The following is a 57,671-nucleotide window of genomic DNA, read 5'->3' as shown; positions in this document are numbered from 1 at the left end:
AAAGAGAGTGTGTGTTTTTACTGCCATCTTACACTTTTTGTACATAACAAGTTGATAATCAGATATTTCAAGAGTGTAAGATGATTTCAAAGCATCTTACACTCCCCTGCATACATCTTACACACCCCACCCCGCTGCCTCGCAGTCGTTTTGGACGTATGCGGTGGGTTTTACGCCACAGGGACGTAGAAAAATCAGTCGGAGCAACAGACTTTTCTGCTCCCCTATGCCGTGGCATTGTCCTCCCGTGCTTGTGCCGTGTGGCAGTATGTAGGTTGTGTAGGATGCGTGTAGGTGGATTTGGCAGTATCTTACACTGCGTAAAGTGTTGATATCCAATGAGTTGAAGCGTGTTTGTGTAAGATGTAAGATACTCTGCATGTAAAGTTTTGGTAGCATAGTAAAGGCCCCGCAAGCACTAAACGCAAGCACAAAACACTACCAACAAACGCAAGCTCTAATGGGGGCGACGCGTCCCGCGTCATCGGGCATGAAAGCAAAAGCTCACAGACAACACTAATTATGCCCCTGTTTGCGAACCTTTGCCTTCATGCCCGACGCGGGACGCGTCGCCCCCATTAGTGGTAGCGTTTCTTCAAGCACCAAGCGCCACCACTCACATAATTACCGCCAGTGGCCTCACATAGCCACTGGCGCTATATTTGTTTTACACTATCAAACAAAAGCGAGCCAGCCTATGCTTTCCTTATAACCCCACAACGAGGCAACCTCTGGCAGATGCGGTTATCGCATCAGTCAGAGGTTGCCTCGTTGTGGGGTAAAGATAAAAAAACAACAGCAGAGCGCTTCATGCCACCCTGCTGTCTGTTGTTAGTCTTATGCTTTAACGCGGTTAAGGTATGAACCGTCGCGTGTATCAACTTCGATAATTTCGCCTTCGTTGATGAAGAGAGGCACACGCACCTCAACACCTGTTTCAAGCGTTGCAGGCTTAGTAGCGTTGGTTGCAGTATCACCCTTCAAGCCCGGCTCAGTGTATGTAATCTTGAGATGAGTCTTAACAGGCATTTCGGCGAAAAGGATAGTTTCAGTTGAAGCATCGCTTACAACTTCGCATACATCACCTTCCTTCATAAAGTCCACACCTGTGATAAGGTCCTTCTCGATGATTACATCGTCCCAAGTCTCCTGATTGAGGAAGTGGTACTGATCGCCCTCAGCGTATGAGTATTGGTAGGGGCGACGCTCTACGCGCACGTCCTCAAGAGCTTCACCAATGTTGAAACGACGCTCAAGCACACGGCCTGACACTACGTCCTTCAAAGTGGTGCGCATAATGGTGTTACCCTTACCGGGCTTTACATGAAGAAAATCGATGCAGAAGTAGAGCTTGCCGTCAAGGCGAATGCAAGTACCCTTCTTGATGTCTTGTGATTTAATCATTGGAGTAAATGTTGTATTTCGTTTTATCTTATGATTTTGACGGCAAAATTACGACTTTTTTTTGATAAAGCACTTCTTTACGTCACTTAAAATGGCCCGCAATATCTATCTCCATCACTATCACCATCACCCAACATGGCTGGAGCAATTTACAACAAGGCGGTCGAGGAGCAGACGCACAACCGGGCACTGTAGGAGGAGGCATGGTGACATTTGCAGCACAAAAGTACATATTAAGTAGGTGTTCAAAATTATTTTATATAATCAGTAGGTGTCATTTTCACATTGAAAGCACATTCTCGAGGTACATCTGTTCCCTTCGGCCTCGGTCACATAGCCCGCTATGCTCCCTCATCCGAAGGAAACATCTGCACCCCGATAACGCACTTTCAATGTAAAAATAATTTTGAACACCTACTTATCATTTAATTTTATTACCTTTGCCTACATGAAGTACTCATTTATCATACCCGTATTCAACCGCCCCAACGAGGTGGACGAACTTTTGCAAAGCCTTACCACACAAACACTGAAAGATTTTGATGTGTTGGTGGTAGAGGACGGGTCTACCCTACCCTGTCAAGACGTGGTGGCACGCTATGCCAGCCAACTGGCCATACATTATTATAACAAGCCCAACTCTGGCCCAGGACAGACACGCAACTATGGCGTGCAACGCGCCACGGGTGAATATGTACTGATACTCGACTCCGACGTGGTGCTGCCCCCCGGCTATCTGGCCGCAGTCGATGCCGAGCTCACTGCCAACCCATGCGATGCCTTTGGCGGGCCCGACCGTGCCCACAAGGATTTCAGCCCCACACAAAAGGCCATCAACTACGCCATGACATCGTTCTTTACCACAGGCGGCATACGTGGGGGCAAAAAGAAGATGGACAAATTCTACCCGCGCTCATTCAACATGGGCGTGCGCCGCGAGGTATACAATGCGCTCAACGGCTTTAGCGAGATGCGTTTTGGCGAAGACATTGACTTCTCCACCCGCATATTCGAGGGCGGCCACAGTTGCCGTCTGTTCCCCGAGGCATGGGTGTGGCACAAGCGCCGCACAGACCTGAAAAAGTTTTTCAAGCAAGTACACAACTCGGGCATTGCACGCATCAATCTGTCAAAACGCCACCCCGGCACACTCAAGCTGGTACACACTCTGCCGGCCATATTCACAGCCGGTTGTGCCCTGCTTATTGTGCTGGCCGTCATCGCAGCCATTTGTGGCTGTCCACATTGGTGGGTCATGCTGCTGCCCTTTGCACTGTTTGCCATCATCATCTGCGCCGATGCCACACGCGCAGAACGCAGTTTTGGCGTAGGGATTCGTGCCGTGGCAGCTTCCTTTATCCAACTTTGGGGCTATGGCTCAGGCTTTTGGCGCGCATGGTGGCGCCGCTGCGTGTTGGGCAAAGGCGAGTTTGACGCATTCCGAAACAACTTCTACAAATAGATTTTTATCAAGCAGGAGGCTCAAACCTGCATAGCCAGCAGCAACAGGCAACGCAGGAAAAGGGCGCATTTTTAATAATAGGCTCCATCATGCTTCGAGCCTTCTTCGCCGCATAAATCTCCCTTTCACACACTTCTACCCCACTTCATGGCAAAGCTCAACATCACCGATTTGGCCCTTGACGACCGGCCACGCGAAAAGTTCGAGGCACAAGGCGCTTCAGCGCTCTCCACCTCCGAACTATTGGCCATACTCATAGGGTCGGGCAATACAAACGAGAATGCCGTAACACTGATGCAACGCATTTTGGGCGACTGCAACGGAAGTCTCACACTGCTCGGCCGCAAGTCCATTGCCGAATTGTGCCAATACAAAGGCGTAGGGCCAGCCAAAGCCATTACCATACTGGCAGCGTGCGAGGTGGGCAAACGGCGGGCTGCCGAACCCGACCAACGGAAGATTGTTAACAGCGCCAACGACATCTACGCCTATATGCGCCCTATCATGTGCGACCTGCCACACGAGGAGAGTCACATACTGTTGCTCAACCAACGGTTGCAAATATTAGGCTCACGCTTAATGAGCCGCGGCGGCATAACAGGCACTGTAGTTGACATACGCATGGTGTTGAAAGAGGCGCTTCTGGCCAATGCCACTAACATTGCCCTTGCCCACAATCACCCCTCGGGCAATTTACGCCCCAGCCGCGAAGATGACCGACTGACCGACAAGGTAAAACAGGCTGCCAAACTGCTGGACATTACGCTCATCGACCACGTTATTGTGACCAACGATGGCTATTATAGTTACCAGGACGAGGGACGCCTTTAGACTGAACTGAACAAACATAACGACACCCGCTGGTGGATTTCTTGGTTAACAGGGTAACAAGTTTACAAGTCAACAGGTAAGTATGCCATACACTACTTATTATAAGTAAGACTGCTGAGAAGCTGGCAAACTTACCTGTTAACCCGTTAACTTGTCAACTTGTTTACTTGTTTACTAATTCCGCCAACGCATTAACAACACAACTACAAAATATGACACCCGAAGAAAAGCTTAAAATAGAGGAGCGCATTGTCGAAGTGCTCAAAACGGTTTACGACCCCGAAATTCCCGTCGACATCTACAATCTGGGCCTGATATACCGCATCGACCTGCACGACGACGGCATACTCGAGCTTGACATGACACTCACCGCCCCCAACTGCCCCGCAGCCGACTTTATTGTGGAGGACGTGCGCACCAAGCTCGATGGCATAACAGGCATCAAAGACGCCAAGGTAAATTTGGTGTTCGAGCCCGAATGGGACAAGGACATGATGACCGAAGAGGCCAAACTCGAGTTAGGGTTTATGTAACCCCCCAGGGCACGCTTTTGTTTTTCCAACCTGATTTTTACTTATGAGCAACGACACGAAACCACATAACATCTACTTCCTGTCAGACGCACATCTGGGCAGTCTGGCCATTGCACACCCACGCATGCAGGAGCGCCGATTGGTCAATTTCCTCGACAGCATCAAGCACAAGGCCGAGGCCGTCTACCTGTTGGGCGACATCTTCGACTTTTGGTACGAATACAAAACCGCCGTACCCAAGGGCTACACACGCTTGTTAGGAAAAATCAGCGAACTGACCGACCTTGGTGTGGAGGTGCACTTCTTTTATGGCAACCACGACTTGTGGCAGCACGACTATTTTGAAAAAGAATGCGGCATGATACTTCACCCCCACAGCGAGGTGGTTGAACTGCACGGACAAACATTTTATCTGTCACACGGCGACGGACTGGGCACAGACGACAAGAAGTTCAAGTTTCTGCGTGCCATCTTTCACAATGCCACATGCCAGCGCTTGTTCTCGGCTCTGCACCCACGCTGGGGCATGGCCTTTGGCTTGGAATGGGCACGACGCTCACGCCTGAAACGCGAGGACGGAAAAGAGCCACCCTACCAAGGCGAAAACAACGAGTCATTGGTATTATTTGCCAAAGACTATCTCAAAACCCACCCCGACATCAACTACTTCGTGTTTGGCCACCGCCACATCGAGCTCGACCTCATGCTCTCACGAACAAGCCGTCTGCTCATTCTTGGCGATTGGATTACACTATTCTCATACGCCGTGTTTGATGGCGAACACATGTTCATGGAGAATTTTATGGAAGGCGAAACCATCAACTGACCTTCCACACAGCAAAATCAATAAACGGCAAAGAATTTCAGGTTAACGAGTTAACAAGTTGACAGGTTAACAAGTAAGTATGCTATACTCTATTTATTATATTAAAGTCATAATGGTAAGAAGCTTAAAAAGTTTGACAAACTTACCTGTTAACCCGTTAACTTGTCAACTTGTTTACTAATTCCGCCAACGCGTATAAAGAACAAACATAGACATGAAACGCACACTCATCGCACTGATGGCCTGCCTGGCAGCTTTTGTCAACGTTCAGGCACAACTACTATGGAAGGTTACCGGCAACGACCTTGCCAAACCATCATACATAATGGGCACGTACCACCTGGCCAACACCAGTTTCGCCAACTCCGTCAAAGGGTTGCACGACGCCCTCAATGCCTGCGAGCAGGTGTATGGCGAACTCAACATGAGCCAACTCGACACACAAGCCATGCAGGGCATGCAAAGCACCATGATGCTGCCAAAAGGCCAAACACTCGACAGCCTGCTTACTGCCGACCAACTGGCAAGGCTCAATGCTTTTATGACGAAGTTACTGGGCGCAGACCTCAGCAATCCGTTTCTTGAACCCATGAAACAGATGACGCCGGCCGCTCTCAACACACAAATTCAAGTGCTGATGTGCATGAAGCTGGAAGAGGGCTTTAATCCCAACGAACAGTTCGACACATATTTCCAAAACGAAGCAAAAAAGCAAAACAAGGCGGTAGGCGGACTCGAGACGCTCGACTATCAGATGAAAGTGCTGTTCAGCACACCCATGCCACGACAGATTGAGCAGCTCATGTGTCTGGTAGACAACTACGACTACCAAACCGAATTGCTCAAACGCACCATCAAGGCGTTTTATGCCGAGGACATGAATGCGATACAACAAATCTACGAGGAGAAATTGCACAACACTTGCGACATGACGCCTGCCGAGGAGAACGCACTGATTTACACACGCAATGCCAACTGGGCCAAAGCGCTACCCAATATCATGTCACAGCGCAGCACACTGGTTGCCGTAGGCGCAGCCCACCTGCCAGGTCCACGCGGCTTGCTACAACTACTCAAGGACGCCGGTTATACCGTCACCCCTATCAGTAAATAACAGGACTCGGGGTTACAAGTTGACAGGTTAACGGGTTAACGGGTTAACGGGTAAGTTTGTTCTGGCCTATCATATTGTGCTGAAGGTCGGAAAGAATATATTTAACTTACCCGTCAACCTCTCACCCCGTCAGCCCGTCAACTTGTTAACGCGTCAACCGATCACCCCCATACACTCACACAAACATGAACGACTTCTTTCTGCAAGCCAACCACATTGTCAAACGCTATGCTGCCCACACCGCCCTCAACGATGTGAGCATCAGTGTGCCACACGGCAAAGTGTTCGGACTGTTAGGCCCCAATGGTGCGGGCAAGACCACTCTTATACGCATTATCAACCGCATCACAGCACCCGACAGCGGCGAGGTGTTGTTTGACGGCCACACCTTCAGTGCCGATGATGTCATGCGCATTGGCTACCTGCCCGAGGAACGCGGCCTTTACAAAAAGATGAAAGTCGGCGAGCAAGCCATCTATCTGGCCCAGCTCAAAGGCTTACCTAAGAGCGAAGCCATAGTACGCCTCAAAACATGGTTCGAGAAATTCGGCATCATGCCGTGGTGGAACAAAAAGCTCGAAGAACTGTCAAAGGGCATGCAGCAAAAAGTGCAATTTATCATTACCGTGCTGCACGAGCCGCCATTGCTCATATTCGACGAACCATTTTCGGGCTTCGACCCCGTAAATGCCGAAATGCTCAAAAATGAGATATTGGCTCTGCGCGACAAAGGACATACCGTCATATTCAGCACACACAACATGGCCTCGGTTGAAGAGGTGTGCGACGAAATAGCCTTGATCAATCACTCACAAGTAGTGTTGTCGGGCGATGTACACAGCATCAAGGAGCGTTTCCGCACAGGGGTGTACGAAGTCACCTCACGCGACGCCACACTTCACAACACGCCCAACATCTTCACCATCAACGCGCACACACAGCACGCTGGTCTGCACCACTACACACTGAGCAAGACCGCCGATGCCGACAACAGCCAACTGTTTGCTGCCGTGGCCGCACAAATCAGCCCGCGCTCCATCAGCGAGCAAATGCCCACGATGCAAGAGATATTTTTACAGACCGTTCAACCCGCCACACCTCCCGTCCATCATGAATAAATTTCTACTCGTTGTACAGCGTGAGTTTATGACGCGCGTCAAGAAAAAGTCTTTCGTCATTCTCACCATACTCATGCCCTTCATATTCGCAGCATTGGTATTTGTGCCAATTTGGCTGGCAAGCATCAAGGACAACAATCAAAAGACCGTGGCCGTGGCCGACAAAACGGGCAAATATGTGGGACTGTTCAAGAACGACCAAACCTACCGTTTCGTACCCATAGCCAATGCCGACGACCGCACGCTATATGCCGACACCACCAGCTACGAGGCAGTGGTTGACATTCGTGCCGATTTGGCTACCAACCCCAAAGCTGCCACCATCTACTCTCGCAACGAGGTGCCTGCTGGCTTGTTGTCGTATGTTGAGAATGTCATCAACGAGCAAGTGCGCCACGACAAGCTCGAAGCCACAGGCATCACCGGCCTCGACAAAATCATCGACGATGTGCAGAGTCAAATCACCATCAACACCATGAAGCGCAATGCTGATGGCGACACCTCATCGTCAAACACAGCCTTTGCCATTGCTGCCGGTTTTGTGTTCACCTTCCTCATCTACATGTTTGTCATGTCGTATGGCGGCATGGTCATGCAGAGTGTGATGGAGGAGAAAACCAACCGCATAGTCGAACTGATGGTGTCGAGTGTCAAGCCCTTCCAGCTCATGATGGGCAAGATTGTAGGCATCTCGCTCGTCGGCTTTGTACAACTCGCCATTTGGGGCGTCATGTTGGCGGTCATTCTCACCGGTGCCAGCATGGCCTTTGGTGTGTCAAATGCCGACATGATGCAAACATCGAGCATGGCCATGGCCACACCGTCAGCACAAGCCATGAGTGCCGCGCCAAGCGAGACACAAGAGATGCTCACAGCACTGCTCAATCTGCCATACGCCGAATTGGGAGTTTGCTTTGTTCTCTACTTCATTGGCGGCTATCTGCTCTATGCCTCGTTCTTTGCCGCCATTGGCGCATCGGTCAATGAGCAAGAGGACTCATCACAATTCATGATGCCCATTGTCCTCATCATGGTATTTGGCTTGTACGCCGCCATGGGTTCAGCCGAAAACACCAATGGTCCCCTGGCCTTCTGGGCGTCAGTATTCCCCCTTACCTCGCCCATCGTCATGATGGTGCGCATACCCTTCAACGTACCACTTTGGGAGGAGGTACTTTCGCTCGTCATTCTCTACGCCACGGCGTTGTTCTTCATCTGGTGCAGCGCACGCATTTACCGCGTCGGCATCTTGATGTACGGCAAAAAGCCAAGCATCAAGGAGATGATTAAGTGGATGCGGTACAAATAGCGCGCCACATTAGCACATTAGCACAACACATTAACAAACGTATGTTTTCAATTATAATGATAGCCCTTTGCGGCGTCGTAGCCGGATTTGGGTTACGACGTTGGAAAGGATTGCAACACGTCAACAGCACCATTACCATCACCATTTGCTTCATGCTCTTTGTACTCGGACTCTCCGTGGGCGAAAACCGCCTCATCGTCAGCAACCTGTGGAGCTACGGCAGCCAGGCACTACTCATCAGCCTTGCCAGCATATTGGGAAGCGCCATTAGCGGCTGGGCGCTATACAAATATGTCTTAAAGTCAAAACAGGAGGAACGCGCCGCATGAAACAAAGCATTATCGTAATCATGATGTTTGTGCTGGGGTGCATCATTGGCGACATATACGCCCTAAACTGGGACCTTCACAACGTGTCGATGATGATACTCTATGCCCTCATGTTCCAAGTGGGACTGAGCATAGGTTGTAGTCCCAATCTCAAAGCCATATTGCGCAACTTCAAACCCAAAATGCTGCTGTTGCCACTGGCCACCATCAGCGGCACCCTGTTGTTCTCGGCCATCATTAGTGTGGCACTCGTGCAATGGCGCGTGACAGACTGCATGGCTGTGGGCAGCGGCATGGGCTACTATTCACTCTCGTCCATACTCATCACACAGCTCAAAGTGCCTACCCTTGGCCAGCAAGTAGCAGCGGAGCTGGGCACCATTGCACTGTTGGCCAACATCTGTCGCGAAATGACAGCTCTCATCTGCGCCCCGCTCATTCACAAAATATTCGGGCCGCTTGCCACAGTGACTGCTGCGGGGGTTACCTCGGTCGACGTATGCCTGCCGGCCATAACCCGCACGTGTGGCAAGGATATGGTGCCAATAGCCCTTTTCCACGGCATGCTGATAGACATGAGCGTGCCACTGCTCGTACCATTTTTGTGCGAATTGTAAACTGGTTGACGGGGTGACAGGTTAACAGGTTGACGAGTAAGTTTGTCAAGCTCATACAATCTTTAGCACAATAGATATATAGGGCAAACTTACCCGTTAACTCGTCAACCAGTCAACCCGCCAACCAGTCAACCCGCCAATATACAACAGACTTATGAAAAACCCACTTCTTTCCTTACTACTACTTTTTATTTCACTACCGCTGTTCAGCCTCACGCCCATCAAGGTGGCCTGTGTGGGCAACAGTGTGACATTTGGCTACAAACTGCCCGACCGTAAGACGCAAGCCTACCCCGTGCGCCTGCAACAGATGTTGGGCAACGGCTACGATGTGCGCAACTTTGGGCACAGTGGTGCCACGCTGCTCAACAAAGGGCATAACCCCTACATGCAGTTGTCCGAGTTCAAAGACGCCTTGGCCTTCAAACCCGACATGGTGGTAATCCACCTTGGCCTCAACGATACCGACCCACGCGATTGGCCCCAGCATGGCGACGACTTCGTGTCCGACTACCGTGCCCTGATTGACTCATTCCGTGTGGCCAACCCCAAAGCCAAAATCTGGATATGCCTGATGACGCCCATCTTTCACGACCACCCTCGCTTTGACAGCGGCACCAGGTTGTGGCACAGCTACATTCAGCAACGCATACGCCAAATTGCCAGCACCTATAATGTTGGGCTCATCGACCTCTACACGCCCCTGCACAAATTTCCCAACCTATTTCCCGACGCCTTACACCCCGACCCCGAAGGTGCCCACATTCTGGCCCGCACCGTTTACAGCGGCATCACCGGCAACTATGGCGGACTGCAGCTGCCCCCCACCTACGGCAACGGCATGGTCATTCAGCGCCAGCAGCCCATCAATCTGCAAGGCACCGCCAATGCTGGCGAACACATCAGCATCAACTTTCATGGCACAAAAGCCGAGGCCATAGCCAACCAGTTTGGCAAATGGGCCGTCTCACTGCCTGCCGAACAGGCTGGCGGCCCCTACACCCTCAGCATCAAAGCCCCAAGCGGCAAGCACACATTCAATGATGTTTGGGTGGGTGAGGTATGGCTTTGCTCCGGACAGTCAAACATGGAGCTTGTCGTACCCCGCACAAGCACGGCCAAAGCCGACCTGGCCGCCGCCGACACTTGCTCGCTTCTGCACCTGTACAACATGGCAAGCATCGTACCTACCTACAACATGGCTTGGGACTCTGCACGACTTGACTCTGTCAACAAACTGCTTTACATACAACCTGGACATTGGGAACGCTCCAACGCACAACTTGTGCGCAATTTCTCGTCAATAGCCTACAACTACGGGCGCATATTGGCCTACAACCTGGGGTGCCATGTGGGCATTATCTCGAATGCGGTGGGCGGTTCGGGCTGCGAGGACTGGATTGACCGCAGCACACTCGAGGAGGATTTCCCTGCCATATTGCGCAACTGGAAACAGAACGACAACATCATGCGCTGGGTGCGCGAACGCGCCACTACCAACACGAGCAAGGCAACATCTGCACTGCAGCGTCACCCCTACGAGCCGGCCTATTTGTTTGAGAGTGGCATATTGCCACTGCAAGGCTACGGGCTGCGCGGTGTATTGTGGTACCAGGGCGAGTCGAACGCCGACAATGTAGAGGTGCACGAACGCCTTTTCCCATTGTTAGAAAAGAGCTGGCGCAAATTTTTCGGCCGCACCGACCTCCCCTTCTACTTCGTGCAACTCTCGTCAATCGGCACACGCCCCTCGTGGCCATACTTCCGCGACAGCCAGCGCCGCATGTCCGAAACCCTGCCCCACACCTACATGGCAGTAAGTTCCGACTTGGGCGATTCGCTCGATGTGCACCCCACACGTAAATTTGAAGTGGCACAGCGCCTGGCATTGTCTGCACTCTGCCACACCTACAACTACCACCTTACCGGCAGCGGCCCACGCTATCTGTCGTTTACAGCCAACGGCAGCCAGGCCACACTGCGCTTTGCCGATGCCGAAAACATGCACCCCGCCAACGGCACTACACTCATGGGGTTTGAAGTTGCCGGTGCCGATGGCATCTACCACAAGGCCAAGGCCAAACCACAGGGCGAGGAGTGCATCGTGCTAAACTGCCCCGAGGTGAAACAAATCAAAGCCGTGCGCTATGGTTGGCAACCTTTCACACGCGCCAATCTTGTAAATGACGCAGGGTTGCCGGCCTCTACATTCCGCGACGAGCAATTTTGAGGTGTGTGGGGTAAAGAACTGTTGTGCCAAAGCATTACGCTCTAATGGGGACGAGGCTGCTAAGAAATGCCTTGAACGCGGGACGAGGCTGCTGAAAATATCCCGACGCGGGACGCGTCGCCCCCATTAGTGTTAGCGTTTGATGCTTGAGTTTGTTCGCATTTTTACGTTTTACCAAGCAACAATAATAAAAAGACAAAGTGCAGACAAAATGCTTTGAAAAGATGTGGTGTGCTGTATGCACTCCCATCTTCCATTGCATTTTGTCTGCACTCGTTTACACCGTGCCGTTAGTAACAGCTATACAAATAACCGCCGCATCAAAAGTGTACAACCAATTCGGCCACCACCTTGTCACGCTCTGAGGTCTTTGCCAACGAGATGTCATCATAGAAATACTTCTCGTAGTTCAGTCTGATGTCGGCATTCATCTTTTTGGCCATGCTCAAGGTGATGCCGCCTGTCACGCGGTGACGGTGCGCATCAGTCAGTTTTAGTTTACCCTCATCAGTCAGTGTGCCGTCTGAATGGTTGTCCATCATGTCGTAGCGACAGAGGAAACTCATCTTGCGGAACACCTTTGGCAATGGCTGGTCGTAGCACACAAAGGCATCGAAAGCGTTCACATCGTTAAAAGCCTTATGCTCATAATGCTTGCACAGATATTCTGCCTCGAGCATGAAACGCCCGCTTTGCAGCGTGGCGCCGCCGTCGTACAAATACGTTTTGATGCCGTTGGGTGATATCTTTTGCACCGAGGCTTGCAGCGTCAGGCCGAACGGCAAGGTATACTGTGCCTTGGCCGAGAAGTTAAACTCCTTTGTCCAATAATTCTTTTGGTTGGTCAGTCCCGAACCGTTAAAGGCTCCTACCTCAACAACCAATGGCACATTGGGCAACGTGTAACCCACATAAAAACCCACATCGCGCACATTGCCCACCTGCTTGGCTATGAAAGAGCGGTTGGCAAAATACTGTTTGTGCGGTGAGCGGTGCGCATCAATGCTGAAGGGCACACGCATCTGTCCGATGCGCAAATCGAGCCCCTGGCAAGGCAACACGCCTGCATAAGCATCGAGCATCTTGATTTGCCCCTCATCGGAGAGGTCAATCTCAGCCTTGTAATCAACCATTGGGGTAATGAAGCCATCCAGGGCCACACGTGCGGTGCGCACCTCAAAGCGACTTTCCTTTTCGTTGGTTTGATATTCCACCTTGCCGCGTATCGTTCCGCTCACGTGCGGCAGCCACGATTTGCGGCCCACTTTGGTTGAGTCTGTTTGAGCCGCCATGCCCACTGTCATGACACAGGCTGCGGCCAGGAGTTGTAAGCGTTTCATATATACGTTATGCCTTGATATTTGTCATTTCGCGATAAGCTTTGCCACTCTCAATCATTTGTCGGAGTTCGACCATGATTTGCTGCATTTCCTGTCCAAGGTGTAACATGAGCGTGAGCGAGTTAAGATTGTAGCCTTCGGTCTGCATGGCCACACCCACATATTCGTTGTAGGCACAAGCCTCTGCCTCGAGTTTATTGCACTGCGGCACAAGGGCATCGTTATCACCGCCACGCTGGTTGCGCAGGTTGTCAGCCACTACGAGCATCAAGTTGGTCACCTCGTTGCGCAGTTTGCAAAAACGCTCAGCCATGATGGCGTCAACCGGGCTGAAGTTGTTATCAACATGCTCGTGAGCTGGTTCGGCTATGCGTATTATGCCATAAAGCATCTGGCGCAGCGAGTTGTGAATGAGGTGGAAATTGGTGCTCAGGCGCACAGCCGACACAGGCGGCTCCACACGACGCAAGCAGATGGTTTCGCGACGGCGCAGGCTCTTCAGTTCGCGCTTGATCTTGGCCAGTCTGCGCAATGCTGTGCGCATGGGGCGTAATTGCTCGGCAAAGAGTCCGTCGGTTGATGTGGTAAGTGCCTCGGCATACTTGTGCAGCATGTCGGCAGTGCTCATACCAATGTGGCGCGAGAGCATGGGCACAATGGCTGTATGGTCGGTGGTGCTGATCATCTGTTGGAAGAGCACATCGCCCTCGGTCACCTCCTTTTGCTTGCGGGCAAAACGCTGCTGGCTGTGAATAATGCTGTAAATGCCAGCTGCTACAATAATGACTACTGCCACCACACCGCCAAAGTTCATGGCCATGGCCACAAGGAAACAAGCGGTGAATGCCACACCTGCGGTGATGAACCAACCACCAATAACGGTGAGCACACCTGTAATGCGGAACACGGCTGTTTCGCGTCCCCAAGCACGGTCGGCCAATGACGAACCCATGGCTACCATGAAGGTGACGAACGTGGTTGACAGGGGCAACTTGAGCGAGGTGCCAAGTGCTATGAGCAACGACGACACAACGAGGTTGACCGAAGCACGGCACATGTCGTATGCGGCCTGATTGTCAACGGCCTCGGCGGGCACTTGAAAACGGCGGTCAATGTAGCGTGCCACACTGGGTGGGGTTACGTTAGCCACGGCATTGCCTATTGAGTTGCCCCAACGCACCAGGCTGCGGGCCACCTTTGACGAGCCAAACATTTCGTCACCCTCGTTTTTGCGCGAGAGACCAACCTCGGTCTCGGTCACCTTGCGTGCCTTCTTTGAGGTGGCAAGGGCAAACACCATGATGGCGCCGGCGGCTACCAGGAAGTAAACGGGGGTGTGGGCCGAACTGCCGAGCGATGTCATCATGAACGAGTCGGGCGAGGCACCAGCGGCGTTGGCCGAGAAGTCGGTGTAGGCGCTAAAACCTGCCAGAGGCACACCAATAAAGTTTACAAGGTCATTGCCTGCAAAGGCTGTGGCCAGGGCAAATGTACCAATCAGCACAATGACGCGGAACACATTGACCTTGAACACATGCAATATCTGCATCACGATGGTGGCAATTACAAACGTCATGCCCAATATGGCCAAGATGTGTTCGTTGAGGAAAGCCTTTACATCGGCATTCATGAAGGAGAGGTCCTTCAAGCCCTTGAACAGCATGAAGTAAAGTATGGCTGTGATGGCTACACCACCGAAAATGCCAATCTTGAAGCGCAGGTTCTTGGTTATGCTGAAGCTGAATATGATACGCGTGATATACTGAATGAGCGAACCGAACACAAAAGCTATTGGCACACTCAGGAATATACCCAATATCACCTCAAGTGCTTTAGAGGTGTTGAGGTAATCGCCCATAAGCAGTGTGCCGTCGCCACCTGCCATTTTGAGCATGGTAAAGGCAAAAGCTGCACCCAACAGTTCGAACACCATCGATACGGTGGTGGAGGTGGGCATACCAAATGAGTTGAAGATGTCGAGCAACACAATGTCGGTTACCATCACCGCCAGGTAGATGTACATCACGTCCTCAAAACTGAAGTACTGCGGTGTAAAGATGCCATGACGCGCAATGTCCATCATGCCATTGCTGAGCACGCAACCGCAGAACACGCCCGTGCCGGCAATAAATACCAGCGAGCGGAACTTGGCAGCCCTCGACCCTATGGCCGAATTCAAAAAGTTCACCGCATCGTTGCTCACACCTACCCAAAGGTCGAACGCGGCAAGAATGAAGAGGAAAATGACCATTCCCAAATACATCCATTCCATACAGATTTGTTGTTTTGTGAATTAAATAGTTATTTCAAGTTTCGGATTTAGCAAGGGCGGGCTGAAAGCCCAATGTTCTTTATAGCCCAGGGCAAGCGAAGCGGCACCCTGGGTATCGCGTGTTGAAGCAGTCGCGCCCTGTAAGGGCAAAAGTAAAAGCTCTGTTACTTCTGCCCTTACAGGGCGTAACTTTTGCGTTCATATCAACCCAGGGTGCCGCTTCGCTTACCCTGGGCTAAGTAAATACTTGGGCCTTCAGCCCGCACTTGCTAAATCCGGAACTTCAGTAGTTGTTTGTTTACGAGTGCAAAAGTAAGGGCACGATGTTGGGAGGTTGTGACAATGTGGTTAAGAAAGTGTGAAGGCACTGATTGCGCGACAGGTGGTGGCGCATCTTCACACAATTTTAACAGCGCCTTGCGCACATAGTACAGATAAAAGGCGTAATATTGCAGCACCATTTGCCAGTTGGCTGATTTAAGGGGTTGACAGGTTTACAAGTAAGTATGCTATACATCACTTATTATGTTAAAATCAGAATGGCAGGAAGCTTAAAAAACCGGGCAAACTTACCTGTGAACCCGTCAACTTGTCAACTTGTTTACTAATTCCACCAACGCATACACCTATATTATATATATTATGACCTACAAGATTTTAGTAGTAGATGACGAACCTGATTTGCGCGAAATTCTGCAATGCAACCTCGAGAATGCCGGTTACGAAGTTGACACGGCTGAATCGGCAGAAGAAGCATTGCACATACTGTCGCCCGAGCACAACTTGATATTGCTCGATGTGATGATGGGGGGCATGTCGGGCTACCGCATGGCCAACAAACTGCGCAACGAGCTGAAGCTTAAAACGCCTATCATTTTCCTTACAGCGAAAGATACGGAGAACGATTTGCTGACGGGTTTCTCGGCCGGTGCCGACGACTACATATCAAAGCCTTTTTCGCTGCACGAGGTATTGGCACGCATCAAGGCTGTGCTGCGACGCACCAAGACCGAACCCGAGCGCACCGAACTGCATGTGGGCAGCATGACTATCGATTTTGTAAAGAAACTGGTCAAGACCAATGGCGAGGACATCAAACTGTCGCCCAAGGAGTTTGGCATACTCAGCATGCTGGCCAAGCAACCGGGCCGTGTGTTCTCGCGCGAGGAAATACTGGCCGAGGTGTGGCATGGCGACAGCTATGTGCTCGACCGCACCATCGATGTGCACATTGCCCGTGTGCGACGCAAACTGGGCGAGGACGCTTGCCACCTGACTAACCGACAGGGATATGGCTATTGCTTTGAAGAGTAAGTGGGTTAGAGGGTTAGGAGGTTAGTGGGTTAAAAGATTGCCTTTGCATTCTAAGTTTCCTAACTCACGAAGTTATTAACTCCTCAACTTTCGATCCAACCCTCTAACCCCTCCAACCCCTCTACCTCCACTCCCTAACCCTCTAACCCTCTACCACCCTCTAAATGACTTACAAAACCAAACTGTTGTTAAACTTTACACTGCTGTTTGCCGTATTTACGGCATTGCTGGTAGTGTTTCAGTACAACCGCGAAAAGCAATACAAGCGCGACTTGCTCGACTCACGCTTGCGGAGCTATGCCGACATGGTGGCCGAAACGATTGACCAAGACAAAAATAGTGGTGACACGGTGCGCTACACCTACATTCTGCGTGTGATGCCTGCCGACCTGCGACTGACCGTTATCAGCCGCATGGGACGTGTGAAATTTGAATCGACACACCACAGCATTAACGAAATGAACAACCACCTGACAAGACCCGAGGTGCAAGCCGCACTGAAGAATGAGGAGGGTAGCGATATACGTCTGTCTGAGACCGACCACCGCGAATACTTTTACTATGCCAAGGCCTTCAATAGCTACATTGTGCGTGTGGCAATGCCCTACGATGCCACAGTGCAAACTTTCATGAAGGCGGACAATGTGTTTTTGTGGTTTGTGCTGATGCTGTTCCCCATAGCATTGGTGTTGCTCATCTATATTTCAGACCGTTTTGGACAGGCTGTGTCGGGACTGCGCAACTTTATGCAATCGGCCGACCGCGGACTGGTGGACTACGACCACATTACTTTTCCACACTCCGAACTGGGCGACATTGGCCGCGGCATCATGCGCAAATACAAGCAGCTTGAGGAGTCGAAACAACAAATTGACCTTGAACGTGAACGACTCAAGCGCCACTTTCATTACTACGACGAGGGCATTGCCATATTCAGCCCCACACGCACACGCATCTATTGTAACCCGCGCTTTATGCAGTATGTCAACGTGCTGCTCGACCACCCCACCCCCGACATCAACACCATTTGGCAGGCCGACGCCTTTAAGCCCGCACTTGAGTTTTTACAACTCAACAGCGCGCAATCTGCCTCTGCCGACGAGACGCCCGTGTTCAAGTTCAACACCAAGGGGGGCGGCAACACATTTGCCGTGCAGGTGCTCATCTATGGCGACGGAAGTTTTGAACTGTCGCTGGCTGACGTGACGCGCGCTGAAAAGAGCCGCAAACTCAAACAGCAGATGAGCAACAACATCACGCACGAGCTGCGCACGCCGGTGAGCAGCATCAGGGGCTACATCGAAACCATACTCGACTGCGACAGTCTTTCTGATGAACGCAAGCACTACTTCCTTGAAAAGGCGCAAGCACAAGTGGTGCGATTGAGCGACCTCATACGCGATGTGGCGCTCATTACAAAAACCGAGGAGGCTGCCGACCTCATGCCACGCGAACAGGTGGACATGGCACGCGTGGTGGCCGATGCACAGGAGGACCTGCACGAGATGTTTGACCGCACTGGCATGAAACTGCACGTGTCGCTGCCCGAGCACCTTACCATCAACGGCAATTACTCGCTGGTTTATTCCATCTTCCGCAACCTCATGGAGAACAGTTTGCGCTATGCCGGCAACGGCAAGGACATTTGCATATCATGCTACAATCTGTCGACGGAGTTTGCCTATTTCTCTGTGAGCGACACGGGACAGGGGGTGCCCGAAGAACATCTGCCGCGCTTGTTTGAACGTTTTTACCGCGTGACCGAAGGCCGCACACGCGACAATGGCGGCACGGGCCTCGGCCTGTCTATTGTACGCAATGCGGTGTTGTTTCACCACGGCGACATATCCGTACGCAACCGCAAGGGAGGCGGACTGGAATTTTTGTTCACATTGCACAGATAGGCTGTACATGTACCAGAAATGAGCACGCGCTAACGGGAAAGTTCTTATTCCTGTTAGCGCGTGCCGTTTCCTGACATCATCGCTTTTGTGCCATTAAACGCATTGACGAAGTTAGGAGAAAATAAAGCACAAATAAACGCTACCTCTAATGGGGGCGACGCGTCTCGCGTCGGGAAAATATGCAGCTATTATTAGCAATAGTAGCGTTCGTATTTAACTCCTATCTCTATCCCGCAGGGACGCGTCGCCCCCATTAGTGCTTGCGTTTCTTCAAGCACCAAACGCTACCACCAAACGCTACCGCTAATGGGGGCGACGCGTCTCGCGTCGGGAAAATATGCAGCTATTATTAGCAGTAGTAGCGTTCGTATTTAACTCCTATCTCTATCCCGCAGGGACGCGTCGCCCCCATTAGTGCTTGCGTTTCTTCAAGCACCAAACGCTACCACCAAACGCTACCTCTAATGGGGGCGACGCGTCTCGCGTCGGGAAAATATGCAGCTATTATTAGCAGTAGTAGCGTTCGTATTTAACTCCTATCTCTATCCCGACGCGGGACGCGTCGCCCCCATTAGTGCTTGCGTATTTTCGCAACGCCTTTCAGACTGTGCGAGCCGAAACTTGAATAATTTATAAAAGTGCCAAGACGAAAAAGTTGCACTTGGGGGCTTTTACCATACTACAACATCTTACACACCAAGTATCTTACATCTTACACAAACATGCTACAACTCATTGATTATCAACACTTTGTTTAGTGTAAGATACTACAATTTTCACCTACACACAACCTACACAACCCACACGCTGCCACACGGCACAAGCACGGGAGGAGGATATTACGGCATAGGGGAACAGAAAAGTCTGTTGCTCCGACTGATTTTTCTACGTCCCTATGGCGTAAAACCCACCGCATACGACAAAACCGACTGCGCGGCAGCGGAGTTAGGCGTGTAAGATGTGTGCAGGGGAGTGTAAGATACTTTAAAATCATCTTACACTCTTGAAAACTCTGAATATCAACTTGTTACGTGCAAAAAGTGTAAGATGGCAGTAAAAACGCACGCACTCTTTTACAAGAGGGATGACGGGGAGGGGGCAAATATTTGTGTACAAATTGTACACTTTTTTTGTGGGGTGCAATGTCTTGGTGTTACCTTTGCAGCACTTTAATTTTGTACTAAACCAAATTGTAGTAACTACCATGAAACGAATGCTTAACAAAATGCTGCGCTATGCCGATGCCATTGTGAAACGTGGCGTTGACAAACTGATAGACGCTATCGGACATAGCCCGGAACCACAAACTAAAAACACTGAAACGCCCCAGCCGCAAAAACGCATGGGCAACGACACTGACTGCGCACCGCAAGCGACTGGCAGCACTACGGACTGCGGTCTGACGGAACAAACCATCGCGCTTATGGACGAACTGTGCGACTTTCGCTATAATGTGCTTGACCGCACGCCCGAGGTGCAACGGCGCGCCCAAACGAACAAAGGAGAAGTTCACTGCCGTGGCTCTGGGACGTGAACTGGTGCAGTTGCAAGGCTACATTATTCAAGTTTCGGATTTGGACGGGAACGGCCTGAATCAACGTGCAAGGCGAATGCAATCAAGCTTGCTTGAATTGCTGAGCCGCAGCCGATGATGTCAATAAAAGGCCAAAAGCACCAAACGCCACCACCAAACGCCACCTCTAATGGGGGCGACGCGTCTCGCGTCGGAAAAATATGCAGCTATTATTAGCAGTAGTAGTGTTCGTATTTAACTCCTATCTCTATTCCGACGCGGGACGCGTCGCCCCCATTAGTGCTTGCGTTTCTTCAAGCACCAAACGCCGCCACCAAACGCTACCACCAAACGCTACCTCTAATGGGGGCGACGCGTCTCGCGTCGGGAAAATTAAAAGGGAAAATACACTAAATAATAGCTGAATCTTTTTCCGCGGGACGCGTCGTCCCCATTAGTGCTTGCGTTTGGTGCTTGAATCCGTTCGCATGTTTACTTTTCACCGAACAGCCATAACAACGAATAGAATTTCCTAAAACGGTCTTGCTTTTGATGCCGATTTTGAACACCCTGCTTGTAAGGGCAAAAGCATCAAATGTGCGTTTTGGCGTTTTACCGTACAGCAATAATTGTGTGACTTGCACAAAAGTAAGCAGGACATTCGTTCCACCCACCTTCGCGCAAGCCTTTTTTACTATTTCTTTTTCTTGGGCTGAATATTGAGCTTGTATATCACATGTGCCATGAAGTACGATGGCAACACGTTTGAGTAGCTTTCTATGCGGCCCTGGGCATTGACGGTGCGCGTCACCTTTGACAGATTATGCAGAATGTCGAAGCCGTCAACAGCAAAGGTGAGATTGCCGTTCAGCACACTGCGCTCCAGGCGCATGTTCCACACCACATCGTCGCTATTGAGGCTTGGGTCGTCGTAGCCACGGCGGCTGAATATGGTGAAGTCTGTGCTCAAACCTATACCGCCCGGTATGGGTATGCGGGCTGTAATGCCGTAATTGTAATCCCACGCATTGATGGTATTGAAGTCGGCACGGTTGCCTGCTAAATGGCTGTAGCTGGCACGCGCCTTGGCACCGACATTCCAGCCATTCTTGCTATAATCGAGCGAGAGTTGCTCGTGCAGGTAAAGGTTCTTGAACACACTGAGTGCATTGTCTGTGGCACCATCTATGTTTGCCATGTCTACACTGTGGTTAAACGTGTAAGAGGCTGTATTGCTCAACGTGAACAATTTCTTTTTACCCACATTACGCGTTATAGCCACAGAGCCATCTGTGCCCCAATTACCGTTTACATTTACAGGGCGCACTATGTAACCGCCCGTTACAGGCACAAAGGTGCGTTCTGTTCCCAACGCATTGTGTGTACGCAAGTACGACATCTTTACGTTGCAAAGTGGCAAATCACCCGTCCGCACAAGAGCATCTAACGTCAGTTTATGTACTACCGCCGTTTGCAACGAGGCGTTGCCTTGTTGTATATACAGCGGATTGGAGTTGTCTACAACCTCAATAGTCTTGAGCAAATCCGCCTGCTGGTGCGACAAATCGTAGTAAAGTTTGAAGTTAATAGCTCCACCCTTGAAAAACACATTATGCTGCAATCGGCCGTTAAAATTAACCATTGGTTTACTGCGGCACACATCGTAATGGCGGGCGTCACGATTGTAGAGCAGATGCTCGAGTTCGATTTTTATTGGCACACTGAATGACAAATGCGTTCTCGATCTGTTTTTGAATTGACAGGCCAAACCAAATGCGAGGTCATGTGTGCGCTTCCATCGCTCGGTATGCGTGCTGTTCTGCACGTCAAGTGCCTCCTGAAGTTCGGTTGAAGTTGAAGGCAAGGTTGCAAAATCATTCATTCCATCCTTGCCCCACCCTTCAAGGCGGTCAAGCCTGTATAAGTCGTTGCTTCCACTGCGATAATCCTGCGTATAGCAGTACGACACGTTAGGCTGCCAAGCACCAAACATTGTTCTATAGGCTGCCTTTGCATAATAATTGTAATGACTTGCAGGTTTTTCGTAGTAACGATTGCGATAGTCATCAATCGCTTGCGTATTGAAATACTCCAAATCGTAAGTGTCATACGCATGGTAATTGTACTTGTCGTAACTGCCGCATATATCAAAAGTAAAAGTGTCAAAACGTCCTTTGTTTCTGAATGGGGAGATCCACAAACTGTAAGGTGCTGACACACTCCAATAGTCCGATTTCATAAGATATTGTTCTGCACGGCGATAACGAGCAATTTGTAGCAATTTATTACTGCCGGGCATAAACAAAGTGTCAAGTACTTTGCCTTTGACCACATAATCGTAAGGGTCGTTGTTGAAGCCACCATAGCGGCTCAATGAATGATAGCGACTTTTATAATAGTATGCGCTAACACCGCCATTTTGATGCGCCTTTTTCTGTACTTTGAAATTGTGGTTTGATTGCAATGACGTAAAGCTATGGTTGCCATCACTCCTGCTTTGCGTATAAAAATGGTCTAAAGGCAAAAAACTCTCGCTGCTTGTGTTTGTCACCGTGTGATTGTCCAAGTCTGTAACCGTCACATCACTTGTCCATTCAAACGTTTTGTTGCGGTTTTCATAAAAATATTCAGCGCCTGCCGTTCGGTTCGTTTGCACGCCATTAGGCAAATTACTTGGTGTCCACTCGCCCTTTGAACCAGCGCGACGCGTATCGTTTGTATTATTGATGTTGCCATACATGGCTAAACGCGAACATGCAGTAAAACGCATGGCAAACAAACGTCCTAAATATTTTTCCTTAGTGCCATAAGCAGCCTCAGCATTGGCTATCCAGCCCACGCTGTATTGTTTTTTAAGGTTTACGTCCATCACAATTGGGCGTTCCACTTCCTTATGTCCGCTAAACTTCTCAAAGTCACTTTCCTGCTCATACACTTTCACTTTATTCACCATATAGGCCGGCAAATTCTCAAGTGCCACTTTGGGGTCGCCACGAAAAAAATCCTTGCCATTTACAAGTAAACTACTTACCATTTTGCCGTTAACGGTTATAACACCATTATCCTTGAGTTGCACCCCTGGCAATTGTTCAATAAGTGCATCAAGCATTGAGCCTTGCGATAATTGAAACGCATCTGCGTTATAAACAAGCGTATCATTCTTCATCACCATTTTTATTTTGGTAGCTGTTACTACAGCCTCTCCAAGTTGGTGATTCCTTGGACGTTTGCGCATCTTTATCACATCATCAAAGCAAGCTGCTTGTGCGTCCTTCCGAACTTGTACCTTTACAGGGTAATAAAGCGTCTCATATTTTTCATGCGACAAGCGTAACAGATAGTTACCATTACATGGAACCTTGAACTCGATCATTGCTGTCACCGGGATACCATCATTTCTTTGCACCCCCCATTCTCCCCTACACACATAAGTAGAGTCAGTCCGCAACACTTCTACCCCACCATCGTATATTATATCTTTGGTAAAAGCATCTGCAACAGGCATCAAGATCATGATCGAATCAGATTGCTGGGCTTGAGCAAAAAAAGGGAGGAAGAATAATAGTGCAATAAATATGTTTCTCATGGTACTTAATTAAGAATATTAGCGGTTTGTTAATGAATAATGTGGGCCGCGAATCACGCAAAAACTGGAGGAAACAACGCCCACATTATTCTTAACAGAGTCATGTTAGTGGTCACCAACGGCTACAACTTGCAGTTATTAAAGCAAGCCACACAAGTCCACCCTCACGCAACACCGAGGCACGCATCATTACCGTAGGGTGAGCCATGCAGCAGACATTCACCATGTCGTACATCGTCACATTGCTAATAGGCTGCACACACCCCTCGGCCTTGCCAAAACGAAGCAAGCCACCACCAAGCACACCCACCTCTGGGTGTTTTTCCATATACCCATGTTGCACTTCGAGTCGGTATGGCATCATCACATCGTCAGCGTCCATGCGTGCAATATATTTGCCCTTTGCCTCTGCCAGCAACAAATTAAGCGATGCGATATAGTCATGTTCATTCTTTATCAAGCGCACACGCGTATCGTTGCATGCCTCAACTATGGCCACACTCTCATCAGTTGAACCATCATCCACTATCAACAGTTCAAAATCACCAAATGTTTGCGAGAGTATGCTGTCAAGACACTCTTGCAAATGTAACGCAGCATTGTACATGGGCATGCAAACGGATACGGTAGGAGGTTTGCTATAGTTTGACATGATAGGATTGGATATTTGATAAGGTTAGTAATAGTAACTTAAAGTCACATGCTCATCTTCAAAGAGCCGCTTTATAAGCCGGTTATCGAATGTCAAGCATTGTTGAGTCTTTGGCACTCGATTGAACTTTACGCGCAAATATAGGCTTATTTTTTTACATATTGCAAACTTTTCTGCATTTTTATAGAGAAAGTCTGTAATCACCCTATATTATTTGTTCGGCACGTCAATACCTGAACCCATCACTTCTTCTTTGGCTGAATATTGAGCTTGTATATCACGTGCGCCATGAAGTACGACGGCAGCACATTTGAGTAGCTTTCTATGCGGCCCTGGGCATTGACGGTGCGCGTCACCTTTGACAGGTTATGCAGAATGTCGAAGCCGTCAACGGCAAAGGTGAGATTGCCGTTCAGCACACTGCGCTCCAGACGCATGTTCCACACCACATCGTCGCTATTGAGGCTTGGGTCGTCGTAGCCACGGCGGCTGAATATGGTGAAGTCTGTGCTCAAACCTATACCGCCCGGTATGGGTATGCGGGCTGTAATGCCATAGTTGTAATCCCACGCATTGATGGTGTTGAAGTCGGCACGGTTGCCTGCTAAATGGCTGTAGCTGGCACGCGCCTTGGCACCGATATTCCAGCCATTCTTGCTATAATCGAGCGACAGTTGCTCGTGCAGATAGAGGTTCTTAATAGTGCTGAGGGCGTTATTTACAGAACCTGCAATGTTTGCCATATCCACACTGTGGCTAAATGTGTAAGAGGTGCTGTTGCTCAGCGTAAAGAGTTTCTTTTTACCAAGATTATGCGTGATATTGAACTTGCCATCGGTAGTCCAATTTCCGTTAACATTTACAGGGCGCACGATATAACCACCTGTTGTAGGCACAAAGGTGCGTTCTGTAGCCAACGCGTTGTGCGTGCGGTTATATGAGAAGTTGAACCTGTAAGTCCGCTTTTGCCGCACATATATCTCGAACATTACATTGTGCATGGCTGTAGTCTTCAGGCCCGAATTACCATTCTGTATATAGAGCGGGTTGCTATCGTCTACCACATCGAGGTTTTTAACAAGATCGGGCTGGCGACGTGTGAAGTTGTAGTTCAGTTTCAAACTGACAAATTCCCATTCACCTTCTTTACGAAATACTTGTTGCATTGCACCTTTGGCCATGAAGAGAGGCTTGGTGCGATGTAAATCAAAATGTCGTCCACTGCGATTGTATAGCAAGTGGTCCAGTTCAATATTGACAGGAAACGTAACAGTCACCTCGGTATTATTAGCGGCCTTATTACGATAACGTACTTCAAAATTCAGTTGGTGCAAACGTTTCCACAATGATGAATATACACTATTCTGCAAGTCAAGTACGTCCTGCAACTCTGAAGAGGCAGAAGGCAGGGTGCCAAGCGTAGCGTTGCTGTTCTGGCTCCAGTTGTCCAACTTGTCAAGACGATACAGCTCATCACGTCCACTGCGATAATCTTGCGAATACCCGTACATTATGCTGGGCTGGAAATCGCCAAACACTGTGAGGTAGGTTAAATCTGCGCTGTAGTTATAGTGTCTCTCTGTTTTAGGCTGATAGCGGTTTCTGTACTCATCATTTGACGTGCCATTGAGGTACTGCAAATTATACGTATTAAAAGCATCATGTGTGTATTTGTCATAACTACCTACAACGTTTAACGAGAAGAAATCGTATATGCCTTTATCTTTGAAAGGGAATAGCCACAAATTGTAAGGTGCTGTTACACTCCAATATTTCCCATTGAGCATACTTTGTTCACGGCGGCGATATTGTGCTATTTCTTTGATTTTATTGTTACCTGGCATAAACAATGAATCGAGCGCACCGGCTTGTATCAATGCATAAGGGTCGCTATTGAACCCACCATATAGTTTCAAGGAGTTTGCACTATTTTTATAGCCAGAAAAGTTTACGCCACCTTTATGACGCCCAGCTTTGTTTACCACAAATTCATGGTTTGTCGATAACGTAGTAAAGTCATGGTTACCATTTTGCTTGCTCTGAGAGTAGAAGTTATTTGACGGCAAAAAGCTCTCGCTGTTCGTAAAAGTAGACGTATTGTTATCTACATCACTCACAGTGAGGTTACTGGTCCATTGTAAAGTCTTTTGACGGTTTTCGTAATAGTACTCTGCCCCACCGGTACGACTCGTTTGCACCCCTTCAGGCAAGCTGCTTGGTGTCCAATCGCCCTTTGAACCTGCACGACGTGTGTCGTTGGTATTGTTGATGTTGCCATACATGGCAATACGCGAACAGTCGGTAAAGCGCAAAGCAAACAGACGGCCTAAATATTTATCTTTTGTGCCATAGGCTGCCTCGGCATTAGCTATCCAACCTATGCTATATTGCTTTTTAAGATTTACATCCATCACCAAGGGGCGTTCCCGCTCTTTTATGCCTGAGAATTTCTCAAAATCGGTTTCCTTCTCATACACTTTTACCTTGTTCACCATATAGGCCGGCAAATTTTCAAGTGCCACTTTGGGGTCACCGCGGAAAAAGTCTTTACCATTAACAAGCAAACTGCTGACCTGTTTTCCATTAACCGTAATTACGCCATTATCTTTTAATTCTGCACCTGGCAACTGCTCTATGAGTGCATCGAGCATTGAGCCTTTTGACAGTTGAAAAGCATCTGCATTGTATACAATGGTATCTCCCTTCATCACCATCTTGATTTTTGTGGCTGTAACCACAGCCTCGCCCAGTTGCTTATCTTTCATTGCATCTGGACGTTTGCGCATCTTGATTTTATCTTTCAATGTAACGTAACCATCAGCTCCAGCACGTTTCGACCTTTCTATGACTATTTGCTGATATGTTGTAAAATAATCATTCTGTGTTAAACGCAGCAGATAACGTCCATTACTCGGAACCCGTAAATTCAGCCAAGTTTCAGTACGTACGCCATTATCTTCAGAATAACTCCATTGTCCCTCTGCTATAAATGTTGAATCTAAAGCCAGTACCTCAACCTTGCCATTTTCTATCACTTTGCCTGTAAAGGCGTCTGCCACTGGTACCAACACGTTTATAGAATCATTCTTTTGTGCGTATAGATTCATACACAACGCACTCATTACACCTATAAATATCTTACGCATAATATCATCAAGTAAGTTAAAAAATAATGATTAGCACCCCTTAAAGGGGGTATATAAAATCGGAAATAATATCACTATTGGCTGACTTTGTAGGAGCCTTTGTAAAATCTATATACATCGTTTAAGTTTCATACTATGTTGTTTTAAGATTTGATGTTGCAAAATTACGCAGTTCGGTGCTGTATAACAAAAAAAGCAGGTATACTTCACGGGTATACCTTGTTTTATACGAACTTATTGATTATCAATATATTTTCATATTTAGCAAGGTATACAGATGGTATACATTTGCATTACAACGACGTCACGTACTCACGAACTGACATTTTGGAATCCGTTATATTCAATTTTGCTTTATACTTGAGCAGGCGTTGCTTAACAGAGCCTTCGTTGATGCAATATATTTGGGCAAGCGTCTTTGTAGAGAACCCGATACGCACAAGCATCAGGAAGCGCAAGTCGTTAATTCCTAAATCGGCATGCAGACGTCGGATTTTTGACACAAAGCCATCATCAGCGTTTTCGAGATAATTGCTTATAGCCTCCCAGCCATTTTCATCTATCTCAATATGTGCACCTAACCCGTTGGCACTCTGCGTTATCATCGTTACGACGTCTATATTATTGGTAATATACTTTTTCAACAGGTCTATCCTCTCACGTTGTTGCCGCATCTCAACCTTATGGAGCATGGTTTCTTTCTCTGCTAATTGTTGCTGTAAAGCCAATTCTTTGTTCTTATTGTCGAGTTCAATGGCTTGCATTTTCTTCATGTGTGCACGCTTATACCGCCACATACATACCAACAACACAATAATCACCGCCAAGACAACAATAGACGCCACATATATTAGCATACGTTTGTCTGCATCACGCTTTTCTGACGATTTCTGCATCAGCTCTGAATAATACTTATTTCTTTCATCTAATGAATTGCGAAACAGCACCTCTAATGTGTTTGTGGCCGAATCTGTATAGGCTAATATGGCCTGCTCATCATGCTTGCGGACTGCTGCAACCTGGCAAATGGAATATGCCTCGTAAGCATCTGCCAGATCTTTACCCTGCATCACAGGGCGTAATAATTGCACACACTTTTCGTATTCGCCTAACAAGCTATAACTCTCGGCAAGTACTATACGGTCACGAACTTCCCGCCTCAACTGCCACAACTTTTCTGCCCATTTTACGGCCTCCTTGCCATTTTCGCTCCAGGTCTCAATAATTGCCATCAACATGTAGCCGTCTGCCAACATCGCTGTGTCACCATACGCCTCAGCTAATTTTAGCGACTCGTTCATCTCTGCCCTTGCCTTGTCGTAATGACTCGTCTGTGCATAGTACAACACCCGGGCATTGGCAAAGGCCAATTTGTTGTAGACTATGGCATGAGAATAGGAATTGTAAATGGCAATACACTTGTTGAGATAAGCCAACGAGCGTTTTGGATGGGTGTAACGCTCTGACTCAGAAAGCACACGCAAAGCGTTGCACCAATAATTGGTATCACGCAAAGCGATAGAAGCCTTTATCGACTTTTTCAAACAATAAATGGCTTTGGCGTCGCTGTCGCTTCTGTGGAAGTAGTTTCCCATATAATACATACAGCGACCATACAGGCTGTCGTTGGGCAATTTGCTATAATAGTTATATGCAATGCGCAACAGGCTGTCATCGTCCACTTCAATGCTCTTTTTGCCCAAAGCCATTGTATAGGCTAAAGCATATAATGGTTGCTCAGCATCTGACACCTTTTGCTGTCTGACACTGTCAAGAATATTCAATGCACGGTCTGGAAAGCTGTCGGCCAGACTCATGGATTGCTTGATAGCTGCCACATGGCTGCGCCGACACGAAGCCAACACGAGCAATAAGACAAATAATAACGCTATCCTATTTATATATGCCATTAAGACACTTATTTTCTGAAGAAACTAAAGTTTACGCTGCCATAAGCACGGTGTTCTACAAAGTCGGGGCGATTGCTGAAGTCGTAGTTCTTGCCATGCTCAAGCACGAACAAGCCTCCCTCTTTCAGCAGAGCCGACTGCATGACGCGGTCGGGCAATTCGCCGAGTTCGGGCAGTGCATAAGGCGGGTCGGCAAACACCAAGTCGAACGACTCGCCACAACGTTCAATAAAGCGCAAGGCGTCGCCACACATGGGTGTCCACGCCTCATCGCCCAAAGCACGCTGACACTGCTGTATGAAAGCAAAGTGGCGGCGGTCCTTTTCGATGGTCATCACACGCCGGCAGCCGCGCGATAGCAACTCAAGCGATATGCTGCCCGTACCACCAAAGAGGTCGAGCGCGGTGGTATCTTCAAAGTCTACGTATGCACGCAACACATTGAACAGGTTTTCTTTAGCAAAATCGGTTGTGGGACGGGCCTTGAACGTGCGTGGCACTTCAAAATGGCGTCCTTTGTATATTCCTGTTATAATTCGCATATTCTTTAATAGAAACATTGGCGGAATTAGCAAACAAGTTGACTTGTTAACTCAGAATTCCGCCAACGCGTGTTAATGGGTAAATATAGCTATTTAAGCAGTGCACACATCAGGTCGTACGGCACCCCCTCGGTGGTTGATACCACATTGCGGTTGAACTCTGCCGAGGGATTGACGGGATACACGCGGGGGGCATATTTCTGCAACTCGTCTATCACAGGGTCACGCAGCAAGGGCGCGCCTGCCACAAACAGGGGTGTTTCGGCCACATCGAGTGCCAAATGGCGCACCAAATTAAACACATAATAGTCTACATCGGTTAGTGTGCGCACCATGTAGGTGTTGAGCATTACAAGGCGGCTGTCTTCGAGCACCAGCACGTCGATCACCCCATCATGGGTATAAACGAACAGACGCTTGCCATGCGTGGTGTCGATGCCCTTCTGTGCAAAATGCTGCACCAAGGGGGTCAGGGCTGCGGTATAGCGCACCTCGCCAAAAGCCTCCTCGAGGGTGCGGCATGTCACCTCTGGCAGGGCAAAAAGGAATACGGCGTTCGAGGCTGGCACCGTGTCGTAAAACACGCGTTGCTTGTCGCCGGGCGTGAAACAAAAGTTGTAGGTTGTTTCAACGTCCTCCTCCTGAAACTCGGCCAGTGGCACGGGGGTGACGGTGGCATTAACATACACCTCAACCTTGTCGTACTGTTGCTGCAACATCTCAACCTGTTGCATGGCCATGCGCAGGTTGACCGTGAGCGACACTTGCGGACGCACATGGTAGGGGTGAAATTCAAATTTCGGCGGTTGACCTGCTTCGTAGGTGGCAAAGCAGATGTCGGTGTCGGATATACGGATATGTAGGGTCAAAATTGTAGGTCTGATTTAGCCGCGGCATATTTTGCCGTGAGCTTGGTCTATAAAATATTTTACTATCAAAGCGAGCAGCACCCCCATGCTATTGGTGGCAAAGTCGGCCCAGTCACCTGTGCGGTAGGTGGTCAGATATGCCTGAGCCAACTCTATCACGCCACTCATCAGAATGGGCGCCACCACACCTATCAAGGCCAAGCGGCACTTGTGCCATTTATAGCCGTTGCACTTGTATTCGAACCAGAACACGCTGCATGTGCCAAGATACATGGACAGATGCACAATCTTGTCGATATAAGGAATGTCGTCAAGCGTGCGCACATGAGGCGGACGGAACAGACACAGATACCATATCAGCGCCACACATGCCAATGTGAGCGGAAAGTATTTTCGTAGCTTTTGCAATATCACCAAAACTTGTTTTGTGAAGGGTTATACTCAAATCCGGCATCGGCCATTTTCTGTTCGAGTTGCTGCTTGTCCACATCGAGGTCATCACACAGTGCGTCGAGCGAGCTGTAGTCGTCGCGCAACTTGGTATTAACGTAGCTGAAAAGCATCATGGGGTCTTGCGGTAGTGACATATCAATATTTGTTCTGAAATTTTACAATCGATTCTTATGCAGTGCAAAAGTACGTCTTTCCAACTGAAAAACCTACAATTACGGTCGTTTACTCCTGCCCCGCGCTCCAATTCACCAAATACACCCTTTCGGTGGTACGCGTAAAGGCTGTGTAGAGCCATCGCAAGTAGGGTTGTCCGAGCGCGTCGTCGGGCACATAGCCTTGGTCTACATACACTCTGGCCCACTGTCCGCCTTGCGCCTTGTGGCAAGTTACGGCATAGGCATACTTTATCTGCAAGGCATTATAGTAGGGGTCCTGGCGCAGTGCCTTCATACGGTCCTTTTTAAGCGGAATGTGCTGATAGTCCTCAAGCACCGATTCGTAAAGGCGGGTACTCTCATCGCGTGTGAGCGATGGCGACTCCGACTGCAGGGTCGACAACAGCACACGGCAGTCCAGCTCGTAGCCGTCATAGTCGGCAAAGCGCAATGTGGCATCGGCAAATCTGAAACCATACTGCTCATGCACATTGCGTATGCGCACCACCTCGGCCGTATCGCCATTGGCTATGAAGTCGAACGGCATGCGTTCGTCGCGGGGCAGCGTCTTGGCATATTGCTCTGTCCAAAAGTAGTTGTTTTTGACAGCCATCACCAAATCGCCGCGCGTCAACTCTTCCTCACGGTCGAATATGCGTGAGCGTATGCCATTGTTGTAAATGTTGGCACGCTTGTTTGAGCGTGTCACCACTATCACATTATCGGCCCCAAAGGCTTGATAGTCGCTTACAAGGCTCTCTATCAGTTCGTTGCCCGGCAAGGCACGCACCTCGCCATGCGGGTCGGTGTTGATGGGCGGAATGCCTTCAAAGCCTTGTTGCAGCAGCTGCCGCAGCATGGTGGCGCCCGACAGCACATCGCTGTCCTTGCTCTGTCGCACCACTTCGGTCAGGTCGGCACTGCCCACCAGCAGTCCGTAGCGCGTCAACACATCGTTGTTCAACGCCGGACTTTGCTCCTCGCCCACTGGCGGCAGCTGAGCGGTGTCGCCCACAAACAACAAACGGCACCCCTCGCCCGAATAGACGTAGCGCACAAGGTCGTCCATCAGCTCGCCAGAGCCAAACAGACTGTCGCCCATCTGTCCGGTACCACTGCTTATCATCGAAGCTTCGTCCACCACAAACAGGGCATGGCGCAGCTTGTTAAACCCTAACGAGAAACGTGTGCCTTCGCCCTGAAAGGTTTGCTGGCGGTATATCACGCGGTGTATGGTATAGGCCGGTGTGCCGGCATGATGCGAAAACACCTTGGCAGCCCTGCCTGTTGGGGCAAGCAGCACCACCTCGCGTTTGAGCAGACGCATCACGCGTACCAGGGCGCCAACCAACGAGGTCTTGCCCGTACCGGCATATCCGCGCAATATGCACGCGGCATCAGCACGCGGAGTTGTAACAAAATGCGCCAGCAGCGTGGCGGCACGCTGCTGTGTGGGGGTGAACGGGAACGCAAATTCCTGCGCTATGAGTTGATATATTTCGTCGTTAAGAGCCATGGAAGGTCAATGTACGAAGTTGATAAGTTGACAAGTTAGTTGATAAGTTGATAAGTTGATGGGGTGATGGGTTGATAAGTTGATGGGTTGATAAGTTGACGGGTTAACGGGTAAGTTTGCCAAGCTTTTCAAGCTTCTTACCAATATGACTTTAACATAACAAGTAGTGTATGGCATACTTACCTGTCAACCTGTTCACCTGTTAACTTGTCAACTTGTTTACTAATTCCGCCAACGCATATTACTTATGCCTTGCGAGCAAAGCGCGCAGCATACGCAGCAATCACTACAAAGCAACACAATGGCACGATAAAAGCCATTGCCATGCTTGCATGGTCAGCTATAAGCCCCATCAGCACGGGCGCAATGGCACCGCCCACAATTGACATTATCAAGAACGATGAAGCACGCTTGGTGTGTTGGCCAACTCCCTTCAGGGCCAATGCAAATATGGTTGGGAACATGATGCTCTCGCACAAATAACACAACATAAAGGCTGCCACGCCTGCCACACCCGCACCACTGAGCAGTACAGCCATGGCCAATGTGGCACCTACGGCACAATAGAGCAACACACGCTCGGCACGCACACGCAGCATAAGCCAACTGCCACCCATACGACCTGCCATGAACAAACCCATACCGCCGAAGCCTAACAATAATGAGGCGTTGACATTGCTCACACTTGCGTGTTCGGTCACATAATTGATAAAGAAACTGTTTATGCCTGTCTGCGCTGCCACATAAAGGAACAGCGCTATCAATCCATACACAAAATTGCGATGTTGCCACAACGAGTCTGTGGCGTGTGCCGACTCTGTCTGTGCCACTCCGTCGGCCTGCACTTCGGGCAACTTGACTTGCGCAAACACCAGTGCCACACACAGCACCACAACGCCTATTATGGCATAGGGAATGGCTATGCTGCCCTTGTCGGCACCCACTGCAAAAGCAAAATGCCCACCAATGAGCGGACCGACTATCCACCCCAGCCCATTGAACGATTGCGACAGATTGATACGCCGCGCCGCGCCCTCGGCATTGCCAAGCACCGTTACGTAGGGATTGGCTGAGGTTTCAAGGCACGTGAGGCCGCAACCTATTACAAACAGTGAAAACAAAAAGAAGGGGAACGACAACAGTTGTCCGCCCGGAATGAACAGCAACGCACCTATGCCATAAAGCAGCAAGCCCGTTATCACACCGGCCCTGTAGCCGTAGCGCTTGATTATCTGTCCGGCTGGGAGGGCCATCACAAAATAGCCACCATACATCACCGCCTGCACCAAGGCTGACTCGGTCTTGCCCACGCCATCCATGGTTTCCTGAAAATGCTTGTTCAGCACATCTAATATGCTATGGGCCAAGCCCCACAAAAAGAATAATGAAGTGACCAACACAAAGGGCCACAAATAATTTTTTCCGTCTGCCGTTCTGAACAGACCTGGTTTGGTATTTGCCATGCTATAAATAGGTTGAAGTTTCAGATTTAACAAGGGCGGGCTGAAAGCCCAATGGAGCACATAGCCCAGGGCAAGCGAAGCGGCACCCTGGGACTTCCGCATAGTAGAGTCTACGCGCCCTGTAAGGGCAAAAGCTTTAACCCTTTATGTTGTTATTCTTACTTGATAGCTGATTTAGCGGTCTTAAAGTGGAACATCGTATGTATATGTTGTTCCACACCTGCGCCATGTCCTAAAGCTTTTGCCCTTACAGGGCGCGACTGCTCCAACACGCGATACCCAGGGTGCCGCTTCGCTTGCCCTGGGCTATGGGCTCCATTGGGCTTTCAGCCCGCCCTTGCTAAATCAGAAACTTGAGTAAATAGGTATTCAACATATTTGCCCGACACATATAATTATGACGGCGAACATGTAATGGGTTGTTTGTGTAAGCAGATATTCAATGTTAGGTTGTATCACGCGTTGGCGGAATTAGTAAACACGTTGACAAGTAATTCCACCTACGGATTTATATCAACAGAATTCGAACACCCGCCTATTACTCGGACAAAGGTAGCAATAATTTTACAAACTTGCCCACTCGGGCATTCCATACACCGCGTGCACTCAAATTTGCAATGCCACGCCCCCTACATTTTATTCTTTACACTTTTGTCTACACTCTGCACTTTTTGTCTGCACTCCGTTGATAGTCAGAGCATTACGCAGTGTAGACAAATCTCAATAATGCCTACACTGCTGTCTGCACACGCCACGCCTGCTTGTCTATGTCAGGGGGGTGCATTTATCAGTTTAGGGAGGCCGTTTTCTCAGTTTCGGGAGGGCAGATTTTTATTCCGTCCGACCAAAAATCCGCTCGCCCTATGCCGTAACACGGCACTGGTTTGACAGGTGCACGCACCGGGGCAGACAGCACAACATGCACGTGCAGACAACGAGGGAGTGGCAGCAATATATAACATTTCATGTCCGCTCAGTGCATACACGTGTGCAGGTTATTTTAGCCGTTGTCTACACTAACGAAACGCATGATTTTCAACGGGGTGCAGACAAAAAGTGCAGAGTGCAGACAAATGTACACAGAATAAATTGATAGGGGGTGCAGCCCACGGCGAGATATGCACACATTTGCAAATTGCACCAAATATGTTGGTCAATCTCAACTCTTTGTTGTACATTTACATCACCAACTACACGCGGGCTACAATCAGACAGCAAGCCGACGGGGCATAAACATCATAAACCCATTGGCATTTTTTGAAGTTAACGGGGTTACGAGTTGACTGGTAAGTATGCCATACACTACTTATCATGTTAAAGTAAGACTACCGAGAGACCTAAAATGCTTGGCAAACTTACCTGTTAACCCGTTAACTTGTCAACCCGTTAACCAATTCCGCCAATATCACAAACAACAGATTACAACCCATGAAAATAGCCGAAATAATAGCCAAACAACTCGGACTGCGCGAAAAGCAGGTCGAAGCTACCATCAACCTGCTCACCTCGGGCGCTACCATACCTTTTATCAGCCGCTACCGCAAGGAGGCTACCGGCGGACTTAATGAGGTGCAAGTGGCACAGGTTAAGGAGCAGAATGACAAACTGGAGGAACTTGTACACCGACGCGACTACATCATCACAACCATTGAGGAACAAGGCAAACTGACTGACGAACTGAAGAAGCGCATCGAAACCTGTTGGGACGCCACGCTGCTTGAGGACATGTACCTGCCCTTCAAGCCCAAGCGCAAGACTCGGGCCGAAGTGGCACGCAAAAAGGGACTTGAACCTTTGGCCGACATGCTGATGCTGCAACCCTTCAAACAGCCAGAAACGGCTGCCAAATCTTTTGTAAAAGGCGAGGTGGCCAATACGGACGAGGCGCTGCAAGGGGCACGTGACATCATAGCCGAAAGGGTGAATGAAAATGAACGCTCACGGCAAACGGTACGCCGCTCGTTTGAGTGTACGGGCATGATACGCTCCAAAGTGGTGAAAGGCAAGGAGGCCGAGGCTGGCAAGTTCCGCGACTACTTTGACTGGAGCGAGCCACTGAAGCGCTGCACCTCACACCGTCTGCTGGCCATGCGCCGAGGCGAGGCCGAGGGCTACTTGCGTGTGAGCATCTCGCCAAGCGACGATGATGACTGCATAAGCCGGGTGGAACGCGGCTATGTGAAGGCGGGCACACCGGCAGCCGCACAAGTTGAAATGGCCATTGCCGATGCTTACAAGCGACTGCTGAAACCAAGCATCGAAACGGAATTTGCCGGTGCCAGCAAGGGCAAAGCCGACGAGGAGGCTATACACGTGTTTGCCAACAATCTGAAACAACTGCTGCTTGCAGCCCCTCTCGGGCAAAAACGCATCATGGGCATTGACCCTGGATTTCGCACTGGCTGCAAGGTGGTATGCCTCGATGCACAGGGCAACTTGCTGCACAACGAGACTATATTTCCACACCAACCACAAAACCAGTATGCAAGGGCGGGCTTCAAACTCCACTCACTGGTTGAACAATACCACATAGAGGCCATTGCCATTGGCAACGGTACGGCCGGACGCGAAACTGAGGAGTTGGTAAAGAGTCTGCACCTTAAGGGGGTGGAGGTCTTTCTGGTGAGCGAGGACGGGGCTTCGGTTTATTCGGCATCGAAATTGGCGCGCGAGGAGTTTCCCGACTACGATGTAACGGTGCGCGGTGCGGTAAGCATTGGCCGCCGGTTGGCCGACCCTTTGGCCGAACTGGTCAAAATTGACCCTAAGGCTATTGGTGTGGGACAATATCAGCACGACGTGGACCAAACGGAACTGAAAAAGTCGCTCGACCTGACGGTTGAGAGTTGTGTCAACACCGTGGGGGTGAACCTCAACACGGCCTCGAAGCATTTGCTCACCTACGTGTCGGGACTGGGGCCGGCCCTTGCACAGAACATTGTGGACTACCGTACGGCTAACGGGGCTTTTGCCTCGCGCCGCGCACTGCTCAAGGTGCCACGCTTGGGGGCCAAGGCCTACGAGCAATGTGCAGGCTTCTTGCGCATTCCTGGTGCTGAAAATCCGTTGGACAATACGGCCGTACACCCCGAGCGTTATGCACTCGTTGAGCAAATGGCCAAGGACGCGGGCTGCGACGTGCCAACACTGATAGCCTCGGCCGAGGCACGTGCCAAGGTGGACTTGAAGCGCTATTGTACCAACGAGGTGGGACTGCCCACGCTGACTGACATCATGAACGAACTGGCCAAACCGGGACGCGACCCGCGCGGCACAGCCAAGGTGTTCAGCTTTGCCGACAATTTGCACTCGCTCGACGACTTGCGCGAAGGTATGGAGGTGCCGGGCGTGGTAACGAACATCACTAAGTTTGGTTGCTTTGTGGACATGGGCATAAAGGTGAAGGGGCTGGTGCACATATCGCACATGGCCGACCACTATGTGAAGGACCCTGCTGAGGTGGTGCATATTCAGCAACAGGTTATGGTCAGGGTGCTCGACATTGACGAGGAACGCGGACGGGTGGCATTGCAACTGATTAAAGGGTAACTGATCTCTCACCAGCAACCCGTTGGCAGAATTCTTTGTTGACGGGGTAACAAGTTGACAGGTTGACAAATAAGTATGGAACCTACACTTATGAACGACGAATATTATATGCGCAAGGCGCTGGAACAGGCCCGTATGGCCTACGACAAGGACGAGGTGCCTGTGGGAGCGGTGGTGGTATGCCGCGACCGCATCATAGCACGTGCCTACAACCTGACCGAAACACTGAACGATGTGACAGCTCACGCCGAGATGCAGGCCATCACTGCTGCCGCCGATGCGCTGAATGGTAAATATCTTGATGTGTGCACACTGTACGTGACGGTGGAACCTTGCATTATGTGTGCCGGGGCCATCGGGTGGGCACAGATGGGACGTGTGGTATACGGAGCCAGCGACCCTAAACGGGGGTACAGCGTGTTTGCTCCCAAGGCCATGCACCCCAAAACCGAAGTGGTGTGCGGGGTGCTTGAAGAGGAGTGTGCACAACTGATGAAGGATTTTTTTAAGCGTAAACGCTGATGGCTGACCACAACGAACTGGGACGCGAGGGCGAGGACGAAGCACTGCTCTACCTGACGCAAAAGGGCTATACGCTACTGGCACGCAACTGGCGCATCGGACATCTCGAAATTGACATCGTGGCCGAATGGTTCGGCGAAATTGTGTTTGTCGAGGTGAAGACGCGACGCGACGAACATTTTGCACCGGCTGCAGAAGCGGTGACGCTGCACAAAAAGCGCAATATCATTGCCGCCGGCCGCGCCTATCTGGCACATAACCATTTGCTTGGTTCGCCTTACAGCTACGACATCATTACGGTGGTTGGCAAGCAAAGGCCTTTTTGCATTACCCACCTGCGCCATGCCTACAACGAGGAGACGGTGTGGAAACAACGCCAGCATAAACGCGACTTTGAAGTATGAACATTGAAGACATTCGCAATTACTGCCTGGCCAAGCCCTTGGCCACAGAGGATTCGGCCTTCGGGCCCGACGGAATCTTGTTCCGTGTGTACAACAAGATCTTTGCTTACATTGACCTTGACCGGCCCGATTTGGTTGTAACAAAGTGCGACCCCGACTATGCCATTACTCTGCGTGATAAATATAACGGCATACGCGGGGCTTGGCATTGGAACAAGAAGTATTGGAACGAGGTGATGTTTGACACAGATGTGCCCGACGAACTGGTGTATGAACTGATTGACCACTCGCTGAGCGAGGTGCTTAAGAAATTGCCTAAAAAGACACAAATGGCTTATGCTGAACTTACAAAACATTGATTTGCCGCACAACTGGGAGCATGTGCATTTGCCCGAAACAGACTCGACCATGCTGCTGCTGCGCCTGCCGCAATATCAGCACAGCGACAAGGAATTTGTACTTGCTACGACCGACTATCAGACCGCGGGACGCGGCCAACGCGGCAATCACTGGGAGGCTGAACGTGGTAAGAACTTGCTATTTGGGTTTCTGTTCCACCCCACCCTGGTGCCTGTGACGCATCAGTTTGCACTGTCTGAAGCACTGGCCCTTGCCGTGCGGGCCGCATTGGCGAAACACGTGGACGGCGGCGTGACGGTGAAATGGCCTAACGATGTGTACTGGCTCGACTACAAGATTGCCGGCATGCTGCTGGAGCACGATGTGTGCGGCACACAAATAGCCACTACGCTGACGGGGGTGGGAGTTAACGTGAACCAGACTGTTTTTGAAAGCGATGCGCCCAACCCCATATCGCTCATGAAAATAACTGGCAACCATCACAACCGCGCCGAACTGCTGTCGAAACTTGTTGGTGAGTTTGAGAAACGTTACCACCTGATACTGCGCAACGATTATGCCACACTGCACAACGAATACATGGAGCACTTATACCGAGGCAAAGGCAACCATGTGTTTGAAGACGCCAGTGGCAAGTTTGCAGCCAGCATTGAGGGCATTAGTCCGTTAGGCGTATTGTCTCTGCGCAAAAGCAATGGCACTATTTGCAACTATGCTTTCAAGGAGGTGGCCTTTTGCCATGATGAACGACCTTAAAGGTGTGGATTGAGACAGAACTTATTCTGCCTGGTAAAACAATTATTGCAGTCCGGTAAAACGTAAAAATGCGAACGGACTCAAGACAAAAACGCTAACTCTAATGGGGCGACGCGTCTCGCGTCGGGAAAATATGCAGCTATGATTAACAGTTATTGCAGCCCGGTAAAACCATTCTGATATTGTAGCTCATGGATCACACCGATTGCACGGATTTTTTTCGCTCGCGCTACGTGCTTTAACACCACGGAGATGACGGATTTGACGAATTTTGTGAGCATTGCATGCTCACTTCGCTATTGGCCCGTAACGTACCCGTGGCGAAATACGTTAGCACAGATTATGTAGTAAGGTACCTATCCGCAGCAACGAGCCAATAGCGAAGTGAGCATGCAATGCTCACAAAATCCGTCAAATCCGTCATCTCCGTGGTGCTAAAGCACGTTGCGAAAAAATCCGTGCAATCGGTGCGATCCGTGTGCCATAATATCAGAATTGTTTCACCGGACAGAATATAACACAAAACACGCAAGAGAGGCTGACACCCACATTGCACTTGCTGCAAAAAGGTGTCAGCCTCTCCCTTGAAAAAGCAATCCCCAACACCGCTGTGCGGTATTGGGGAGTAGCTTATAATTTATTACTTCTTGCCATGAACTTCGTCAGACACGGTCAACTTCTTGCGACCCTTAGCGCGACGAGATGCCAATACGCGACGGCCGTTGGCTGTCTGCATACGCTGACGGAAACCATGCTTGTTATTTCTCTTTCTGTTGTGGGGTTGGAATGTTCTTTTCATTTTTGTTATGCTGTTTTTTTGTTTTTGATATACATATCATTGCGCGAGAAAGGTCAGCACTACCATGTTACAGACCTCGCGGCCTCACGTTCTTTTTGAGGCACCTTCTCGCTTCGGGTTGCAAAGTTAGGAAATCTTTTGTGAATGAGCAAATTGTGCAGCGGAAAATGTATGTTTCCCATACATCTTCTGCTCCATTTGCTTGTTATTGTGGCACGAGTTTGCAGCTCGGCCAAGGAGTTCCATCGTTTGTGCGGCTTACTTTGAAGCAAACTTCTTTGCCTGTTCGGCTATGAGTTCGGCATCGTCAAAGTAGTTGATTTTCATAGCACGACGCACATCGCTAAGGGTTTCTGCAGCCACGGCACGTGCCTCTTCGCAACCCTTTTTGAGCATTTCGTACACAGCGGGAATGTCCTTTTCAAACTCGGCACGACGCTGACGAATGGGTTCGAGTTCCTCTTGGAGTATTTTGTTGAGGAACTTCTTTACCTTCATGTCGCCCAGTCCACCGCGTTGGTAGTGTGCCTTTACCTCGTCAAGGTTTTGGTATTCAGGCCAGTACGCTGCAAAGTGCTCGGGCTTGCTGAAAGCATCGAGATAGGTGAACACTGTGTTGCCCTCGATGTGGCCGGGGTCCTCAACACGCAAGTGGGTTGGGTCGGTGTACATCGATTTCACCTTTTTCTCTACGTCCTTGGCTGTGTCAGACAAGTAGATGCAGTTGCCAAGGCTTTTAGACATTTTGGCTTTGCCATCGGTTCCCGGCAGACGGCAGCACACGGCGTTTTGCGGCAACAAGATGTTGGGCTCTACCAATGTGTCGCCATATATGTGGTTGAAACGGCGCACAATTTCGGTGGCCTGCTCAAGCATAGGCTTTTGGTCTTCACCCGCCGGCACTGTGGTGGCACGGAAGGCGGTGATATCGGCAGCCTGGCTTATAGGGTAGGTAAAGAAGCCCACAGGTATGCTTGACTCGAAGCCACGCATGCCTATCTCGGTTTTGACGGTCGGGTTGCGCTGCAAACGGCTCACAGTGACGAGGTCCATAAAATAGAATGACAACTCGCAGAGTTCGGGTATCTGGCTCTGAATGAAGATGGTGATTTTTTCGGGGTCAAGGCCACAGGCCAAATAATCGAGTGCTACCTCAATTACATTCTGACGCACCTTTTCGGGATTGTCGATATTGTCGGTCAAAGCCTGTGCATCGGCTATAAACACAAACATCTTTTTGAAGTCGCCAGCATTCTGCAACTCTACGCGACGACGGAGTGAGCCAACATAGTGGCCTATGTGCAAGCGTCCGGTGGGACGGTCGCCTGTAAGGATTACGGTATCTTTTGCCATATTTAGTCAGTGTTCTTATTTTGATTTGTTGTATAATATGCAGGAGCTGTTTTTCACCTTGACGGCACGTTGCCAGGTGTGTGGCCCGTTAACGCTATTTCAGTATGAAAATGCTTGTGTGCACCTGCTTATAAGCATATTTTGCCAGCAAAGGTACTGCTTTTTTGTAAGTTTGCGTAACTTTGCAATAAGAATAAGTAGGTGCTCATATTTATTTTTACGTTGAAACAGCGTTTATCGGACACCTGCTGATTGTACAAACCAATATTGAATACCTACTTAAATATGCAAATACGCGTTCACAGCTATGAGTCGATGGGCACATTTGATGGGCCGGGACTGCGCTACGTGGTTTTTCTGCAAGGCTGTCCGTTCAGATGTCTGTATTGTGCCAACCCCGACACGATTGATGCCGTGGGTGAAAGCACACTGACTGACGCCGAACACATTGTGAAACAGGCCGTGTCGTTCAAACCTTTCTTTGGCAAACGGGGCGGCATAACCTTTTCGGGCGGCGAACCTACGGTACAGGCCAAAGCGCTCATTCCACTGTTCAAACGGTTGAAGGAGGAGGGCATTCACATTTGCGTGGACAGCAACGGAGCCATCTGGAACAATGACGTGGAGGAACTTTGGAAACTGACAGACCTTGTGATGCTTGACATCAAGGAATTTAATAATGACAGACATCAATACATTACAGGACGCAGCAACGAACAACCGCTTAAGACGGCGGCTTGGTTTGAAGCGAACAACCACCCCTTTTGGCTACGTTATGTGCTCGTGCCAGGAGTGAGCAATTTTGACGAGGACTTGCACGCACTGGGAGCGCACTTTAAGGATTACACACAATTACAGCGCATCGAACTGCTGCCTTACCACACACTCGGTGTACACAAATACGAAGCCCTTGGGTGGGAGTACAAACTAAAGGACGTGCCTGTCAACACGCCCGAACAAAAGCAGCATGCAGAGGAAATTCTGCGACACTATTTTAACGACAAACTGGTTGTAAACTAAGCCCCCACTCTACACCCCTCTCTATCAGCAAATATACTATATGCGACCTTCGATAGCCATCATATCACCCAACACGCTTGCCTGCATGGGGCTGGCCGACATCATACGCCGTATGATGCCGGGGGCTGAGGTGTACTTGTTTTCACACGTTGCGGACATGACGGAGGAGAACTCTGCCGACACCTTCTTTCACTATTTTGTATCGGCGGACGAGGTGCTGGCTAATGCGTCTTTCTTTTTGAAACGGCAACACAAGACCATCATACTGGTGCATGGCAATGACACTTGCCATCTGCCTCAGGGCTTTCACGCACTGAATGTGTTTTTGCCTGAGAAAGCGCTTGTAGCTTCAATCATAGCTCTGGCAAGCAAGTCGCACAACCAACATGGTGCTGAACCCGATGTGGTGAAAGAGGCACAACAAACCCCTAATGGCGCCGAGGCTGAGACAGGTAGCCACAACACGCCACACCTCACACCACGCGAGCGCGAAGTGCTGAAGGGCATTGTGGACGGACTTATCAACAAAGAGATTGCCGCACGCATGGGGGTGAGCGTGGCAACTGTCATCACGCACCGCAATAATCTGACCGAGAAACTTGGTACGCGCAGTGTGTCTGCCCTTACCATCTTTGCTGTAATGCACGGCATTGTACGCATTTGAGCCGCGCAAGCAAAAGCCGGACGCTCTTTATTACAACAAACGGTTGGTGGGTTAAAAAGCATACTTATGGATTGTCTGCTTTTTAACCCACCAACCGTTTTATCTTCTATGTGATTTCGGGATTATTAGAACCACCCTTTAATTGCCGTTATTTGGCACCAATGCCTCACACCTCCTCAAAATCGACGTATTCCCCCTCACTCTTGTCAAATATTTTGCCTTTGTCTGACGCGCGACGTTCCTGCCCGCCTTCATGGTGGGCATTGCCTGTGTTGTAATGAGTGGTACGTTGCTGCTCGCTGGCAGTGTTATCATTTCGTTCTGCGCTATTGAAAGCGCTTGCCTTGCGACGTGACCCGACAAAGAATGGTGCAAAGATGTTGACACCGAACAGGGTGCGGAACACCCAACTTATGACGGCTATCACGAAGAATATACCACCTAATATGAAGACAAATAAACAACCTAAAAAGTGCATCAATCAATATGTGTTACGTTAATAATAAGGAGTTGCCTACTCCTCATCAGCAATCTTTGTGCCAAACACGTTGTTGGCTATTGATGTAAGAATATATAACACTATTATGGCGGAGAAACCTACCCAGCCCAGAATGGCAAGCAGCAATATGCTGAATAGCACAAAACCATAACGCAACTCGTTGCCCTTGACGCCATAGTGCTTGAACTTTAACGCGAACATGGGAATTTCGGCCACAAGCAACCAACTTGACAACAGTGCACCCACTACCAATGCTGGCAATAACCACAACGCATTGTCGGAAACAAGGCAGCTGTTTGTGCTGAGCGATACACTCAACGCTGCCCAGAACAAGGCATTGGCCGGGGTGGGCAGACCGATGAAAGAGGTGGTTTGACGCTCATCGAGGTTGAACTTGGCCAAGCGCAAGGCTGAAAATGCTGCAATGACAAATGCAACGTATGGCACATAGGGGGTGACTGGACAAACTGCCGCCCCATCGCCACATGCTGAGAGCAAGGTGCGGAGCATTGAGAAAACAATGGCGGCCGGGGCAAATCCAAATGTAATGTCGTCGGCCAGCGAATCGAGTTCCTTGCCCACTGGTGACGAAACATGCAGCAAACGTGCTGCGAAACCATCAAAGAAGTCGAACACCGCGCCTATTATTATAAAGGCAAAAGCAAATTGAAAATTTGCTTGGAAGGCAAAGTATGTGGCAATGCAGCCCGATATGAGGTTGCAGCATGTGATGGTGTTGGGGATATGCTTTTTCATTGTTATTATGGCGTTACTTGGTTTATAAAGCATTACGAGTTGACAAGTCTGCGTAAGCTGGCGAGGGACGCATAAAGCCCCTTGCTTAACTCACTATCAATCAACCTGTCAACTCGCAAGAGTGTGTTATTTTACTGATAAGTAGTATTGTTTGTCACTTTACTTAAGTTTGGCTATCACTGTTTGGTTGCCAACTGTACGTTGCCCCATCTTTACCAGCACTTCGGTGTCGGTAGGCAAATAGACGTCGACGCGTGAGCCGAACTTGATAAATCCCATGTGCTCATCGAAGTAGCAATCCTCGTCCTCACGGGCATAGGTTACTATACGGCGGGCTACGGCCCCAGCTATTTGGCGCACGAGCACGTCCTTGCCGTCGGGTGTTTCGATTACTACAGTTGAGCGTTCGTTTTCAGTACTGGCCTTGGGGAGCCAAGCCTTATGAAAATTGCCCTTGTGATGCACTACTTTTTTTACAAGTCCCTCAACCGGGAACCAGTTAGCATGCACATTGGTGATGGACATAAATATGGAAATCATCAACCGGCGGTCGTGGAAATATTCATTTTCGTCTACCTCTTCAATCACCACCACCTTGCCATCGGCTGCAGCAAGCACAGTTCCTTCCTTGTCACCATTAAAGATACGTATCGGGCAACGGAAGAAGTTAACGGCCATGGCATACAATATTATGCAAATGGCCATGTAGGCGTAGAAAGGCCACAGTGTTACGTCACGCAAAAGGTAGTATAAGAGCGCACCCGTCACGAGTATGACCAGCAGGCTTTTACGCAGTATGTCATTGCCTTCACTGTGCAAACGCACTTTTTTTATCTTGTGATTTTTTGTCATGTTATAGACTTGGCTGTATAATGGGGTTTGTGCCACGTTTGGGGGCGCTTTTCACACTATCACTTGCAGTATGGCGCACACGTCAGCACTGCAAAGATAAGCATAAATAATGAAAAGCAGGCACTTGTTACTCCTTTATCCACTCTTTTGAGAGTGCACTCTCTAATTCCTCGGCCGACATACGCAAGCGGAAACTGCCTTTTTCGGCTATTGAAATACCACCAGTTTCCTCCGAAACGACCACTGCCAGGCAGTCACTCTTTTGAGATATGCCAAGCGCTGCACGGTGGCGCAGGCCTAACGATTTGGGTATGTCTGTATCGTGCGATATGGGCAATATACAGCCTGCAGCCTTGATGCGTTGGTGTGATATAATCATGGCTCCGTCGTGCAGAGGGCTGTTCTTGAAAAATATGTTTTCGATGAGTCGCTGCGTGATATTGGCATTGATCATGTCGCCCGTGGCTATATACTCGCTCAAACCCACATAACGCTCTATAATGATGAGCGCGCCTACCTTTTGCTTGCTCATATTCATACATGCCATCACTATGGGCATGATGTCCTCGCGATGCACATTGTCGCCCTTGTCTTTCTTTGACTTGAATATGCGTGTGAGGAAATGGGTGCTCGGACGTGAACCGATGGTGCTGAAGAAATGACGTATTTCCTCTTGAAATAATATGATGAGCGCAAGCGAACCTACGTTTACCACTTTGTCGAGAATGGAGCCAAGCAAACGCATCTCGAATATTTGCGACACAAATATCCAAACTACAATAAAGACGATGATACCGCCAAAGATATTGGCAGAGCTCGATTCTTTCATCAATCGATAGATGTAGTATAACAATATGGCTACCGAAAAGATGTCTATGATGTCTTTTATCCCAAAACTTAGCATTGACTCGTATGTGTTGAGCGTTTTCTGAATATATGGCGGTTACAACTGTTGGCGGCAACTGAAAATCGTCGCTCTGGCCTCAGGCATTTTGCTTCATCGCCATGTAAATTTGCTTGGCCTCAGCTGCGGCTTTCACGTCATGCACACGCAATATGTGTGCCCCCTTGACTAAAGATATGGTGTTGAGCGCTGTGGTGCCATTGAGTGAGGTTTGTGGTGTGCCACCTGTCAATTTGTATATCATCGATTTGCGTGAGATGCCGACTAACAGCGGCAAGTTGAACACGGCAAAATCCTCAAGGTGATTCATCAGTTCGTAATTATGCTCGAGCGTCTTGCCAAAACCAAAGCCGGGGTCGACAATAATGTCTTTGGCACCCATCTGGCAAAGGCGGTCGATGCGTTCGGCAAAATAGAGCATGACCTCACGCCGCAAGTTGTCATAGTGTGGTGCCACCTGCATGGTGTCGGGGGTACCTTGCATGTGCATCAATATATAGGGTACGCCAAGGCGTGCCACAGTGCGAAACATCTGGCGATCCATCATGCCACCGGATATGTCGTTAATGATGTCGGCCCCTTCCTCTTCAATACACATGCGTGCCACATCGGCTCTGAATGTGTCAACCGACACAGGCACTTCGGGATAGAGTTTGCGCACAATGCGCAAGCCACGACGCAAACGGTCCATTTCCTCCTCGGGCGTTACATCGTCGGCACCCGGACGCGACGAATAGCCACCAACGTCTATCATGTCGGCACCCTCGTCCATCATCTGACGCACACGATCTGTGATGTGCGCCTCGTCAGGCGTTCGGCTGTCGGAGTAGAAGGAATCGGGCGTTACATTCAGTATGCCCATTATTTGAGGTTCGCGCAGCTCTAAGAGTCTTCCGCGCAAATTGAGTGTATGTGTCAATGTTGTAAATGTTTTAATTCGTGGCTATTGGCATGAAGCCATGGCGTCTTTATGCCCCCTTTTGTGTCTGATTGCGCCAAGGGATTACGCTATGCAAAGGTATACAAAAAAGGCGACAACAAAAGTTTTTACACAATCGTTTTGCATTGCGTGCATCTTGACGTACCTTTGCATGACAAACTACATCAGCAAATAGCCTGCTGGCGGAATTCTTGGTTAACGGGTTTACAAGTTTACCAATTCCACCAACAAGATAAATACATTTAGAACGATGACAATACCCGAATTGTACAATATCTTTCTGAAACACCCTGTTATTACAACCGACACACGCGATTGTCCTGCAGGTTCTCTTTTCTTTGCGCTGCGTGGCACCACCTTCGACGGCAACAAATTTGCACTGAAAGCACTCGAAAATGGTTGTGCCTATGCGGTAGTGGATGACGCAGAATTACCCGCAAACGATAAACTCATAAAGGTTGACAACGTACTGACCACCTTGCAGCAATTAGCTACATATCACCGCCGTCAACTCGAAACGCCCATTATACAGATTACTGGTACTAATGGCAAAACTACCACCAAGGAGCTCACGTCTGCGGTCTTGTCTACTAAATATAATGTACTTTACACCCAAGGCAACTTTAACAACCATATTGGTGTGCCCAAGACGTTGCTGCGCTTACGCCCCGAACACGAAATTGCCGTTATCGAGACTGGTGCAAACCACCCTGGCGAAATAGCTCAACTGTCTGAGATTGTAGACGCCGACTGCGGACTGATTACGAACGTGGGTTGTGCACACCTTGAAGGCTTTGGGTCGTTTGAGGGCGTTATCCGCACAAAAGGTGAGCTTTATGACTACTTGCGTGTGAAACCTGGAGCGTTTGTATTTGTTGACGCTGACAACAAATACCTTATGCCCATGACACAGGGCCTCACCACCGAGACGTATGGCTTGCCCGATAAGGGATATGCTGTTGAAGGTGAATTTGTGGAATGCACACCTTTCATGACATTCAAATTCCGCTATGCTGGCGACGAGTGGCATACGGTGCACACCAAACTTATTGGTTCGTACAACGTAACCAACGCCTTGGCTGCCATTGCCGTGGGCAAACACTTTGGGGTTACTGCCGAGGCTGCCGCACAGGCTATTGCGGCCTACGAGCCTACTAACAACCGCAGCGAACTGAAAAAGACCGCACATAACGAACTTATCATTGACGCATACAACGCCAACCTGACAAGCATGACTGCCGCACTTGACAATTTTGCCCATATTGCGGCCCCGCACAAAATGCTCATATTGGGCGAGATGCGTGAACTCGGACTATCATCTGCCTCGGCTCATAAACAAGTGGCAGCACAGGCATTATCCTCTGGTTGCGAGGAAGTTTGGCTTGTTGGCGAAAACTTTCAGCCGTACGCCGAAGGGGCTTTTTGGTTCCCCGATGTTGAGGCAGTCAAAACGGCCATCACAGGGGGCAATATGCCCACAGGCAGACTTATCCTCATCAAAGGGTCGAATGGCACACGGCTTTTCGAACTTCCGCCCCTGCTCTGACGTGCTCTGCACTGACGTGCTCTGCTCTGACGTGTCTGCTGAATTTATCAGTCTGTAAAGGCTTATGAAACCGACAGATTATTAAGTACCACCTTAACACCACATCAACATGAATGCTATCAAACGCGTGGCACACGCTTTCAAGCATACCTACAACGCCACATTGGTACGGAGCATCGCCTACCTTATAGGCTTGTTTTACTTTGTAGTGGCCAACGACTTGTTTTGGACTGGTAATGCTGATTGGAACACGCCTCTCATGACGGTGCTGTTTAATGCACCCATTTTCGTATTTGCAGCCGCAACAGTGTGCACCTTCGTTTACTATTATACCAAGGAGAAGGCTTGCAACGATTTTACTGCCACAACAAGCAGCAGCAACAACAATCACGCGAACGATAACGCAGAGGCTGACGAACAATAACACACAGCACGAAAGTGCATCATGCCTCAAAACAACGAGAGTGTGTCAAAACTCAATTTGTGCGGGCTGAAAGCCCAATGATTGTCCATAGCCCTGGGCAAGCGAAGCGACACCCAGGGTTAACGTGTGAAGGAACAGTTGCGCCCTGTAAGGGCAAAAGTAAAGATTATCATTCACTTTTGCCCTTACAGGGCGTCATTGCATCACGTTACGTATAACCCTGGGTGCCGCTTCGCTTGCCCAGGGCTATGGACAATCATTGGGCTTTCAGCCCGCACAAATTGGGTTTTGACACACCTCTGTTGTTTGTGTATTATTTTAGATTTTCAACGGTTTAATATAACCGTTTGAAGAATAAACATTTAACTGAGTATTTGAGAAACAGTGGTAACGAGTTAGCAACTGTGCTATTTTCAGCGTTTTGCGGTGCTATACTGTCAAATAACTCTTTCATTTGCAAAGTTATTACTTTTTATTGAAACGCACACTTTTCCGATATGAAATTTAACAAAAAGTCTCCAACAAATATATGTTAGAGACTTTGATTCATTACAATTGGATTTTTATTTATTCAAATGACGATAAACTATATTTGATATATCTGCCATTATTTTGGCGTTATCATCATCAGACTCACGAGAATCCTTTATCAAAACGACAATGTAGCACTTCTCACCGTTGGGAAGATATATCACTCCTGCATCTCCCTCGCTTATCTGTATGCCATCAGCAGTTCGGTTAGAACGTCCCGTTTTATGCCCAAATTTTATATCGGTAGGCAACCCCGCTATTAGTTTGTTCTTGCCAGACACACAATCAAGCATGGCTGTCTCTAAAAACGCAAAATGCTCTTTTGTCAAAATATTTTCTGTATGAAGTTTCTTGAGCAATTGCGCAATAGCTAATGGTGTGCTCCAATTGTTGTAGCATAACATAATGTCCGTATGCATGCTTTCCTCTGTCTCCGTGAAATTCATATCCTTTATCCCAAGAGATTTTATGTAGGAGTCCACTTTATCAATACCACCAACAAACCTTATTAACCAATCGCATGTGTTGTTGTCGCTAATCGATACTGTGTATTTGATTATATCCCTATAAGATATACGAATCCCTTGGTCGGGATATTTATCCCTTAACGGGCTATACGTGTTTTTCAGCATTTCTTTCTGTTTGATATACACCATTTTGTCCAGCGGAATATTCTCTGCTTCCATTTTTTTCAGAGCTGTCACTGCTATATGGAATTTGAATACACTCATAGTGGGATATTTGTCCTCGTTGGCAATGGCAATTATATCGTCATTATGGATAATTGCTACCCCGACAGACGCTTGCTTCCCTTTGATAATCTTTTCAATTTCTTGGGTCATGTTCTGCCCGAAAGCCATAATGCTGCAACAGCAACAAAGCATAACTGATAATAGCGTTTTTGTCATGTTCATTTTTGATAGTGGAACTTTTTGTTTCATATAGTTTTCTTTTTTGCTTCTTAGCCCAAAGAAGCGGATGCTCAAATGCAGAAACGTGGACTACCAATGCAACATTCTAAGTCGAAGGTCGTAGGAAACCTAAATGCACGAATGTAGTATAGCAGCCCACGCTATATGCGTGAGAACCACTATGCCATCCTTGTGCAGTGTCTTGAATTTCCTACGTTCTCGACTTACAAGAAAGCATAACGCTTCTTTTTCTTATGTCTTGGATAGAGTTGCCTCAATCCGAGTGCAAAAGTACAAAAAATCCGTGATATGTCATTCAACAATCACGGACTTTATTTTGATTTACAGTTGCATACCTCTGTTTTGTCTTGGTTTCGGTATTCCGATAGCTTCCCTAAACTCGTTCATCTTCTTTCTGAACCAGCTTATATGTGATACTCCATCAATCTTGAAATCGAACTTTCCATTTTCATCCTCTTTAATGGAGCAGACGGCACGTTGGGTTTCAAAGCCTTGGTTGAACTCGGAAGAATGTAGCTTGCCTTTTATGGGAACGTCCTTGAATGTGCATAATCTTCGGATAATATCGTCATTGAAGCCCAAGCGTTCACGCAGGAAATTTATTGTCGGTATCAGCTTCTCCACATATGGGAAGTAGCGTTTCACAAAGTCTGTAAACTCGGACAATTTGCGGTGTCGCAGCTCGTAAGCGTCTGTTATCTCCTGTATGTGTTTCGCCTGTTGCTGTTCCCTTTGTCGGGCTTCTTCTTGAAGTTCTGATACACGCTCATGCAGATTCTTGTTCTCCCTCTCCAGCGTCTTGACCTTGTTGCTGCCGAAAAAAGAACCGACACTCTCGGCTATGTTGGTCGCTGCGGTCGTGGCTGCGCCTTTCAGTTTCTCAGTCTGCACCTCTTTCTTGGCTTGGCGGAGTTCCTGCCGTGCCGCTTCTTTCCGCTCCTGCAAATCTACCACTTCCGCTTTGAGGCTATCGACAAGTTTCTGTGTGTCCCGATAATACTGCTGCGTGGACTTGTGCCGTGCCGTTGAACCGTCTATGCCACGCTGCAATCCGTACTTTGCCATCGCAATGGCGTAGGTATCTTGGTAGGTCTTCAATTTCAGCCGTGTCATAATGTCATCGGCACACAGTCTTACGGTGTCGGTCGGCTTCTTGCGGTAGCGTTTCTTTGTCTGTTCCTCCCGTTTCCTGCGCTTACGTTCCCCCTTTACGATTGGAACAAGGGTGATGTGTATGTGTGGCGTTTCCTCGTCCCGATGAAGGTGCGCAGCCACAATATTCTCCTTACCGAACATGAAGGCAAAGTAGCTCATGTTGTCGGCACACCACTCGTCCAATCTGCCTTCTTTTTCGATACGCTCCATGTCCTCATGCGTTCCCGACACGATGATGCGGATTGCCTGTACTTGGTTGTTACCGATTTTGCGTGTCAACCCTGCGTTTTCCAAACGGTGTTGGATGGCTGCTGTTCGGTCTTTCACTCCATCGGGATAGTCGATGAGTTTTCGGTTAAGATGCGTGCGAGTTGGATCGGCGTTCTTCGGTATGATAAAACGCTCGATGTGGGCGGTCGTTCCGCTGTCGGAACCGTGCGCCTTTTCCATATGTAATACGACAAATCCCATATATGGTTTTCCTTTCTTTTTTAGCTTGTGAAACAATGGTTGATTATTCTCCTGTACGGCTTCTGCCGTTGGCTTGGGAGAGTCCAGAGAGGTGCAACCTCTTTGGCTTATTGGGGAATTTTCAGCGTTGCTTGCAATGCGGCTCGGAAAATTCCCTAATAAGCTATGGTATTTTCCGCTTGTAAATATCCGCACGGCTGCAAGCGTTCTCACTCCCTACATCTTCAGCCCTCGCTTTTTCGGTGGCTGCATCATCCGCCTTGCGGATTGGACTTGCCTCTCCTGCTTCATCGGCTCTGCCGATTGGGACAAGGGCTTACCGCACAGGTAGTCGTTCAAGTCCTTATACTCACTATAGTGTATGGACTTGTCGGAAAGGCGTTCCCCGAACCTTGCTTGCAGATGCTCACAGGCTGTCCGTCCTGCCGTATCGTTGTCAAGGAAACAGCCGATTTGGGAATAGTCAGCCAATATGCCCTCCGCCTTTGCGAGATTGGAAACGGAGTTCAAGATGATATAATCCTGCGTGGTCAGTCGGGGGCATTGCGGATTGTTCCTCACACGGATGGAAAGGAACGAGAGGTAATCCATGAAGCCCTCGAAAAGATAACAGGTTGTCGGCTGTTCTCCACTTTGTCGGATATGGGTGATGTCCTTTGGAGCGACACAACCTTTGAAATAGCGGTTGCGCACCTCATAACCACCTGCCATATTCGGGAAACCGATGGCGAAGTATGGTCTGCCCTTGTTTTCAAAATGCAGTTCCTTACATTCCCTCTTGGCGAGTTCGGTGCTTATTCCTCGCTCCTGCAAATAGGATAATAGTACAGGAGAGGATAACTCCGAAACTTGCAGATGTCGGTACATCGGTTCTGAAACGGATTGCCGACCAAAAGAAAATGGTACATGGATGGCGGTGTGCAGATGCGGTGTCTGTTTGGCGATGCACTCCAACAGATACGGCACGTTGTCGGAGCGGTAGAGTTCCGAAGCCAATGCGATGATATTGCCACCCTTGCCGATGCCGAAGTCATACCATTGGTTGAGTTCGGTGTTTACCTTGAACGAGGCTTCGGCTTCCTCTCTCAGCGGTGACTTGTACCAAAGGCTGCTATCTTGTCGCTTGACGGGTGTGTACCCCAGACTTTGCAGATAGTCTGCTATTCTGATTTGTTTTGCTTCCTGTATTGTCATAATGTATATTCCTACGGATTTGATGATGGTTGATAAAGCGATGATTTGATGAACATATGGTTTAACACATTGATTTATATCTATATATCATCTCATCATTTATTCATCAAACCACTCACGAAAAGAGAAATTCATCGTTTACGGTGTCGGGCATGGTCTGTCCGTCCTGTTTTCTCCTTTCATCAGTGAGATACTTTTGATGAATGTTTGATGAGAATGTAAATATCTATATTTCAATATATTTATATACTTATTCATCATTTCATCAAAATAATCATAGTGTTTCCAAAAACGATTTTGTCACGGTGTAGAACCGTCCTGTCTTCCGCATGGGCGAATAGTGACAGTCACGGGTATAGTCCAACTGATAGGTGGTATAGGTAAGCGTGTTGGGTGCAGGATTAAGTTTCCAACACTCTTTCAATACCCTGCGTACTTGATGTTTCTCCACTTTTGCCTGTGAATACCGCAACAAAAGAAAAATATCGTTGCAGTCAAAAGAGAAAGTGTCCGTGCCTACACTTTCCATAATGTCAAGGATAAGCTCGTGCATCTCTATCTCCAATCTGTTGCGGTTGCTGCGGATAATCTTCTGCAAGGCTTCGGTATGCAGTAGTGAGGGCGTGAACCACATACGGCTTTTCTTTTCGGTGGATAGCTGCCTATGCTGTAAATGGTGGAGAAAAGCAGGTATCTCCGCTTTCAGTTTTTGCAGGAAGTCGGTATCATCCGACTGCAAGCGGTCTATCTTGCGCACCCAATAACGGGTTTCACCTGCATCAATGATGACAGGCAGGTACTCGTTGTTTGAACACAGCACGAATTTGGCGAAGAACGCAATTTCGTCACGGTCTTTGCCTTTGGCTTCCACCTTGTAGGATAGTGCCGTGCTCAGGTTCTTCAACCGCTCGCTGTCCTCCCGGCGGCTCAGCAATACTTCGTCCACCACGATAAGGAGTTTCCCAGCCCAGTCGGAATTGAACTGGCTGCGGAAATCCTCGTTGGTGTTGAATGTCACGTTATTCTGAAACAGGGCTTTCAGAAAATTGAGGAATGTACTTTTGCCTGTGTTGCGCTCCTCCGACACCAACAGCAGGATGGGCAACTTCTGAATGGGTTGCAGGTAGAGCAGTTGAAGATAGTCCATTCCCAACTCGTATTGCTCCCCGAAGATATGTTCCACCAATGAGCGGACAGAGGGGAAATCACCCTCTTGCGGTTGGTGGGGTATCGGCTCGTAGAGGTTAAGGAACTTGCCGATTACAGGCTGATAGCTGACGTGTTCGGGTACGGTGCAGAAGCCGTCATACTTGGGTACGCTGCCGATGTAGTCCTTGCCATAGTCTTGGCGCAGGGTCTCGTTGTTCCATGCGATGCGCTTCCTTACATACCCTCCGTTCAGTCTTGGCTGCTCCACAATCTTGTAGAGCGTTGTGCCGACACGGATAAACTCTTCCTTTGCCATGCCGCCATCTGTGGGCGGTCGGTGGCTGTCATTTACTTTGTTTGCTTCCATATTCCAATGATTTAAGTTTGAAAAAATGTCAGCTACAAAAGTATAATCAACTGTCGGATAAGTTGATACGCAAATCACAGCAGAACGCAGCAAAAAATACTTCGGGGCTGTTCGGGGCTGTAAAAACAAAAAATCCGAAGAAACAGAGCTGAAAACAGATGCTTCTTCGGGTGCGTGAGTATGTGTGAATGGCAATACGCCTATGCAAAGTATTTCGGATTTGCCGTATCAGTGATGTTCAGCGAAAAGAAGATGCCTGTTTTTTCTTTTCGCAAGTACAGTCTTTCAAGTATGGCTCTGCGAACCTGTTCCGCTCCGAATGTGTTGATGCGGAAAGCAAGGGCGATGATGGCTTCAAGACTGTAAACCTCCATGCTGCGTTTGTCCGACAGTTTGATGGTATGCTTTGTCTCATATTCCCTCAAAACACCGCTTTTACAAAGAGCCTTTATCCCTGCTCGGATTGTTGGGGCGATAACCCCGAACAACTCGCAGAGTTCCCACTCGGTCATGGCAATGGAGACTGTATCGGTCGGCAGGGCGATGTTGCCCTGTCCGTCCATCGTGATGATGCTTCGTTTCTCTTTCATCTGTATTCTTCTTTATGGGTTATCAAATGGCACTGCAAATGCTTTTCTCCATATCCCCCAACTTGTCGGACAACAGTTCCAAGTCCTGACTTATCTTTTGGGCGGTTATCTTCGCGTAGATTTGAGTGGTCTTTATGTTGGTATGCCCCAACAGGCGGCTGACGGTTTCAATGGGTACTCCGTTGGATAACAGTATGGTAGTTGCTGCCGAATGTCTTGCGACATGATATGTTAAATGTGTCTTTATACCGCACAAATCGGCTATGGCTTTCAGCTTTTTGTTGCAGGTCGTATTACTTGGCATGGGGAAAACCTTATTGTCCTTTGCCATCCCCTTATACTTCTCTATAATCTTTCGGGGAACGTCCAACAGACGGATATTCGATTCGGTGTTGGTCTTCTTTCTTCGGGTGATAATCCATAAGTTACCGTCAAAGAAAGTTTGCAGGTTGTCGGTGGTGAGGTTCTTGACATCGGAATATGCCAACCCCGTGAACACCGAAAACAGAAACAGGTCCCTCACAAGCTCGTGGGTCTTGTCGGGCATCTCGGTATTCATCATGGTGTGTATCTCCTCTTTCGTGATATACCCCCTGTCCACGCTTTCGGGAGAGTTGATATACCCTGCAAAGGGATTGAACGGCAGACGACCGTCATTTCTCGCTATGGAAATGATGTGCTTCAACACAATCATATAGCCCCAAATGGTATTAGTGCGGCATTTCTTCACCGTGCGCAGGAAATACTCGAAGTCGTTGATGAACGTGAGGTTTAACTCTTTGAGGGGAATATCCTCACGCTTGTATGTATGGGGCAGGAACTCCCGAATATGCTTGCAGACGGTTATGTACCGTTGGAATGTTCCTTTGGCACGGCTGTGTCCGACTTTCTTTGCAAACTCCGCATTGTGCTGCTCAAAGAGTTTCAGCAAGGTTTCCTGCTTGATACCGATACCGAGATAGGCATCTTTCAGTTTGGCAGCGGTCACATATCCGTCTGTCTGCATCAGTTCTTGGTAGCGGCGGTTCACCTCCACCCGCATCTTGTCAACCGCACGGTTGATTCTCTGCGCTTCGGCACTCTTGCCCGAAGCACGGTTGTTCTTCACATCCCACAAATGGGGTGGAACTTCCATTTTGCAACTGAACTGCTTAATCTCTCCGTCCACCGTAAGGCGGCACATCAGTGGCAGGTTGCCGTTGGGCTTTGCACTGCCTTTCTTCACGTAGAATAAGACCTTGAATGTACTTCGCATAACTCACTTCTTTTTTGGTGACAAAATTAGTTTACCGTGAGTTACCAACAGCTACGCAAAATTACGCAAATCGCAGAAAAACAGATGCTTATTCTGGAAGTTCACACATTACGGCAGTAATGATGTGGTAACTGAACTCTTGCGTTGTGTGGCTTTTGGATGTCTGCAAACGACCTTTTCCACATCAAAAGCAAAAGCGTAACGACCACTCTTTCAGTTGAATCGCTACGCTTTTCTCAAATTTACTTTTTAGCTATCTGTTTATTTTATA

The 57,671-nt window shown here is 48.9% G+C and carries 50 protein-coding genes; 23 read left to right on the top strand and 27 right to left on the bottom strand.

Translation table 11 applies throughout. The features are described from left to right. Positions 1 to 117: 117 nt before the first annotated feature. Positions 118 to 381 carry a hypothetical protein gene (locus BQ5453_RS14160; protein WP_143033354.1) on the bottom strand — a complete coding sequence of 88 codons (264 nt, stop codon included), beginning with the start codon at positions 379 to 381 and terminating at the stop codon, positions 118 to 120. Positions 382 to 837: 456 nt separating this feature from the next. Further along, positions 838 to 1,404, bottom strand: coding sequence for an elongation factor P (gene efp / locus BQ5453_RS08975; protein WP_022101780.1), 567 nt, complete (start codon positions 1,402 to 1,404; stop codon positions 838 to 840). Between the two features lie 448 nt (positions 1,405 to 1,852). Between efp and BQ5453_RS08970 the strand changes: the two genes are divergently transcribed. The 10 genes from BQ5453_RS08970 (at position 1,853) to BQ5453_RS08925 (ending at position 11,773) form a co-directional block, all read left to right on the top strand. Continuing rightward, on the top strand, positions 1,853 to 2,866 hold the full coding sequence (locus BQ5453_RS08970; RefSeq protein ID WP_071122966.1) for a glycosyltransferase family 2 protein: 1,014 nt from the start codon (positions 1,853 to 1,855) through the stop codon (positions 2,864 to 2,866). Positions 2,867 to 3,013: 147 nt separating this feature from the next. Continuing rightward, the gene (gene radC, locus BQ5453_RS08965; protein ID WP_071122965.1) at positions 3,014 to 3,697 is read left to right on the top strand and encodes a RadC family protein; all 684 of its coding nucleotides are present in this window, start codon (positions 3,014 to 3,016) and stop codon (positions 3,695 to 3,697) included. A gap of 212 nt (positions 3,698 to 3,909) precedes the next feature. Continuing rightward, a complete protein-coding gene (locus tag BQ5453_RS08960) occupies positions 3,910 to 4,230 on the top strand; it encodes a metal-sulfur cluster assembly factor (RefSeq protein WP_022101777.1) in 321 nt (106 codons plus the stop codon). 43 nt (positions 4,231 to 4,273) lie between these two features. Next, positions 4,274 to 5,056, top strand: a complete 783-nt coding sequence (locus BQ5453_RS08955) for a UDP-2,3-diacylglucosamine diphosphatase (RefSeq protein WP_022101776.1) — start codon at positions 4,274 to 4,276, stop codon at positions 5,054 to 5,056. Between the two features lie 214 nt (positions 5,057 to 5,270). Next, a complete protein-coding gene (locus BQ5453_RS08950; RefSeq protein WP_071122964.1) occupies positions 5,271 to 6,170 on the top strand; it encodes a TraB/GumN family protein in 900 nt (299 codons plus the stop codon). 185 nt (positions 6,171 to 6,355) lie between these two features. Continuing rightward, a complete protein-coding gene (locus BQ5453_RS08945) occupies positions 6,356 to 7,288 on the top strand; it encodes an ABC transporter ATP-binding protein (protein WP_071122963.1) in 933 nt (310 codons plus the stop codon). Then, positions 7,281 to 8,597: an ABC transporter permease gene (locus BQ5453_RS08940; protein ID WP_071122962.1), complete on the top strand. Its 1,317-nt coding sequence runs from the start codon at positions 7,281 to 7,283 to the stop codon at positions 8,595 to 8,597. Before BQ5453_RS08945 ends, BQ5453_RS08940 begins: the two co-directional genes overlap by 8 nt. Before the next feature lie 41 nt (positions 8,598 to 8,638). Next, positions 8,639 to 8,926, top strand: a complete 288-nt coding sequence (locus BQ5453_RS08935) for a LysO family transporter (protein ID WP_022101772.1) — start codon at positions 8,639 to 8,641, stop codon at positions 8,924 to 8,926. Beyond that, positions 8,923 to 9,543, top strand: a complete 621-nt coding sequence (locus tag BQ5453_RS08930; RefSeq protein WP_071122961.1) for a LysO family transporter — start codon at positions 8,923 to 8,925, stop codon at positions 9,541 to 9,543. Before BQ5453_RS08935 ends, BQ5453_RS08930 begins: the two co-directional genes overlap by 4 nt. Before the next feature lie 154 nt (positions 9,544 to 9,697). Then, on the top strand, positions 9,698 to 11,773 hold the full coding sequence (locus tag BQ5453_RS08925; protein ID WP_071122960.1) for a GDSL-type esterase/lipase family protein: 2,076 nt from the start codon (positions 9,698 to 9,700) through the stop codon (positions 11,771 to 11,773). Positions 11,774 to 12,093: 320 nt separating this feature from the next. On the opposite strand, the gene BQ5453_RS08920 is transcribed toward BQ5453_RS08925, so the two are convergent. Next, positions 12,094 to 13,113, bottom strand: a complete 1,020-nt coding sequence (locus BQ5453_RS08920; protein WP_071122959.1) for a porin — start codon at positions 13,111 to 13,113, stop codon at positions 12,094 to 12,096. A 7-nt stretch (positions 13,114 to 13,120) separates the two neighbouring features. Continuing rightward, positions 13,121 to 15,385, bottom strand: coding sequence for an inorganic phosphate transporter (locus tag BQ5453_RS08915; RefSeq protein WP_071122958.1), 2,265 nt, complete (start codon positions 15,383 to 15,385; stop codon positions 13,121 to 13,123). 639 nt (positions 15,386 to 16,024) lie between these two features. Here BQ5453_RS08915 and BQ5453_RS08910 point away from each other — a divergent pair. The 4 genes from BQ5453_RS08910 to BQ5453_RS08900 all read left to right on the top strand — a co-directional run bounded on the left by BQ5453_RS08910 (position 16,025) and on the right by BQ5453_RS08900 (position 20,137). After that, positions 16,025 to 16,699, top strand: a complete 675-nt coding sequence (locus BQ5453_RS08910; protein WP_143033424.1) for a response regulator transcription factor — start codon at positions 16,025 to 16,027, stop codon at positions 16,697 to 16,699. 164 nt (positions 16,700 to 16,863) lie between these two features. Further along, positions 16,864 to 18,603, top strand: a complete 1,740-nt coding sequence (locus BQ5453_RS08905) for a sensor histidine kinase (RefSeq protein ID WP_071122956.1) — start codon at positions 16,864 to 16,866, stop codon at positions 18,601 to 18,603. Positions 18,604 to 19,338: 735 nt separating this feature from the next. Next, positions 19,339 to 19,560 carry a hypothetical protein gene (locus tag BQ5453_RS14155; RefSeq protein WP_143033353.1) on the top strand — a complete coding sequence of 74 codons (222 nt, stop codon included), beginning with the start codon at positions 19,339 to 19,341 and terminating at the stop codon, positions 19,558 to 19,560. Between the two features lie 247 nt (positions 19,561 to 19,807). Further along, positions 19,808 to 20,137: a hypothetical protein gene (locus tag BQ5453_RS08900; RefSeq protein ID WP_143033352.1), complete on the top strand. Its 330-nt coding sequence runs from the start codon at positions 19,808 to 19,810 to the stop codon at positions 20,135 to 20,137. A gap of 673 nt (positions 20,138 to 20,810) precedes the next feature. On the opposite strand, the gene BQ5453_RS08895 is transcribed toward BQ5453_RS08900, so the two are convergent. From BQ5453_RS08895 to BQ5453_RS08850, 10 genes are all read right to left on the bottom strand, one after another. Further along, complete coding sequence (locus tag BQ5453_RS08895; RefSeq protein WP_235860069.1) at positions 20,811 to 23,489, bottom strand: hypothetical protein; 2,679 nt, start codon at positions 23,487 to 23,489, stop codon at positions 20,811 to 20,813. A 325-nt stretch (positions 23,490 to 23,814) separates the two neighbouring features. Next, positions 23,815 to 24,354, bottom strand: coding sequence for a glycosyltransferase family 2 protein (locus BQ5453_RS08890; protein WP_083361188.1), 540 nt, complete (start codon positions 24,352 to 24,354; stop codon positions 23,815 to 23,817). A 242-nt stretch (positions 24,355 to 24,596) separates the two neighbouring features. Further along, on the bottom strand, positions 24,597 to 27,461 hold the full coding sequence (locus tag BQ5453_RS08885) for a porin family protein (RefSeq protein WP_235860068.1): 2,865 nt from the start codon (positions 27,459 to 27,461) through the stop codon (positions 24,597 to 24,599). A gap of 332 nt (positions 27,462 to 27,793) precedes the next feature. Then, a complete protein-coding gene (locus BQ5453_RS08880; RefSeq protein WP_143033351.1) occupies positions 27,794 to 29,410 on the bottom strand; it encodes a hypothetical protein in 1,617 nt (538 codons plus the stop codon). Between the two features lie 8 nt (positions 29,411 to 29,418). Continuing rightward, a complete protein-coding gene (locus BQ5453_RS08875) occupies positions 29,419 to 29,952 on the bottom strand; it encodes an RsmD family RNA methyltransferase (RefSeq protein WP_022102561.1) in 534 nt (177 codons plus the stop codon). 89 nt (positions 29,953 to 30,041) lie between these two features. Beyond that, the gene (locus BQ5453_RS08870) at positions 30,042 to 30,821 is read right to left on the bottom strand and encodes a DUF3822 family protein (protein WP_071122950.1); all 780 of its coding nucleotides are present in this window, start codon (positions 30,819 to 30,821) and stop codon (positions 30,042 to 30,044) included. 15 nt (positions 30,822 to 30,836) lie between these two features. Then, complete coding sequence (locus BQ5453_RS08865) at positions 30,837 to 31,235, bottom strand: VanZ family protein (RefSeq protein WP_235860104.1); 399 nt, start codon at positions 31,233 to 31,235, stop codon at positions 30,837 to 30,839. Continuing rightward, positions 31,232 to 31,408 (bottom strand): DUF4250 domain-containing protein, encoded by a 177-nt coding sequence (locus tag BQ5453_RS08860; protein WP_071122949.1) that lies wholly within the window; start codon positions 31,406 to 31,408, stop codon positions 31,232 to 31,234. The genes BQ5453_RS08865 and BQ5453_RS08860 overlap by 4 nt, the downstream gene beginning before the upstream one ends. An 88-nt stretch (positions 31,409 to 31,496) precedes the next feature. Continuing rightward, entirely contained in the window at positions 31,497 to 32,945 is a 1,449-nt protein-coding gene (locus tag BQ5453_RS08855; protein WP_071122948.1) for an ATP-dependent DNA helicase, read from the bottom strand. Between the two features lie 245 nt (positions 32,946 to 33,190). Continuing rightward, positions 33,191 to 34,408 carry a sugar MFS transporter gene (locus tag BQ5453_RS08850; RefSeq protein WP_071123597.1) on the bottom strand — a complete coding sequence of 406 codons (1,218 nt, stop codon included), beginning with the start codon at positions 34,406 to 34,408 and terminating at the stop codon, positions 33,191 to 33,193. 1,428 nt (positions 34,409 to 35,836) lie between these two features. Here BQ5453_RS08850 and BQ5453_RS08845 point away from each other — a divergent pair. From BQ5453_RS08845 to BQ5453_RS08825, 5 genes are all read left to right on the top strand, one after another. Continuing rightward, on the top strand, positions 35,837 to 37,957 hold the full coding sequence (locus tag BQ5453_RS08845; RefSeq protein WP_071122947.1) for a Tex family protein: 2,121 nt from the start codon (positions 35,837 to 35,839) through the stop codon (positions 37,955 to 37,957). Positions 37,958 to 38,032: 75 nt separating this feature from the next. After that, complete coding sequence (locus tag BQ5453_RS08840; RefSeq protein ID WP_071122946.1) at positions 38,033 to 38,479, top strand: nucleoside deaminase; 447 nt, start codon at positions 38,033 to 38,035, stop codon at positions 38,477 to 38,479. After that, positions 38,479 to 38,883 (top strand): YraN family protein, encoded by a 405-nt coding sequence (locus tag BQ5453_RS08835; protein ID WP_071122945.1) that lies wholly within the window; start codon positions 38,479 to 38,481, stop codon positions 38,881 to 38,883. Before BQ5453_RS08840 ends, BQ5453_RS08835 begins: the two co-directional genes overlap by 1 nt. Continuing rightward, positions 38,880 to 39,242 carry an MmcQ/YjbR family DNA-binding protein gene (locus BQ5453_RS08830; RefSeq protein WP_071122944.1) on the top strand — a complete coding sequence of 121 codons (363 nt, stop codon included), beginning with the start codon at positions 38,880 to 38,882 and terminating at the stop codon, positions 39,240 to 39,242. The genes BQ5453_RS08835 and BQ5453_RS08830 overlap by 4 nt, the downstream gene beginning before the upstream one ends. Beyond that, a complete protein-coding gene (locus BQ5453_RS08825; protein WP_071122943.1) occupies positions 39,220 to 39,999 on the top strand; it encodes a biotin--[acetyl-CoA-carboxylase] ligase in 780 nt (259 codons plus the stop codon). The genes BQ5453_RS08830 and BQ5453_RS08825 overlap by 23 nt, the downstream gene beginning before the upstream one ends. Before the next feature lie 640 nt (positions 40,000 to 40,639). Here BQ5453_RS08825 and rpmH read toward each other — a convergent pair. Beyond that, positions 40,640 to 40,798: a 50S ribosomal protein L34 gene (gene rpmH, locus BQ5453_RS08820; RefSeq protein ID WP_022101825.1), complete on the bottom strand. Its 159-nt coding sequence runs from the start codon at positions 40,796 to 40,798 to the stop codon at positions 40,640 to 40,642. 258 nt (positions 40,799 to 41,056) lie between these two features. After that, entirely contained in the window at positions 41,057 to 42,151 is a 1,095-nt protein-coding gene (gene trpS, locus BQ5453_RS08815) for a tryptophan--tRNA ligase (protein ID WP_022101826.1), read from the bottom strand. 285 nt (positions 42,152 to 42,436) lie between these two features. Between trpS and pflA the strand changes: the two genes are divergently transcribed. Together pflA and BQ5453_RS08805 are read left to right on the top strand one after the other, a co-directional pair. Then, complete coding sequence (pflA, locus tag BQ5453_RS08810) at positions 42,437 to 43,171, top strand: pyruvate formate-lyase-activating protein (RefSeq protein ID WP_022101827.1); 735 nt, start codon at positions 42,437 to 42,439, stop codon at positions 43,169 to 43,171. A gap of 40 nt (positions 43,172 to 43,211) precedes the next feature. Further along, positions 43,212 to 43,835, top strand: coding sequence for a helix-turn-helix transcriptional regulator (locus BQ5453_RS08805; RefSeq protein ID WP_071122942.1), 624 nt, complete (start codon positions 43,212 to 43,214; stop codon positions 43,833 to 43,835). Positions 43,836 to 44,001: 166 nt separating this feature from the next. On the opposite strand, the gene BQ5453_RS08800 is transcribed toward BQ5453_RS08805, so the two are convergent. The 5 genes from BQ5453_RS08800 to folP form a co-directional block, all read right to left on the bottom strand. Beyond that, the gene (locus BQ5453_RS08800; protein ID WP_022101829.1) at positions 44,002 to 44,313 is read right to left on the bottom strand and encodes a DUF4834 family protein; all 312 of its coding nucleotides are present in this window, start codon (positions 44,311 to 44,313) and stop codon (positions 44,002 to 44,004) included. Between the two features lie 36 nt (positions 44,314 to 44,349). Beyond that, positions 44,350 to 45,090 (bottom strand): CDP-alcohol phosphatidyltransferase family protein, encoded by a 741-nt coding sequence (locus tag BQ5453_RS08795; RefSeq protein ID WP_071122941.1) that lies wholly within the window; start codon positions 45,088 to 45,090, stop codon positions 44,350 to 44,352. A gap of 159 nt (positions 45,091 to 45,249) precedes the next feature. Beyond that, a complete protein-coding gene (locus tag BQ5453_RS08790) occupies positions 45,250 to 45,942 on the bottom strand; it encodes a phosphatidylserine decarboxylase family protein (RefSeq protein WP_071122940.1) in 693 nt (230 codons plus the stop codon). A gap of 127 nt (positions 45,943 to 46,069) precedes the next feature. After that, positions 46,070 to 46,846, bottom strand: coding sequence for a diadenylate cyclase CdaA (gene cdaA, locus BQ5453_RS08785; protein ID WP_071122939.1), 777 nt, complete (start codon positions 46,844 to 46,846; stop codon positions 46,070 to 46,072). Between the two features lie 79 nt (positions 46,847 to 46,925). Next, on the bottom strand, positions 46,926 to 47,708 hold the full coding sequence (gene folP / locus BQ5453_RS08780) for a dihydropteroate synthase (protein ID WP_083361250.1): 783 nt from the start codon (positions 47,706 to 47,708) through the stop codon (positions 46,926 to 46,928). A 328-nt stretch (positions 47,709 to 48,036) separates the two neighbouring features. On the opposite strand from folP, the gene BQ5453_RS08775 reads away from it, so the two are divergent. Beyond that, positions 48,037 to 49,332 (top strand): UDP-N-acetylmuramoyl-tripeptide--D-alanyl-D-alanine ligase, encoded by a 1,296-nt coding sequence (locus tag BQ5453_RS08775; protein WP_071122937.1) that lies wholly within the window; start codon positions 48,037 to 48,039, stop codon positions 49,330 to 49,332. 109 nt (positions 49,333 to 49,441) lie between these two features. Then, positions 49,442 to 49,756, top strand: coding sequence for a hypothetical protein (locus BQ5453_RS08770; RefSeq protein ID WP_071122936.1), 315 nt, complete (start codon positions 49,442 to 49,444; stop codon positions 49,754 to 49,756). Between the two features lie 563 nt (positions 49,757 to 50,319). Here BQ5453_RS08770 and BQ5453_RS08765 read toward each other — a convergent pair. From BQ5453_RS08765 to BQ5453_RS08740, 6 genes are all read right to left on the bottom strand, one after another. Beyond that, positions 50,320 to 51,228, bottom strand: a complete 909-nt coding sequence (locus BQ5453_RS08765) for an MUN family extended-spectrum class A beta-lactamase MUN-1 (RefSeq protein WP_206340447.1) — start codon at positions 51,226 to 51,228, stop codon at positions 50,320 to 50,322. A 312-nt stretch (positions 51,229 to 51,540) separates the two neighbouring features. Further along, positions 51,541 to 52,845, bottom strand: coding sequence for a MobV family relaxase (gene mobV, locus BQ5453_RS08760; protein WP_048927168.1), 1,305 nt, complete (start codon positions 52,843 to 52,845; stop codon positions 51,541 to 51,543). A gap of 216 nt (positions 52,846 to 53,061) precedes the next feature. Next, positions 53,062 to 54,039 carry a toprim domain-containing protein gene (locus tag BQ5453_RS08755; RefSeq protein WP_048927169.1) on the bottom strand — a complete coding sequence of 326 codons (978 nt, stop codon included), beginning with the start codon at positions 54,037 to 54,039 and terminating at the stop codon, positions 53,062 to 53,064. Positions 54,040 to 54,313: 274 nt separating this feature from the next. After that, positions 54,314 to 55,555 (bottom strand): primase-helicase family protein, encoded by a 1,242-nt coding sequence (locus BQ5453_RS08750; RefSeq protein ID WP_054350315.1) that lies wholly within the window; start codon positions 55,553 to 55,555, stop codon positions 54,314 to 54,316. Positions 55,556 to 55,755: 200 nt separating this feature from the next. Then, positions 55,756 to 56,145 carry a virulence RhuM family protein gene (locus BQ5453_RS08745; protein ID WP_048927171.1) on the bottom strand — a complete coding sequence of 130 codons (390 nt, stop codon included), beginning with the start codon at positions 56,143 to 56,145 and terminating at the stop codon, positions 55,756 to 55,758. Between the two features lie 22 nt (positions 56,146 to 56,167). Continuing rightward, positions 56,168 to 57,400 carry a site-specific integrase gene (locus tag BQ5453_RS08740; RefSeq protein WP_071122935.1) on the bottom strand — a complete coding sequence of 411 codons (1,233 nt, stop codon included), beginning with the start codon at positions 57,398 to 57,400 and terminating at the stop codon, positions 56,168 to 56,170. Positions 57,401 to 57,671 lie beyond the last annotated feature (271 nt).

It is taken from the genome of Prevotellamassilia timonensis (assembly GCF_900106785.1).
GTDB lineage: Bacteria > Bacteroidota > Bacteroidia > Bacteroidales > Bacteroidaceae > Alloprevotella > Alloprevotella timonensis.
This window is presented reverse-complemented; position numbering and strand designations above follow the sequence as displayed.

Coding starts and splice junctions, on each gene's coding strand:
- cdaA (WP_071122939.1), bottom strand. CDS start 46,846: ATGCTAAGTTTTGGGATAAAAGACATCATAGACATCTTTTCGGTAGCC.
- BQ5453_RS14160 (WP_143033354.1), bottom strand. CDS start 381: ATGCAGAGTATCTTACATCTTACACAAACACGCTTCAACTCATTGGAT.
- BQ5453_RS08800 (WP_022101829.1), bottom strand. CDS start 44,313: ATGCACTTTTTAGGTTGTTTATTTGTCTTCATATTAGGTGGTATATTC.
- BQ5453_RS08880 (WP_143033351.1), bottom strand. CDS start 29,410: ATGGCATATATAAATAGGATAGCGTTATTATTTGTCTTATTGCTCGTG.
- efp (WP_022101780.1), bottom strand. CDS start 1,404: ATGATTAAATCACAAGACATCAAGAAGGGTACTTGCATTCGCCTTGAC.
- BQ5453_RS08900 (WP_143033352.1), top strand. CDS start 19,808: ATGAAACGAATGCTTAACAAAATGCTGCGCTATGCCGATGCCATTGTG.
- BQ5453_RS08795 (WP_071122941.1), bottom strand. CDS start 45,090: ATGAAAAAGCATATCCCCAACACCATCACATGCTGCAACCTCATATCG.
- BQ5453_RS08875 (WP_022102561.1), bottom strand. CDS start 29,952: ATGCGAATTATAACAGGAATATACAAAGGACGCCATTTTGAAGTGCCA.
- pflA (WP_022101827.1), top strand. CDS start 42,437: ATGCAAATACGCGTTCACAGCTATGAGTCGATGGGCACATTTGATGGG.
- BQ5453_RS08960 (WP_022101777.1), top strand. CDS start 3,910: ATGACACCCGAAGAAAAGCTTAAAATAGAGGAGCGCATTGTCGAAGTG.
- BQ5453_RS08895 (WP_235860069.1), bottom strand. CDS start 23,489: ATGATCGAGTTCAAGGTTCCATGTAATGGTAACTATCTGTTACGCTTG.
- BQ5453_RS08935 (WP_022101772.1), top strand. CDS start 8,639: ATGTTTTCAATTATAATGATAGCCCTTTGCGGCGTCGTAGCCGGATTT.
- BQ5453_RS08775 (WP_071122937.1), top strand. CDS start 48,037: ATGACAATACCCGAATTGTACAATATCTTTCTGAAACACCCTGTTATT.
- BQ5453_RS08955 (WP_022101776.1), top strand. CDS start 4,274: ATGAGCAACGACACGAAACCACATAACATCTACTTCCTGTCAGACGCA.
- BQ5453_RS08845 (WP_071122947.1), top strand. CDS start 35,837: ATGAAAATAGCCGAAATAATAGCCAAACAACTCGGACTGCGCGAAAAG.
- BQ5453_RS08940 (WP_071122962.1), top strand. CDS start 7,281: ATGAATAAATTTCTACTCGTTGTACAGCGTGAGTTTATGACGCGCGTC.
- BQ5453_RS08750 (WP_054350315.1), bottom strand. CDS start 55,555: ATGGAAGCAAACAAAGTAAATGACAGCCACCGACCGCCCACAGATGGC.
- BQ5453_RS08835 (WP_071122945.1), top strand. CDS start 38,479: ATGGCTGACCACAACGAACTGGGACGCGAGGGCGAGGACGAAGCACTG.
- BQ5453_RS08890 (WP_083361188.1), bottom strand. CDS start 24,354: ATGTCAAACTATAGCAAACCTCCTACCGTATCCGTTTGCATGCCCATG.
- BQ5453_RS08830 (WP_071122944.1), top strand. CDS start 38,880: ATGAACATTGAAGACATTCGCAATTACTGCCTGGCCAAGCCCTTGGCC.
- BQ5453_RS08920 (WP_071122959.1), bottom strand. CDS start 13,113: ATGAAACGCTTACAACTCCTGGCCGCAGCCTGTGTCATGACAGTGGGC.
- BQ5453_RS08855 (WP_071122948.1), bottom strand. CDS start 32,945: ATGGCTCTTAACGACGAAATATATCAACTCATAGCGCAGGAATTTGCG.
- BQ5453_RS08790 (WP_071122940.1), bottom strand. CDS start 45,942: ATGACAAAAAATCACAAGATAAAAAAAGTGCGTTTGCACAGTGAAGGC.
- BQ5453_RS08740 (WP_071122935.1), bottom strand. CDS start 57,400: ATGCGAAGTACATTCAAGGTCTTATTCTACGTGAAGAAAGGCAGTGCA.
- BQ5453_RS08825 (WP_071122943.1), top strand. CDS start 39,220: ATGCTGAACTTACAAAACATTGATTTGCCGCACAACTGGGAGCATGTG.
- BQ5453_RS08925 (WP_071122960.1), top strand. CDS start 9,698: ATGAAAAACCCACTTCTTTCCTTACTACTACTTTTTATTTCACTACCG.
- radC (WP_071122965.1), top strand. CDS start 3,014: ATGGCAAAGCTCAACATCACCGATTTGGCCCTTGACGACCGGCCACGC.
- trpS (WP_022101826.1), bottom strand. CDS start 42,151: ATGGCAAAAGATACCGTAATCCTTACAGGCGACCGTCCCACCGGACGC.
- BQ5453_RS08765 (WP_206340447.1), bottom strand. CDS start 51,228: ATGAAACAAAAAGTTCCACTATCAAAAATGAACATGACAAAAACGCTA.
- BQ5453_RS08840 (WP_071122946.1), top strand. CDS start 38,033: ATGGAACCTACACTTATGAACGACGAATATTATATGCGCAAGGCGCTG.
- BQ5453_RS08930 (WP_071122961.1), top strand. CDS start 8,923: ATGAAACAAAGCATTATCGTAATCATGATGTTTGTGCTGGGGTGCATC.
- BQ5453_RS08770 (WP_071122936.1), top strand. CDS start 49,442: ATGAATGCTATCAAACGCGTGGCACACGCTTTCAAGCATACCTACAAC.
- BQ5453_RS08755 (WP_048927169.1), bottom strand. CDS start 54,039: ATGACAATACAGGAAGCAAAACAAATCAGAATAGCAGACTATCTGCAA.
- BQ5453_RS08915 (WP_071122958.1), bottom strand. CDS start 15,385: ATGGAATGGATGTATTTGGGAATGGTCATTTTCCTCTTCATTCTTGCC.
- BQ5453_RS08905 (WP_071122956.1), top strand. CDS start 16,864: ATGACTTACAAAACCAAACTGTTGTTAAACTTTACACTGCTGTTTGCC.
- BQ5453_RS08945 (WP_071122963.1), top strand. CDS start 6,356: ATGAACGACTTCTTTCTGCAAGCCAACCACATTGTCAAACGCTATGCT.
- folP (WP_083361250.1), bottom strand. CDS start 47,708: ATGGGCATACTGAATGTAACGCCCGATTCCTTCTACTCCGACAGCCGA.
- BQ5453_RS08805 (WP_071122942.1), top strand. CDS start 43,212: ATGCGACCTTCGATAGCCATCATATCACCCAACACGCTTGCCTGCATG.
- BQ5453_RS08745 (WP_048927171.1), bottom strand. CDS start 56,145: ATGAAAGAGAAACGAAGCATCATCACGATGGACGGACAGGGCAACATC.
- BQ5453_RS08885 (WP_235860068.1), bottom strand. CDS start 27,461: ATGAATCTATACGCACAAAAGAATGATTCTATAAACGTGTTGGTACCA.
- BQ5453_RS08970 (WP_071122966.1), top strand. CDS start 1,853: ATGAAGTACTCATTTATCATACCCGTATTCAACCGCCCCAACGAGGTG.
- BQ5453_RS08860 (WP_071122949.1), bottom strand. CDS start 31,408: ATGTCACTACCGCAAGACCCCATGATGCTTTTCAGCTACGTTAATACC.
- BQ5453_RS08850 (WP_071123597.1), bottom strand. CDS start 34,408: ATGGCAAATACCAAACCAGGTCTGTTCAGAACGGCAGACGGAAAAAAT.
- BQ5453_RS08950 (WP_071122964.1), top strand. CDS start 5,271: ATGAAACGCACACTCATCGCACTGATGGCCTGCCTGGCAGCTTTTGTC.
- mobV (WP_048927168.1), bottom strand. CDS start 52,845: ATGGGATTTGTCGTATTACATATGGAAAAGGCGCACGGTTCCGACAGC.
- rpmH (WP_022101825.1), bottom strand. CDS start 40,798: ATGAAAAGAACATTCCAACCCCACAACAGAAAGAGAAATAACAAGCAT.